The sequence below is a fragment of the Paraglaciecola sp. 20A4 genome (assembly GCF_011378905.1).
GTDB lineage: Bacteria > Pseudomonadota > Gammaproteobacteria > Enterobacterales > Alteromonadaceae > Paraglaciecola.
The window spans coordinates 1-57671 of sequence record NZ_WTPY01000005.1 but is presented as its reverse complement, the minus strand read 5'-3'; the positions used below and the strand labels follow the sequence as shown (position 1 = coordinate 57671).

The 57671-nt window shown below is 43.2% G+C and carries 57 protein-coding genes and 1 tRNA gene; 38 read left to right on the top strand and 20 right to left on the bottom strand.

Going from position 1 to position 57671, the window contains the following annotated elements; all coding sequences use genetic code 11:
* Positions 1–200 precede the first annotated feature (200 nt).
* The 3 genes from GQS54_RS07440 (at position 201) to GQS54_RS07430 (ending at position 3269) form a co-directional block, all read left to right on the top strand.
* A complete protein-coding gene (locus GQS54_RS07440; protein WP_166423384.1) occupies positions 201–641 on the top strand; it encodes a DUF1043 family protein in 441 nt (146 codons plus the stop codon).
* Positions 642–734: 93 nt separating this feature from the next.
* Positions 735–2105, top strand: a complete 1371-nt coding sequence (locus tag GQS54_RS07435) for a DegQ family serine endoprotease (protein WP_166423383.1) — start codon at positions 735–737, stop codon at positions 2103–2105.
* A 102-nt stretch (positions 2106–2207) separates the two neighbouring features.
* Positions 2208–3269 (top strand): trypsin-like peptidase domain-containing protein, encoded by a 1062-nt coding sequence (locus GQS54_RS07430; protein ID WP_166423382.1) that lies wholly within the window; start codon positions 2208–2210, stop codon positions 3267–3269.
* A 75-nt stretch (positions 3270–3344) separates the two neighbouring features.
* On the opposite strand, the gene murA is transcribed toward GQS54_RS07430, so the two are convergent.
* The 7 genes from murA to GQS54_RS07395 all read right to left on the bottom strand — a co-directional run bounded on the left by murA (position 3345) and on the right by GQS54_RS07395 (position 8023).
* A complete protein-coding gene (murA, locus tag GQS54_RS07425) occupies positions 3345–4604 on the bottom strand; it encodes a UDP-N-acetylglucosamine 1-carboxyvinyltransferase (protein WP_166423381.1) in 1260 nt (419 codons plus the stop codon).
* Positions 4605–4675: 71 nt separating this feature from the next.
* Positions 4676–4933: a BolA family protein gene (locus tag GQS54_RS07420; protein ID WP_166423380.1), complete on the bottom strand. Its 258-nt coding sequence runs from the start codon at positions 4931–4933 to the stop codon at positions 4676–4678.
* A gap of 28 nt (positions 4934–4961) precedes the next feature.
* A complete protein-coding gene (locus tag GQS54_RS07415) occupies positions 4962–5294 on the bottom strand; it encodes an STAS domain-containing protein (protein WP_166423379.1) in 333 nt (110 codons plus the stop codon).
* Positions 5287–5937, bottom strand: coding sequence for an ABC transporter substrate-binding protein (locus tag GQS54_RS07410; protein ID WP_166423378.1), 651 nt, complete (start codon positions 5935–5937; stop codon positions 5287–5289). The genes GQS54_RS07415 and GQS54_RS07410 overlap by 8 nt, the downstream gene beginning before the upstream one ends.
* A gap of 30 nt (positions 5938–5967) precedes the next feature.
* Complete coding sequence (gene mlaD, locus GQS54_RS07405; protein ID WP_166423377.1) at positions 5968–6432, bottom strand: outer membrane lipid asymmetry maintenance protein MlaD; 465 nt, start codon at positions 6430–6432, stop codon at positions 5968–5970.
* 13 nt (positions 6433–6445) lie between these two features.
* Positions 6446–7225 carry a lipid asymmetry maintenance ABC transporter permease subunit MlaE gene (gene mlaE / locus GQS54_RS07400; protein WP_166423376.1) on the bottom strand — a complete coding sequence of 260 codons (780 nt, stop codon included), beginning with the start codon at positions 7223–7225 and terminating at the stop codon, positions 6446–6448.
* On the bottom strand, positions 7226–8023 hold the full coding sequence (locus tag GQS54_RS07395; protein ID WP_166423375.1) for an ATP-binding cassette domain-containing protein: 798 nt from the start codon (positions 8021–8023) through the stop codon (positions 7226–7228).
* Positions 8024–8340: 317 nt separating this feature from the next.
* On the opposite strand from GQS54_RS07395, the gene GQS54_RS07390 reads away from it, so the two are divergent.
* From GQS54_RS07390 to GQS54_RS07340, 11 genes are all read left to right on the top strand, one after another.
* Positions 8341–9303 carry a calcium/sodium antiporter gene (locus GQS54_RS07390; protein ID WP_166423374.1) on the top strand — a complete coding sequence of 321 codons (963 nt, stop codon included), beginning with the start codon at positions 8341–8343 and terminating at the stop codon, positions 9301–9303.
* A gap of 6 nt (positions 9304–9309) precedes the next feature.
* Positions 9310–10281, top strand: coding sequence for a KpsF/GutQ family sugar-phosphate isomerase (locus tag GQS54_RS07385; RefSeq protein ID WP_166423373.1), 972 nt, complete (start codon positions 9310–9312; stop codon positions 10279–10281).
* Positions 10281–10835 (top strand): 3-deoxy-manno-octulosonate-8-phosphatase KdsC, encoded by a 555-nt coding sequence (gene kdsC, locus GQS54_RS07380; protein WP_166423372.1) that lies wholly within the window; start codon positions 10281–10283, stop codon positions 10833–10835. The genes GQS54_RS07385 and kdsC overlap by 1 nt, the downstream gene beginning before the upstream one ends.
* Positions 10832–11395: an LPS export ABC transporter periplasmic protein LptC gene (gene lptC / locus GQS54_RS07375; RefSeq protein WP_166423371.1), complete on the top strand. Its 564-nt coding sequence runs from the start codon at positions 10832–10834 to the stop codon at positions 11393–11395. Before kdsC ends, lptC begins: the two co-directional genes overlap by 4 nt.
* Positions 11364–11960, top strand: a complete 597-nt coding sequence (gene lptA / locus GQS54_RS07370) for a lipopolysaccharide transport periplasmic protein LptA (RefSeq protein WP_166423370.1) — start codon at positions 11364–11366, stop codon at positions 11958–11960. The genes lptC and lptA overlap by 32 nt, the downstream gene beginning before the upstream one ends.
* On the top strand, positions 11960–12685 hold the full coding sequence (lptB, locus tag GQS54_RS07365) for an LPS export ABC transporter ATP-binding protein (protein WP_166423369.1): 726 nt from the start codon (positions 11960–11962) through the stop codon (positions 12683–12685). Before lptA ends, lptB begins: the two co-directional genes overlap by 1 nt.
* A gap of 122 nt (positions 12686–12807) precedes the next feature.
* Complete coding sequence (locus tag GQS54_RS07360) at positions 12808–14301, top strand: RNA polymerase factor sigma-54 (protein ID WP_166423368.1); 1494 nt, start codon at positions 12808–12810, stop codon at positions 14299–14301.
* 25 nt (positions 14302–14326) lie between these two features.
* The gene (gene hpf / locus GQS54_RS07355; protein ID WP_166423367.1) at positions 14327–14614 is read left to right on the top strand and encodes a ribosome hibernation promoting factor; all 288 of its coding nucleotides are present in this window, start codon (positions 14327–14329) and stop codon (positions 14612–14614) included.
* A 15-nt stretch (positions 14615–14629) separates the two neighbouring features.
* Positions 14630–15073, top strand: a complete 444-nt coding sequence (gene ptsN / locus GQS54_RS07350) for a PTS IIA-like nitrogen regulatory protein PtsN (protein ID WP_166423366.1) — start codon at positions 14630–14632, stop codon at positions 15071–15073.
* Between the two features lies 1 nt (position 15074).
* Positions 15075–15920 (top strand): RNase adapter RapZ, encoded by an 846-nt coding sequence (gene rapZ, locus GQS54_RS07345; RefSeq protein ID WP_158771341.1) that lies wholly within the window; start codon positions 15075–15077, stop codon positions 15918–15920.
* Positions 15917–16195, top strand: coding sequence for an HPr family phosphocarrier protein (locus tag GQS54_RS07340; protein ID WP_166423365.1), 279 nt, complete (start codon positions 15917–15919; stop codon positions 16193–16195). The genes rapZ and GQS54_RS07340 overlap by 4 nt, the downstream gene beginning before the upstream one ends.
* A gap of 56 nt (positions 16196–16251) precedes the next feature.
* Here GQS54_RS07340 and GQS54_RS07335 read toward each other — a convergent pair whose 3' ends face one another.
* The 5 genes from GQS54_RS07335 to GQS54_RS07315 all read right to left on the bottom strand — a co-directional run bounded on the left by GQS54_RS07335 (position 16252) and on the right by GQS54_RS07315 (position 20297).
* Positions 16252–17022 carry a DNA/RNA non-specific endonuclease gene (locus GQS54_RS07335; RefSeq protein ID WP_166423364.1) on the bottom strand — a complete coding sequence of 257 codons (771 nt, stop codon included), beginning with the start codon at positions 17020–17022 and terminating at the stop codon, positions 16252–16254.
* Positions 17023–17189: 167 nt separating this feature from the next.
* Entirely contained in the window at positions 17190–18125 is a 936-nt protein-coding gene (locus GQS54_RS07330; protein WP_166423535.1) for an FAD:protein FMN transferase, read from the bottom strand.
* A gap of 158 nt (positions 18126–18283) precedes the next feature.
* Positions 18284–19579 carry a DUF3570 domain-containing protein gene (locus GQS54_RS07325; RefSeq protein WP_166423363.1) on the bottom strand — a complete coding sequence of 432 codons (1296 nt, stop codon included), beginning with the start codon at positions 19577–19579 and terminating at the stop codon, positions 18284–18286.
* Positions 19570–19809 carry a DUF4266 domain-containing protein gene (locus GQS54_RS07320; protein ID WP_166423362.1) on the bottom strand — a complete coding sequence of 80 codons (240 nt, stop codon included), beginning with the start codon at positions 19807–19809 and terminating at the stop codon, positions 19570–19572. The genes GQS54_RS07325 and GQS54_RS07320 overlap by 10 nt, the downstream gene beginning before the upstream one ends.
* A gap of 5 nt (positions 19810–19814) precedes the next feature.
* Positions 19815–20297 carry a TlpA disulfide reductase family protein gene (locus tag GQS54_RS07315; RefSeq protein ID WP_166423361.1) on the bottom strand — a complete coding sequence of 161 codons (483 nt, stop codon included), beginning with the start codon at positions 20295–20297 and terminating at the stop codon, positions 19815–19817.
* Between the two features lie 181 nt (positions 20298–20478).
* Here GQS54_RS07315 and GQS54_RS07310 point away from each other — a divergent pair, with 181 nt between their 5' ends.
* A complete protein-coding gene (locus GQS54_RS07310; protein WP_166423360.1) occupies positions 20479–21567 on the top strand; it encodes a M20/M25/M40 family metallo-hydrolase in 1089 nt (362 codons plus the stop codon).
* A 97-nt stretch (positions 21568–21664) separates the two neighbouring features.
* On the opposite strand, the gene GQS54_RS07305 is transcribed toward GQS54_RS07310, so the two are convergent.
* The 5 genes from GQS54_RS07305 to GQS54_RS07285 all read right to left on the bottom strand — a co-directional run bounded on the left by GQS54_RS07305 (position 21665) and on the right by GQS54_RS07285 (position 28437).
* Positions 21665–24778, bottom strand: coding sequence for a CusA/CzcA family heavy metal efflux RND transporter (locus tag GQS54_RS07305; protein ID WP_166423359.1), 3114 nt, complete (start codon positions 24776–24778; stop codon positions 21665–21667).
* A 78-nt stretch (positions 24779–24856) separates the two neighbouring features.
* A complete protein-coding gene (locus GQS54_RS07300; protein ID WP_166423358.1) occupies positions 24857–25852 on the bottom strand; it encodes an HlyD family efflux transporter periplasmic adaptor subunit in 996 nt (331 codons plus the stop codon).
* Between the two features lie 10 nt (positions 25853–25862).
* Entirely contained in the window at positions 25863–27239 is a 1377-nt protein-coding gene (locus GQS54_RS07295) for a TolC family protein (protein WP_166423357.1), read from the bottom strand.
* A 79-nt stretch (positions 27240–27318) separates the two neighbouring features.
* Positions 27319–27690 (bottom strand): hypothetical protein, encoded by a 372-nt coding sequence (locus GQS54_RS07290; protein ID WP_166423356.1) that lies wholly within the window; start codon positions 27688–27690, stop codon positions 27319–27321.
* 180 nt (positions 27691–27870) lie between these two features.
* A complete protein-coding gene (locus GQS54_RS07285; RefSeq protein ID WP_166423355.1) occupies positions 27871–28437 on the bottom strand; it encodes a MarR family transcriptional regulator in 567 nt (188 codons plus the stop codon).
* 260 nt (positions 28438–28697) lie between these two features.
* Here GQS54_RS07285 and GQS54_RS07280 point away from each other — a divergent pair, with 260 nt between their 5' ends.
* From GQS54_RS07280 to GQS54_RS07270, 3 genes are all read left to right on the top strand, one after another.
* Entirely contained in the window at positions 28698–29261 is a 564-nt protein-coding gene (locus GQS54_RS07280; RefSeq protein WP_166423354.1) for a lipocalin family protein, read from the top strand.
* A gap of 90 nt (positions 29262–29351) precedes the next feature.
* Positions 29352–29873 carry a hypothetical protein gene (locus tag GQS54_RS07275; RefSeq protein WP_166423353.1) on the top strand — a complete coding sequence of 174 codons (522 nt, stop codon included), beginning with the start codon at positions 29352–29354 and terminating at the stop codon, positions 29871–29873.
* Between the two features lie 126 nt (positions 29874–29999).
* Complete coding sequence (locus tag GQS54_RS07270) at positions 30000–30338, top strand: zinc ribbon domain-containing protein YjdM (RefSeq protein ID WP_166423352.1); 339 nt, start codon at positions 30000–30002, stop codon at positions 30336–30338.
* Between the two features lie 143 nt (positions 30339–30481).
* Here GQS54_RS07270 and GQS54_RS07265 read toward each other — a convergent pair whose 3' ends face one another.
* Positions 30482–32227, bottom strand: coding sequence for a lysophospholipid acyltransferase family protein (locus GQS54_RS07265; RefSeq protein ID WP_166423351.1), 1746 nt, complete (start codon positions 32225–32227; stop codon positions 30482–30484).
* Between the two features lie 188 nt (positions 32228–32415).
* Here GQS54_RS07265 and pyrC point away from each other — a divergent pair, with 188 nt between their 5' ends.
* From pyrC to dbpA, 5 genes are all read left to right on the top strand, one after another.
* On the top strand, positions 32416–33447 hold the full coding sequence (gene pyrC, locus GQS54_RS07260; RefSeq protein ID WP_166423350.1) for a dihydroorotase: 1032 nt from the start codon (positions 32416–32418) through the stop codon (positions 33445–33447).
* A gap of 34 nt (positions 33448–33481) precedes the next feature.
* Positions 33482–34273 carry an ABC transporter substrate-binding protein gene (locus GQS54_RS07255; RefSeq protein WP_240919857.1) on the top strand — a complete coding sequence of 264 codons (792 nt, stop codon included), beginning with the start codon at positions 33482–33484 and terminating at the stop codon, positions 34271–34273.
* Positions 34274–34418: 145 nt separating this feature from the next.
* Complete coding sequence (locus tag GQS54_RS07250) at positions 34419–35192, top strand: transporter substrate-binding domain-containing protein (RefSeq protein ID WP_240919856.1); 774 nt, start codon at positions 34419–34421, stop codon at positions 35190–35192.
* 107 nt (positions 35193–35299) lie between these two features.
* Entirely contained in the window at positions 35300–35989 is a 690-nt protein-coding gene (locus tag GQS54_RS07245; RefSeq protein WP_166423348.1) for a crotonase/enoyl-CoA hydratase family protein, read from the top strand.
* Positions 35990–36017: 28 nt separating this feature from the next.
* The gene (gene dbpA, locus GQS54_RS07240) at positions 36018–37397 is read left to right on the top strand and encodes an ATP-dependent RNA helicase DbpA (protein ID WP_166423347.1); all 1380 of its coding nucleotides are present in this window, start codon (positions 36018–36020) and stop codon (positions 37395–37397) included.
* A gap of 243 nt (positions 37398–37640) precedes the next feature.
* Here the strand turns inward: dbpA and GQS54_RS07235 are convergent, their stop codons facing one another.
* Both GQS54_RS07235 and GQS54_RS07230 read right to left on the bottom strand, forming a co-directional pair.
* Complete coding sequence (locus GQS54_RS07235) at positions 37641–37979, bottom strand: PilZ domain-containing protein (RefSeq protein ID WP_166423346.1); 339 nt, start codon at positions 37977–37979, stop codon at positions 37641–37643.
* Between the two features lie 291 nt (positions 37980–38270).
* The gene (locus GQS54_RS07230) at positions 38271–38828 is read right to left on the bottom strand and encodes a hypothetical protein (protein ID WP_240919855.1); all 558 of its coding nucleotides are present in this window, start codon (positions 38826–38828) and stop codon (positions 38271–38273) included.
* Positions 38829–39020: 192 nt separating this feature from the next.
* Here GQS54_RS07230 and GQS54_RS07225 point away from each other — a divergent pair, with 192 nt between their 5' ends.
* The 15 genes from GQS54_RS07225 to GQS54_RS07155 form a co-directional block, all read left to right on the top strand.
* Complete coding sequence (locus GQS54_RS07225; RefSeq protein WP_166423345.1) at positions 39021–39641, top strand: RraA family protein; 621 nt, start codon at positions 39021–39023, stop codon at positions 39639–39641.
* A 21-nt stretch (positions 39642–39662) separates the two neighbouring features.
* Positions 39663–41504, top strand: coding sequence for an ABC transporter ATP-binding protein (locus tag GQS54_RS07220; protein WP_166423344.1), 1842 nt, complete (start codon positions 39663–39665; stop codon positions 41502–41504).
* 190 nt (positions 41505–41694) lie between these two features.
* Positions 41695–41771, top strand: a tRNA-Trp gene (locus GQS54_RS07215).
* A 254-nt stretch (positions 41772–42025) separates the two neighbouring features.
* Complete coding sequence (gene secE, locus GQS54_RS07210) at positions 42026–42403, top strand: preprotein translocase subunit SecE (RefSeq protein WP_158771320.1); 378 nt, start codon at positions 42026–42028, stop codon at positions 42401–42403.
* A 3-nt stretch (positions 42404–42406) separates the two neighbouring features.
* Positions 42407–42979: a transcription termination/antitermination protein NusG gene (gene nusG, locus GQS54_RS07205; protein WP_158771319.1), complete on the top strand. Its 573-nt coding sequence runs from the start codon at positions 42407–42409 to the stop codon at positions 42977–42979.
* 194 nt (positions 42980–43173) lie between these two features.
* Positions 43174–43602, top strand: coding sequence for a 50S ribosomal protein L11 (gene rplK, locus GQS54_RS07200; RefSeq protein WP_007102741.1), 429 nt, complete (start codon positions 43174–43176; stop codon positions 43600–43602).
* A 3-nt stretch (positions 43603–43605) separates the two neighbouring features.
* Complete coding sequence (rplA, locus tag GQS54_RS07195) at positions 43606–44304, top strand: 50S ribosomal protein L1 (RefSeq protein ID WP_166423343.1); 699 nt, start codon at positions 43606–43608, stop codon at positions 44302–44304.
* Positions 44305–44670: 366 nt separating this feature from the next.
* The gene (gene rplJ, locus GQS54_RS07190; protein WP_158771317.1) at positions 44671–45189 is read left to right on the top strand and encodes a 50S ribosomal protein L10; all 519 of its coding nucleotides are present in this window, start codon (positions 44671–44673) and stop codon (positions 45187–45189) included.
* Between the two features lie 55 nt (positions 45190–45244).
* Complete coding sequence (gene rplL, locus GQS54_RS07185; protein WP_166423342.1) at positions 45245–45616, top strand: 50S ribosomal protein L7/L12; 372 nt, start codon at positions 45245–45247, stop codon at positions 45614–45616.
* 278 nt (positions 45617–45894) lie between these two features.
* Positions 45895–49923 carry a DNA-directed RNA polymerase subunit beta gene (rpoB, locus tag GQS54_RS07180; RefSeq protein ID WP_166423341.1) on the top strand — a complete coding sequence of 1343 codons (4029 nt, stop codon included), beginning with the start codon at positions 45895–45897 and terminating at the stop codon, positions 49921–49923.
* A gap of 89 nt (positions 49924–50012) precedes the next feature.
* The gene (gene rpoC, locus GQS54_RS07175; RefSeq protein ID WP_166423340.1) at positions 50013–54200 is read left to right on the top strand and encodes a DNA-directed RNA polymerase subunit beta'; all 4188 of its coding nucleotides are present in this window, start codon (positions 50013–50015) and stop codon (positions 54198–54200) included.
* Between the two features lie 209 nt (positions 54201–54409).
* Positions 54410–54784 carry a 30S ribosomal protein S12 gene (gene rpsL, locus GQS54_RS07170; protein WP_007102735.1) on the top strand — a complete coding sequence of 125 codons (375 nt, stop codon included), beginning with the start codon at positions 54410–54412 and terminating at the stop codon, positions 54782–54784.
* Positions 54785–54860: 76 nt separating this feature from the next.
* Complete coding sequence (rpsG, locus tag GQS54_RS07165; RefSeq protein ID WP_040513515.1) at positions 54861–55331, top strand: 30S ribosomal protein S7; 471 nt, start codon at positions 54861–54863, stop codon at positions 55329–55331.
* A 12-nt stretch (positions 55332–55343) separates the two neighbouring features.
* On the top strand, positions 55344–57449 hold the full coding sequence (gene fusA / locus GQS54_RS07160; RefSeq protein WP_166423339.1) for an elongation factor G: 2106 nt from the start codon (positions 55344–55346) through the stop codon (positions 57447–57449).
* Between the two features lie 63 nt (positions 57450–57512).
* A partial coding sequence (locus GQS54_RS07155; protein ID WP_240919865.1) for a GTP-binding protein occupies positions 57513–57671 on the top strand: 159 nt, incomplete at its 3' end.

Here is a 57671-nt window from a genome sequence, read left to right as displayed (position 1 = left end):
GATACTGACGACGTTGGGGTATTGAATACAAATTTAATGACCGCATAAATGCATGACAGGGTTATAATATCAAAACACGGCGTTTTTTGCGCTGTCAGCTTGTATAGTTTATAAATTATTGCCGTTAGTTATTGTAGCGTTGAGTAATTTTCCGCTTTTTAGGTGGGAGTTACTTTCACAACCTTATTATTGGAGTAGGTATGGATTGGTTAATTGGTGTGGTTTTAGTGCTGGTTGGCGCTGTGATTGGTTTCTTTGTTGCAAAATATGTCTACCTTGAAAGCACGAAATCGTCGAAAGACAACCAAAAAGAACAAACCTTAAAAGATGTTATGGTGCAACAGTCGTTGACTCATGTATCTCAAAGCAGAAAAGTGGCTGCGCAACTAGAGCAACAATGCCAAATTTTAAATCAAAATTTAGATGAGTACGAAAAGTCATTAGAGCTTCTAAATAGTGACGCTCAGAGCAGTAACGTCAGCTTTTTTGGAGAGCACGCATCACCTTTCTTACAACATAAAGAGCAGGAAGTGAAGCGCGATAAAGACAGTGCAGATGTGCAACCTTTAGATTTTTCAAATCAGAGCTCTGGTTTGTTTAGTGGTTCAGAAAAACCTGGCGCTGAAAAGCAGTCAAAGTAGCTAGGCAACATTCCTGTGGGAACTTTTTAAAGTAGCCCACAGTCTTTATTGTGTTTATTTTAGCTAATAAGTTATCAATGGAGTTATCGTTAAATGAGTAAAGTTATCAACCGCACTGCCATTACCAGTTGTGTTTTTGCGGCAAGCTTAATGATTGCCGGTTCTGCAAACGCCGCCTTGCCATTCTTTTCTAGTGACAATGAACCTGTTACTAGCCTTGCGCCAATGTTGGAAAAAACCACTCCAGGGATAGTGACTATTTCTGTTGAGGGCACACAGGTTTCGCGTCAACAAGTACCTGAAGTGTTTCGACGTTTCTTCGGTGGAAATGGGGAGCAAGTCCAAGAACGGCCATTTAAAGGGTTGGGATCGGGCGTGATAATTGACGCTAAAAAAGGTTATATCGTCACAAATAACCACGTGGTCGACAATGCTGATGAAATTACCGTTAAATTAAATGATGGGCGTGAAATAAAAGCCAAAAAACTTGGTGCCGATGAGCAAAGTGATATTGCACTGCTTAAAATTGATACCGATAATTTAAATTTAGTGGCTGTCCCATTAGCGGATTCAGATAAAGTCCGTGTGGGTGATTTCGTGGTCGCTATTGGTAATCCATTTGGGTTAAGCCAAACGGTCACCTCTGGCATTGTTAGTGCTTTGGGTCGTTCAGGTCTTAACATTGGTGGCTATGAGAACTTTATCCAAACTGATGCGGCAATTAACCGTGGTAATTCAGGTGGAGCATTGGTTAGCTTAAATGGTGAGTTAGTCGGTATTAACACTGCCATATTTGGTCCTAACGGCGGTAACGTAGGCATCGGTTTTGCGATCCCTGCTAATATGATGAAAAGCTTGGTTGACCAAATTATAGAATTTGGCGAAGTACGTCGTGGGTTACTCGGTATCTTGGGACAAGATGTGGATTCAGGTTTAGCAGAAGCAATGAATCTAGATGTCAGTCGAGGCGCTTTTGTTAGTGAAGTATCTGAAGGTTCAGCCGCTGACAAAGGTGGAATTCAAGCAGGCGATATTATTGTCGAAATTGAAGGACGACCCGTTACAAGTTTCTTGGAACTTCGCGCTAAAATAGGCAGTAAAGGCGCAGGATCAAAAGTTAACTTAACGTTGCTTCGTAAAAGTAAAGAAAAACAAGTACAGGTTGTATTAGGGGATGCAACTCAAAATACCGTTGCAGCAAAAGAGATTCACCCAGCGCTTGAAGGCGCTACGCTAACCAACGGTAAAACGAAGCAAGGCGTCGATGGCGTCGTTATTTCAGACCTAGTCGCACGCTCGCCTTCGGCTCTTATTGGCCTTCAAGACGGTGACGTTATCATCGGCGTTAACCGGCATAAAATCGACAATGTTGTTGATTTACGCAACGCACTTGATGAATCTAAAGGGGTTATTGCACTTAATGTGAAACGTGGTTTATCTACCCTTTATTTGGTAATCCGTTAGTAATATCAATTTAATAGCAGCCCCGGTACTGGGCTGCTATTAACTTTTTCCCTTCAGTGTTATTCTTAACCTCTGATAAGTAAGCTTTTATTAGCAGGTCCCTTGAAAGATTCATTAACATTTTTGATTAAATCCGCATTAGTCGGTGTCATCATCTCTGGAGTAGTACTCCTTTTGGTGCCTGATTTACGTCACGGCAGCGGACTAAACTTAGCTGTGTTCAGCCCTGTACGGCAAACATCTGACAAGCTTAGTTTCAATCATGCGGTCAATGTGTCTGGTCCTGCGGTGGTTAATATTTACAGTCAATCAATTGAAAGCGGTAGTATTTATAATCGCAGTCAGGCTGTTGAGCGCACTAGTTTAGGCTCGGGTGTGATTATGACTGAAGACGGCTTGATTCTTACCTGCCTGCATGTCATTGCTAATGCCAATAGTATCTTAGTTGGCCTACAGGATGGACGAAGGGCTGAAGCGCAAATTGTGGGTTATGATCCTTACACCGATTTAGCTGTTTTGAAAGTGGCTGAAGACAACCTACATGTCATCCCTCAATTAGATGACCCTGACACCCGTGTAGGGGATTTGGTCTTAGCCATTGGAAACCCATACAACTTAGGGCAAACAATCACTCAAGGTGTTGTTAGTCGCGTTGGACGTAACGGCTTGGCTGCTTATTTTGATTTTATTCAAATGGACGCCGTGCTTAACGAGGGTAATTCCGGTGGGGCGTTAGTCGACAGTAATGGTTATTTAATTGGCATCAATAACGCTAATTTTAAAACATTAGATAGCCAACGACGGGTGAAAGAAGTCGATGGGGTCTCTTTCGCTATCCCTTATGGTCTTGCTAAAAAAGTAATGGATGAGATTGTCGCTAATGGCCGTGTTACGCGCGGACAGTTAGGTGTTGGTGCGGCTGAAGTTTACGGTCGCACAGGTATCTTAATTACCAGTGTTACACCTGGCAGTTCTGCTGATAAAGGTGGCATTAAAACAGATGATGTTATGTTAACCATTAATGGTCAGCCAACCGATAGTGTTACTCAAACATTGGATTATATTGCAGAATCTAAGCCGGGTAGTGAACTTCAAGTAGAAGTGAGCCGAGGCGGGGAATTATTGACCTTAACGGTAGTGGTTGCCGAACTAGGTCGACCATAAATATCATTACCCGCTTGGCATTTTAGCTATTGAGTTGTGCTTCAATAACTAAAATGCCAGGCTTGTTTCAAGACGCTATTTAATGCGTCTAATATCTGCCCCTAAGCCGTTAAGCTTAGTTTCAATATGCTCGTATCCTCTGTCTAGATGATAGATACGGTCAACAATTGTTTCTCCTTCAGCGACTAAACCCGCAATCACCAAGCTTGCTGACGCGCGTAAATCTGTTGCCATCACTTGTGCCCCTTTTAAACTTGATACACCGTGGCACACTGCACTGTTGGTTTCTAAATCAATTTTGGCGCCCATACGCTGCAATTCAGGTACGTGCATAAAGCGATTTTCAAAGATATTTTCAGTCACAACACCGGTGCCTTCAGCCACACAGTTAAGTGCGACAAACTGTGCCTGCATATCAGTTGGAAAACCGGGATGCGGTGCGGTTTTAATATTCACGCTTTTTAGTGAATGCCCCTGCATATCAAGTTCAATCCAGTCTTCACCTGTGGTGATGACTGCGCCAGCCATCACGAGTTTGTCTAACACTGCATCTAAGGTGTCAGGAGCGGCATTTTCGCAACGAATTTTGCCGCCAGTTACTGCTGCAGCAATTAAAAATGTGCCTGTCTCAATACGATCGGGTAACACCGTGTAACGGCAACCTTGCAGACGCTCTACGCCTTCAATGCGTATCTTGTCGCTGCCAGCATCTTTTACTTTAGCGCCCATCGCATTTAGGCAATTGGCTAAATCAACAATCTCAGGCTCTCTGGCTGCGTTTTCTAACATGGTGACACCGTCGGCCAAACATGCAGCCATCATTAGGTTTTCTGTTGCACCTACGCTGACGACATCCATAAATATGTTCGCGCCTTTTAAGCGTCCATCTACTTTTGCTCGAATATAACCGGCTTCTACATCGATTTGCGCACCCATTTTCTCCAAACCTTGTAAATGAAGATTCACGGGACGTGCTCCAATAGCACAGCCACCAGGTAACGAAACGTTCGCTTCGCCATATTTTGCCAGAAGTGGGCCTAATACTAAGATTGAAGCGCGCATGGTTTTGACTAAATCATATGAGGCGTTGAAGTTGTTAATGGAACTTGGATCGATTTCCACTGAATGGCCAGAAACACGTTTAGCATCAGCGCCTAATTCAGCCAACAAGGCCAAGCTGGTATTGATATCTCTGAGTTCAGGAACATTATCAAAGTAGCAAGTGGAGTCGGCTAAGATACTTGACATTAAAATAGGTAATGCCGCGTTTTTAGCGCCGGAAATACGTACTGAGCCTTGTAATGGCTTCGACGCTTTTATGAGTAGTTTGTCCATGGAATTGCTCTTATGAATTGTACACAGTGATAGATTGTAAAACAGATGAAAGGCTGTGCTAAAAGGCCATTTTATTGAGGCATATTAAGAAGACGTTCACGCTTCCATTGTTTTTCAGAAAAGGTTTTAATTGATATGGCATGCATGGTTCCCTGCGCAATGATGTCACTCAAGGGTGCATATACAAATTGCTGTTTTTTTACCCGACTCATGTCTTCAAATTGATCGCTAACTGCAATAATCTGAAAATGTGACCCATCGCCGCTAACATGGGCTTCTGCTAAGCCAAGTTTTTCAATTAGTAACTGTTCGATTTCAGAATTCTGCATTGGTTTCCCCAAGATTAAAATAAAACAGTTATTGTAACGGTAAAAAGGCCTCTACGTCGCTTATTTTAGCTAAATTAAGTAGGGTTTCTGGGGGATTAACTAAATGAAATTTAATATCTTGGGCCTTAGTGTCACGTATAAGGTTGATTAACCATGCTAGGCCCGCGGTATCAATATGCTCAATATTTGTTAAATCTAATACAAGAGGTTGATTGCTCGACTTAGCACTGGCTAATTGTTGCACACTGTTAGGCCAAAAATTTGGGATGGTTTCACGGTTAAGCTTTCCCCTGAGTGCAAAGCACCCAGGAGTATCTTGGTGATTTTCAACAGTGATATGTGAAGCACTCGACTCACTCACTAATTTCTTCCTTTTTGGCTTGCTCTAAAGTAATGGGTTGAGCAATTTTTTCTTTCATAATATCGATGACTTTTTGAATGCCGTCTTGACGTAAAATTGATTCATATTCGCTCTGTTTACTAGACAGTAAGCTAATACCTTCAGCGACCATGTCGTATGCCTTCCATTCGTTGGTTTTGGTATTCTTACGTAATTTAAAGGAAATTTTGATATCAGGACGGCCTGGCTCTTTGACCACTGCGCGCACGGTTGCTGTTTTGTCTTCTGGCGTGTCTTGCATCGGCTGGAATATGACTTCCTGGCCATTGTAATACGTTAATGCTAACGCGTAGGTTGTGATTAAATACTGACGAAAAACTTGGATGAATTCAGGGATTTTGTCTTTAGGAACCGTTCTGAAATGTTTACCTAGTACCTTTAATGCGGCAAAGTTATAGTCGATGTAGGGCAGAAGATCTTGTTCGATGATAGTGCGTAGTATTTCAGGATCTTTCTGAATTTCAACATGTTCTGCTTTGATTCTAGCGAACGTTTTGGTGGCCACATCTTCCAGTAGTTTATAAGGGTTCACTTCTTCGGCCGAGACAACACTGCTGAAAATTAAAATGACTGCGACGCTAAATATTCGTGTTAATTGCTTCATGGGGTATTTTAAGTCCAAAGTTTATAAATTTTAATCGTTCTTACTGAATAGGAACTGACCAATTAGGTCTTCTAGAACCAATGCTGATTTGGTATCAGATATGTAATCGCCCTCAGCAAGATCGGCGATGCCGTCGATACTAAAACCGGGTTGAAAACCAACATACTGTTCACCGAGTAAGCCCGAGGTCAAAATTGACACTGAGCTAGTTTCTGGAAATTTAGTATATTTCTGAGAAATTTTTAGTGCGACAACGGGTGTATAACCATCGGGATCTAGGCTAATACTGTCGACACGTCCAACTGTCACGCCCCCCACTTTTACTGCCGAGCGAGCTTTAAGGCCGCCAATGTTGTCAAATTTTGCATACAAGGTATAAGAGTCCGTGTTACTGGACATGCCTTGGTTAACTACTTTGAGAGCTAATAGCAATCCGGCTGCTATGGTCAGTACCACAAACAAGCCAACCATAATTTCCACTTTCCGTGACGACATTACTTTTATACTCCTACTCTATACCAAACATTAATGCGGTTAGGATAAAGTCTAGTCCTAACACTGCTAAAGATGAAAATACCACGGTTTCAGTGGTGGCTTTGCTTATCCCTTCTGATGTAGGGATAGAATCATATCCTTTAAATATCGCGATCCAAGTGATAACAAATGCAAATACAAAGGTCTTGATAATGCCGTTAACTATATCTTTATCCCAGTCGACACTAGACTGCATAATTGACCAGTAGCTACCTGCATCTACGCCTAACCAATCTACCCCGACAATATGTCCACCCAATATGCCTACTGCGCTGAATATTAGCGCTAACATTGGCATCGATATAATACCGGCCCATAAGCGCGGGGCAACAACTCGACGAAGCGGATCGACCGCCATCATTTCTAAACTACTTAACTGTTCAGTGGCCTTCATTAAGCCTATTTCTGCTGTTAATGCAGAGCCTGCACGACCAGCAAACAATAAAGCGGTAACCACTGGGCCTAATTCGCGCAACAGTGAGAGTGCCACCATGGGTCCTAGGCTACCTTCTGCCCCGTAATCGACTAAAATCGTATAGCCTTGTAACGCCATAACCATACCGATGAACAATCCTGATACAATTATGATTAACAGTGACTGAACACCGACCACATATATCTGTTTTATGGTCAATGGCGTATTTTTTATCAGTTGTGGTTTCGCGATAATCGCACCTACCAACATTAAAAATGCACGCCCGAAGGAACGAACTGTATCGATTGTATTGTGCCCAATATCCGCCAACCACTGCATTTACTTCACTCCTAAAAAGGCGTTTTCAAGCTTGTCTGCCGGATAATGAAACGGCACTGGCCCATCGGCTTCACCGTTTAGAAATTGCTGCACAAGAGGGGAATCGCTTTGTTTAATTTGTTCAGGTGTACCACTGCCGATTACTTTCTTTTCAGCTAATATATAAATATAGTCAGCAATCGTGAGTACTTCAGTCACATCATGCGTTACCACGATACTGGTCAGTTGAAGCGCATCATTCAACGCTTTTATCAGCTTAACCAATACCCCCATGGAAATAGGATCTTGTCCGCCAAAAGGTTCATCGTACATGATGAGTTCAGGGTCAAGGGCAATAGCTCTTGCGAGCGCTGCACGTCTTGCCATACCTCCAGACAACTCAGCAGGCATCAAATGCGCTGCTCCGCGTAATCCAACGGCTTGTAATTTCAACAATACTATCGTTTTAATGACCGATTCGGACAGTTTAGTATGTTCTCGCAATGGAAACGCGATATTGTCGTATACCGTCATATCAGTAAACAATGCACCGCTTTGAAATAGCATGCTCATTTGACGTCTAACCGTAAAAAGTCGGTTGCGACTCATGTCCTGTATAGATTCACCCTTGAAGCGAATATCTCCGCTATCTGGTTTTAACTGACCACCAATTAATCGCAACATAGTCGTTTTGCCTATGCCACTGGGTCCCATGATCGCCGTGGTTTTGCCTTTCACTATGCGCAATGATATATCGTCATACAAAACACGGCCGCTGCGGGAGAACGTAAGGTTGTCTATTTCTAGCAAATTTTCCATTAAGACTGTTGTATTCCTGTTAGGTAAATCAAACACTTACTACTAAGGGCAGATTAATTGCGGGCATTATACGTGTTTTCAAGAGCAAACCTCAAAGCCAAAAAGTAACAAGTTATATTCGTATTTTTCGAACATAGAAAGCGGCAACGAATGCCAGTATAGGGAATCATTATACTCAACCGTTAAGTATAAGACCCGTATTGAATATTTATCGTTCAGTCTTATTTATAATTAGCGGGTTTATTTGTCATACATGAATATGCAAAGGCAGTGCTTTTTGCGACAATTGGGTATTAGTTTAAAAGAAGTGAGTTTTCGTGATAGTTGAAGCGTTATTATTTTTGTTGTGGTTAGTAGTATTGAGTTGGGGTGCAGATAGATTCGTATACGGTTCGTCAGCACTCGCTCGAAATATGGGAATTTCTCCCATGGTCATCGGTTTAACAATAGTTGCGATGGGCTCTTCCGCTCCTGAAATTATGGTTTCGGCGACAGCTTCATTAAACGGTAATACAGATACTGCCATCGGCAACGCTATCGGTTCAAACATCACTAATATTGCCTTAGTTCTCGGCTTAACTGCGTTACTTAAACCTTTAACGGTCGCATCAACTACTCTTAAACGTGAAATGCCTGTTTTATTGGCCGTATCGTTACTGGCTACCTATTTTCTTGCTGATTTATATTTGTCGCTCAGCGAAGGCGTTGTGTTGTTCGTTTTATTCTTTTTCACAATTGGTGGCCTCGCATGGATGTCTTTTAATATGGAGAAAGGCGACCCTCTGGAATCAGAAACAGATAATGAAGTGCCTTCTGACGTTCCCACTAAAAATGCGATTATTTGGCTGCTAGTTGGCTTGGTATTATTGCCATTAAGTGCCCACTTCATGGTTAATTCAGCCGTTGTGATTGCCCATCATTTTGGTTTAAGTGACTTGGTTATTGGTTTAACCATAATTGCAATTGGTACCAGTTTACCTGAACTTGCGGCGAGTATTGCCGGCGTATTGAAAAACGAAGATGATTTGGCATTGGGTAACATTATAGGTTCGAATATATTTAATATTTTGGCAGTAATGGCGATGCCAGGTTTGATATCGCCAGGTTCTGTTGATCCCGACGCTGCTAGCCGAGATATTTACACCATGCTGGGACTAACCTTTTTGTTAGTCATTTTTTGTTTTAATTTGCGCGGTGCAGGGCGTATCAATCGCTTTGAGGCAATGATCTTTTTAGGTTGCTTTGTTGCTTATCAATACTTCGTATTTAACCAAGGTTAATCCAGAATGAGTCAGGTAGATTACATTCAATCGGCCCTGCGAGTGCTTGAAATAGAAGGGCAAGCAATAGCACAACTTACGCAATACATAGATGAAAATTTTGTCGCTGCATGTGAATTACTGAAAAAGTGCAAAGGTAAGGTGGTAGTTTGTGGAATGGGGAAATCCGGTCATATCGGGCATAAGATTTCGGCAACACTGGCTAGTACAGGTACCCCTGCCTTCTTCATGCATCCAGCAGAAGCCAATCATGGTGATTTAGGGATGTTAACTGAACAAGATGTTTTGTTGGCTATTTCTAACTCAGGTGAAACATCTGAACTGTTGGCGTTGTTACCTGTTGTAAAACGTCGAGGTATTGCGATTATCGCTATGTCCAACAATCCGCTAAGCTCTTTAGGCAGATATGCGGACGTCAACTTGTGTATCAAAGTTGAAAAAGAAGCCTGTTCTTTGGGGCTAGCTCCTACGGCAAGTACTACAGCTACACTCGTGATGGGAGATGCGCTAGCGGTAGCACTTCTTGATGCGAGAGGTTTTACGCCAGATGATTTTGCCTTGTCACACCCAGGCGGGTCTCTAGGGCGCAAGCTTTTGCTCAAACTAGATGACATTATGTGCAAGGGCGAGTTTTTGCCCTTAGTCACAACCGAACAGACTATTAGTCAAGCACTGCTTGAGATCTCTCGCAAGGGACTCGGTATGGCGGGTATTGTCGCTGTAGATGGTCAACTGCTTGGTATTTTTACTGATGGTGATTTACGACGGGTGCTTGATGCAAGGGTCGATATTCATACTATTAGCATCGAAAGCGTTATGACAGCAAACTGCATAACCGCTTCACAAGACACGCTTGCTGCAGAAGTATTGAATGTTATGCAAAAGCGAAAAATTAGTTCGTTGTTTATTGTAGATGAACAAAATATGCCCGTTGGGGCGATAAATATGCAGACTTTACTCGCTGCAGGAGTGATTTAATGGGCGACATAAATACCCTATATGGAAACAAATCTTCATCATTGATGGACAAGTTCTCTCGGATCAAATTATTGGCCTGCGATGTGGATGGGGTTTTTTCTGATGGCCGGATCTACATGGGTAACCAAGGCGAAGAACTTAAAGCGTTTCACACTCGCGATGGCTTTGGTGTGAAAGCCCTACTGAAAATTGGGGTTCAAGTGGCTGTTATCACAGGGCGGGAATCCAAAATTGTTCATCAGCGAATGTCTGCACTAGGGATCGAGCATATTATTCAAGGTTGTGAACAAAAGTTTGATGCCTTAGACGCTCTGCAGAAACAGCTGAAAATCGGTAAAGAAGCAACCGTATCAATGGGTGATGATATGCCTGATGTCGGTATGTTCACTTTAAGTCATATAGCTGTTGCTACTGCTGATGCCCACCCCTTTGTGAAAAAAGAAGCCTTATATATTACCCAGATTAATGGTGGTTTTGGGGCGGTGCGTGAAGTATGTGATCTTATTTTACATGCCAAAGGTAAGCTACATAAAGTTACCGGAAGTAGCGTATGAATCGCCTCACACTCAGTATTGGCGGATTGTTCTTGTTAGTCATTGCGACCAACTTACCAGACTGGTTAGCTGAAGAAGATATTATCCCACAAACTGAAACTGAGACGGCTTGGCAACCCAATTATCAGGCTAGTGAGATGCTAAGTACATTATTCGATAAAGGAGGGCGTTTAAGCCATCAAGTGTTTGCGAGTAAGATGGAGCACTTTGAAATGCTCGGTTTCACCCTATTTAAACAGCCGCAATACACCATATTTGTAGAATCACAGGCATCGCCGTGGCAAGTGTCGGCTAAAGACGGTACCTTGTATGAAGATAACCGTATTCAATTAGAGAACAGTGTTGAGATACGTAATCAGGACGAACAAGGATTTGCCAGTACCATTCGTACTGATTTTATCGAAATAAATTTAATAGACAAAACCATGGAATCTGACCAACCCGTGCAAATATTCGGTCAGCACTATGTGATTAATAGCAACGGCCTTAAAGCCAATTTATCTACCCAACAATATGAGTTACTTGATCATGTGCAAACCATTTATCAACCTCGGCCTTAGCGTAGTTGCCATAGCAACATTGACATTTTCTCCATTGAGCTCGGCCGGCAAAGAGGATTTCACACAAGCCATAAAAGTGGACTCTAAGTTTCAGTTTGGTGACGGAAAAACCAAAAAGTCTATTTTTCGTGAAGATGTGCATATCAATCAAGGCAGCTTGAATGTTTACGCAGATGAAGTGGAAGTCGATGCTAGTAAAGGCGAAGGAAACGAAGTGTTTATCGCTACTGGTAGCCCCGCTAAATACTCTCAGCAGCAGGAACTCGGTGGCAGTATCGAAGCGTCGGCGAATAAAATAGAGTATCGCCGTGATTTACGCACCCTTACTTTGGAGGGCGATGCACAATTAAAGCAAAATAATAGTAGTGTTAAAGGTGAGTCTATTACGTTTAATATGGAACTTGAGCAAATCGTTGCTCAAGGAGAAGGCGAAAGTGATGGTAATGGTCGAGTCATCACCATTTTTCAGCCTTCGAAAAAAACGGCTTCTGATAACAAGAACATTTCTCAAAAAAATGAAGCAAGTGACCCTGCTGATCAATCTAAACAGGACGTAAATCCATAATGGCGACCTTAAGAGCCTCTCATTTAGCTAAATCCTACAAGTCTCGTCAGGTTGTACGGGATGTAAGCCTTGAAGTTTCTACGGGCCAAATTGTTGGCTTGCTCGGCCCGAATGGTGCTGGAAAAACAACCACCTTCTACATGATCGTGGGTCTTGTGCCGCTGGACAAAGGCGAAATATGTATAGATCAGCAAGATTTAACCTTGCAACCTATGCATATGCGGGCGCGTTTAGGGATTGGTTATTTGCCTCAAGAAGCTTCTATTTTCCGGAAGTTGACTGTGCATCAAAATCTAATGGCTATTTTGCAAACCCGCAAAGAGCTAACGACAGATCAAAGAGAGCAACAGGCAGATTCATTACTAGACGAATTCAATATTAATCATATTCGAAACAGTGCTGGCATGAGTTTGTCAGGCGGTGAGCGTAGACGCGTCGAAATAGCGCGTGCACTTGCCGCTGACCCGGAATTTATTTTACTTGATGAACCCTTTGCTGGGGTCGATCCTATTTCGGTTAATGACATTAAGAAAATTATTCAACATTTACGTGATCGAGGCATTGGTGTTTTGATAACAGACCACAATGTACGAGAGACACTGGATGTTTGTGAAAAGGCATATATTGTCAGCCAAGGTGAATTGATTGCTTCCGGTACAGCCGAAGAAGTATTAAGTGATCAACGTGTAAGAGATGTATACCTAGGTGAACAATTCAGGCTATAGTTACTATGAAACAGCCACTCTTTTTATCGAGATATTTATCAGGCGCTTGGTGAGACATATATAGTCAAATTGAATCAACCATAGCATATCGATAGTTTGCAACGGACATAATAAAGAAGTAAATGAAACCCTCTTTACAATTAAAATTTAGTCAATCACTCACTATGACTCCGCAGTTGCAGCAGGCTATACGCTTATTGCAACTTTCTACGCTGGACTTACAGCTAGAGATTCAAGAAGCGTTGGATTCAAATCCGCTTTTGGAGATAGAAGAGCCTACTGACCAAGAATCTGGCGACAGCGCACTTAACGATAATTCGTTAGACCCTGCGTCTAAAGATACCAATGAGATCGTCGAAACTAGCAGCGATAATATCGATGCAAGTGAAGCGTTAGAAAAAAACGATATACCTGAAGATTTGCCCATGGATACCACCTGGGACGAGTACATCAGTGCGTCATCCGCACCCGCGTCGAGTATTTCGAGTGGATCAGCAGGCGACGACGAACAAATTTTTCAAGGCGAAACCACTGACAATATCCAAGATCACTTGCTTTGGCAGATGCGCTTAACGCATTTTAGCGATACGGATGTGGCGATAGCGACGGCCATTATTGATTCTATTGATGAGTCTGGTTATTTGACCATGAGTGTCGAAGACGTACTGACGAGTATGGACGATGAAGAGATAGAACTTGATGAAGTTGAATGTGTACTGAAACGGATTCAGATGTTCGACCCTATCGGTTCTGGTTCTCGCACACCACAAGAGTGTTTATTGGTTCAGTTACGTCAATTTGCTCCAGATACACCGTGGTTAGAAGAAGCCAAAACACTGATAGGTGAGTATGCCGATTTACTGAGCAGTAAGGATTATCGGACGCTAATGCGTAAATCACGCTTAAAAGAAGATGATTTACGCGAAGTTATGCGCCTGCTCAAAACATTGAACCCACGCCCGGGCAGCGCTTTGATAAGAGGCGAACCAGAATATGTTATCCCTGATGTTTCTGTGAGCAAAAAGAACGGTCGCTGGACTGTCGAACTCAATCCTGACAGTTTGCCAAAGTTGAACGTAAACCAGCAATATGCGGCCATGAGTCGTAAAGCAAAAAATACTAGTGACAGTCAATTTATTCGCTCGCATATGCAAGAAGCCAAATGGTTTATTAAAAGCGTTGAGAGTCGCAACGATACGTTATTAAAAGTGTCAAATTGTATAGTGCAGCAGCAGATGGGCTTTTTTGAACATGGGCCTGAAATGATGAAGCCCATGGTATTAAATGACGTAGCCGAGATGGTTGAGATGCATGAGTCGACTATTTCTCGTGTTACCACGCAAAAGTATATGCATACCCCTAGAGGTATTTTTGAGTTGAAATATTTCTTCTCTAGCCATGTTGCTACCGAAACTGGCGGAGAATGTTCATCAACCGCGATACGTGCGTTGATAAAGAAGCTGGTCGCGGCTGAAAAACCCAGTAAGCCGTTAAGCGACAGTAAGATTGCTCAATTGTTGGCTGATCAAGGCATTATGGTTGCTAGGCGAACAATAGCAAAATACCGGGAATCTTTGATGATACCCCCGTCGAACCAACGAAAAAGCCTATTATAGGCTGATTAAAGAAGGAAGAGGCGTTATGCAAATTAATATTACTGGTCACCATGTGGATGTTACCGATTCACTTAAAGATTATGTTGATACTAAATTTAACAAGCTAGAGCGGCACTTCGATCAGATTAACAATGTTCACGTCATTCTCAATGTAGAAAAGTTGAACCAGAAAGCTGAAGCAACAATGCATTTGAATGGAGCAGATGTCTTTGCAACCATGGAACACAGCGATATGTACGCCGCGATAGATGGGCTTATTGATAAGCTCGATCGCCAAGTCATTAAGCATAAAGAGAAAGTTAAGCGCCATTAACCCATCAGGTAAATAATGGAAATTTCAAGTATTCTTCACCCTGACTGCGTTTTATGCGCAGTTCAGGGTTCTAGCAAAAAACGCATCTTAGAGCTCATAAGCCAAGTGGCCTCTGAGCATATTGTTGAGATCGACCAAGCCACTATTTTAGCCAGTTTAAGTGGTAGAGAAAAGATGGGTTGCACAGGAATTGGCGGCGGTATTGCGTTGCCTCACGGCCGTATAAAAGGTCTTGAGTCTACCCTAGCTGTACTAGTGACTTGCCAACCTCCGGTTCAATATGATGCCATCGATAATATGCCGGTGGATATATTTTTCGCTATATTGGTGCCTGAAGAAAAGGCCAACGAGCACTTACAAACCTTATCTGCGATTGCCAAAAAATTCAGTGACAAAGAAGTCTTGAAAGAATTGCGCAGCGCTACGACTGATCAAGCATTATTTCAGGTACTCAGTTGATATGAAACTTATTATCATAAGCGGACGTTCGGGTTCAGGGAAGTCCGTTGTATTAAGATCATTGGAAGATTTGGGTTACTATTGTGTCGATAATATCCCAGTCAACCTGTTGCCTACATTGACCCATACGGTCGTCGATGAGTATGATCAAGTGGCAGTCAGTATTGATGTGCGCAATCTGCCTAAAGATCCCAACGAATTGGTAGAGATACTTGATTATCTGCCTTCGACATGGGAAATGACCATTCTTTATTTAGATGCCAGCGATGATGTACTTATCAAACGTTTTAGCGAAACCCGTCGTTTACATCCGTTATCTAAACAGAACAAATCGTTAGCAGGTGCTATTCAAGCAGAAAGCCAATTACTTGCGCCTATTGCCGAGCGCGCTGACTTGTACATTGATACTGACCAACTATCGATTCATCAACTTGCTGAATTAGTCCGGGAACGTATTTTAGGCAAGAAGAGTTCACGGTTAGTATTGGTCTTTGAAAGCTTTGGTTTTAAGCATGGTATTCCCAAAGATGCTGATTACGTATTTGACGCTCGTTTTTTGCCGAATCCTCACTGGGAGCCTGATTTGAAACCATTGACGGGTCTTGACTCGCCAGTAGAGATATTTCTTGGCTCGCAACCCATAGTAACTAAGTTTATCTGGCAAATTCAAAATTTGATTTCTACTTGGTTGCCACATTTAGAGCGTAATAACCGCAGCTATGTCACCGTTGCGATAGGCTGTACTGGTGGTCAACATCGTTCGGTTTATGTGGTTGAAATGCTAGCTAAAACCTTTAGTGCTTCGCATCCTGATGTACAAATACGTCATCGAGAACTTAATCGATGAGTGAGCGATTAGAAAAGACCTTACTTATTGTGAATAAGCTCGGCTTACATGCAAGAGCGGCGACGGAGTTGGTTAAGCTAACCAATCAATTCGACGCTGAAGTCACCATAGTACAAGATGATAAAAGTGCCTCTGCTAGCAGTGTACTCGGCTTGATGATGCTTGAAAGTTGTCAAGGCAAAGAAGTACTGGTTATTTCCCAAGGAATAGATGCTCTGCAAGCCATGGAAGCAGTGGAAAAGCTGATTGTGGGTAAGTTTAACGAAAGTGAATAAACCACGTTGCCGTCATCTTACGGCAACTTAATGCGACTAGCGTAATAGCTACTATTTTAACAACCTAACATACCGCTCAATCCTCCTAGACGAGATTCCACTGCGTATTCCTTACTGCCGTTCATTGCAGGGAATATATTTAAACCGCTGCGACTCTCAACATTGTCTATCGTGACCTCTTTTACGCAATAGTTGTCGGCGCGAGCGCTGTTTTGTTCCATAACATAGGCCGACGCTCGCACGTATCCTGAGTGTGTAATCATAGCGACGACTTTAAAATAACCGGATGGAACAACATGGGATTCATCTGCACCCGGCAAGATGGCAAAAAATCCTTCATATAACGGGCCAGTTACAACATAAACCGTGTTGCCGCTTCGCGCTAAGTTTCGTACAGCTGATTCTAACCTCACCCAAGGACCTTGATTTAAATTCGAGCTTTGCGGGGTGATATTCGACAAATAGTTCGTCGTGCGCCAGTCACTGGTATTGCTTACACTCGCAAGGGGCACTTGATGTCCACGATCAGTGCGGATAACGGCATTGGCATCTTTATAGTCGGCGGTTTCTAATGTGAACTCGCTTAGTATTTCGGGGTCAGATCGCCAACTGCGCGAACGACTCGGCCCATCAATTGTTTCTGGTGTGACTTGATAAGCAGCCCAATCGGCAAATTTCGTATTGTGATTGTTACTTAATATATAAATTGGGCGTTCGATCACATCGTTGTCTATTGGTGCGCCAGTTGGGCAGTTAAATTGGCCGCACACATTGGCGTATAAGGTATTTGTTATAAACACCAAAAGTATTAATACGTAGGACTTCATTTACAGCGCTCTTAACGTTCTCTACACATACATCATTAGCAAAATGATACAGTAAAATACACATGGGACGGTGACATTAATATTAAATTATTTAGCTAATTGAAAGACTTATAAAAAGAGGGGCAGAGCTTTAAAGTACGAATCGCAGGTGGCTTCCTGATATATGTCTACCAGTAACACCAATGTTTTTGATGTTGAGCTTGTAGAAAGTGTTGCGCCTCGCTCCCTTGTAGTAGTGCCATGGTCGCTATCATGCCGGACTGAATGCAAAAGTCTGTTGCGACGGTAACTGAGCGTGGGGCACCAGTGACGGGATAACCTGTTTTGGGATTTAGAATATGGCTATAGCGTACGTTGTTATGCATAATAAAGCGCCGTGCGTCACCACTAGTGGCTAAGCCACCTGAGGCTATTTTTACCATCGCGTAGGTGTTTTTAGCAGCGTCTTCTGTTGGCTGGAAAGGTGCTACTTGTTGAGGGCTTTCATCCCGCTGAGGGCTCTCATTCCGCTGAGGGCTCTCATTCCGCTGAGGGCTCTTATCCGGCTGAGGGCTCTCAATACCGACTTGCCAATAAGCATGCTGGTGTCTAGGCCGAGTGACTTGAATATCACCGCCGAAATTAACCAGTACTGAAATAGTGGGTGCAAGTTTAGTACAAAGTTTGGCAGCAGCATCCACTGCGTATTCTTTACCTATGCCACCAAAATCTAATTCGAAACCAACGGGCAAACGAATATGTTGTTCGGTAAATTCTACATGTTGCCAACCAATGTGCTTCAATATATCAGCTACTTGCTCTGGCTGTGGAAACTGACCGTTACCGGTAAAATCCCAAATTTTTCGCAGCACACCCGATGTTAAATCGAACATGCCACCACTAAGCTCAAAGCAGGTTTGCCCGAATGCTAATAGCCTATGCGTTTCTTGGTCTATTTGTACCCAACTGTTATTGCTGTGGTTTATTCGATCAACAAGATTACCCGCAATGTAACGACTATATTTTTGTTCAATACGGCTAGTTTGAACGACGACTTGCTGAAGAATATGATTTGCGAGTAGCGTGTCCTGGGTTTCGATTAACACCTCACACGGACTAGCCATGCAAAAAAAGTGACCATGAAAGTAGTCACCTTTTGAGATTAATAATGGGACTTGGCTCAAGACTGACTCACCTTAGTTGGCAGTTCTAATGTTGCTAAAGTAAGCCAACAGATAGCAGACAGTATACCCTGAGCCAAATTCATTATGAAATACTAACGCTAAAAGCTATAGCTTACCTGAGCGATGACAGCATCAATACTCGGGTATAAATCTAAGCCTTGCAGTGCGCCTGGCTCGTCGAAACCAGCGTTTTTAGGACTCTGTTGGTAGTATTCTAACCTCACTGCCCATTCTTTACCGTTATCCAACATTTGTCCGTATTTAAGGCCTATCGTGTAAGCTGTCATCTCACCTAAACGATAATCCGCGCTAGCCACTGATGGTAGTAACGTCCCTTCAACTAAGAACGGTTGATAGAAATCTGCGGCACTTTGTTGGTAATAACGAAAGTGCGGTTGCAAGTAACTATTGTCAGTTAGTTGTACTCTGAATCTCGAATCAAACGTGTGAGAATCAATATCCCAATCATCTGTAGCATAGCGATAAGATACATCGGCAATACCGTAATCAGAGGCATATTTGGTCTGCCAATAGAAACTTTGCTTGGTGCGCTTATCGGGACGATTTTCGTGCAGAATATCTTGGGTGATCCCTTCACTGTTGACCACACTTAGCAACTTATAAGGGTCTGTTAAATAACCGTCTGCAACTGAATAGCTGTAGTTAAACTGCATTAGCATGCGTCGGTTTATTACCTGGGTGACACCTAACAGTAAATCGACCGTATTTTTGTCTTTGCTATCAGTAGTACGGGTCGCATCGAAAGCGGCATCAAATAATGTTTCATCAGCAAACTGACCTGTATCAACCACCATGCTGGTTAGGCCAACAGGTGCTTCTCCAACCGGATCAATACTGTCGTACTGGTAAGAGACGCCAGCGGATACCGTGGTATTTTTCTGATTAAAGTCACGCGCTAGTGAACCGTTCACACCTAACGACAAGTAGTCGTACTCTTTTGATAAATGTACCCCTGTACTGCCGGTCATATTCTCCCATAGGGGCTGAGTCCACTGGGCACTGAGTTGCACTCGGGTATCTTGGAATGTGTCATCAAGGGGTGTTTCTTCTGGATTCACCACATATTGGCCATTTCCGGAAGGACGCGTGAATGTTTGGGCTTCTTGCTGGGCAACCGCGCCTGATGCTGATGCGCCAGTAAGGGTATCAATGGCAATTTTGCCATTAAATATGCGCTGATCGCCAAAGTCTTTATTGGCGTTGAATACGCCTTCAGCAAGCTGTACTCGGTCTGTTTCACCGTAATATAATATTGCTGTATCGAACTTCCATTCGTCCGCTGGGGCTTCTTCTGCTTGTGCGCCAACATTTAAAAGTGCGCAGGCTGCTGCCGCCAGTGAAACGCTTAGATTTTTACTTTTTATTAGTTGCATCCGCAGCCTCCGCCAGCAAATGAACGACCACCGCTAGTGGCCTCCTTGCTGAAATAAATATGATCATCTAATCCTAAATCGATACCTTCGGCATCAAGCGCCATTTCGTCCTTGGCAAGTAGGTCGCGCTGCCACGGCTTAACGCCTAAGTTGGCACAGCCATTTAAAGCCAAAGTAGCAACTAGCACTGAGGCGACAAGCAAGCGATTAATGGTAGGTTTACTAAACATAATGATTACTCCAATTCTTGTAATAAGCTGACAAGTTGTTGTTCATAGGCCGATTGTTTGGCACTGAAAAACCCTTTGTGACTAAAGCGGACACTGCCGTCTCTAGCGATTAAATAGCTACTGGGCATACCTATAAGCTCGTAGCGCTGCGCGATTTCCCCATCAGGGTCGAGAACAATAGGAAAGTTAGCTGGAATTTTTTCTAGAAATGCGTTGACTAATGCAGCTTCTGTGTCGAGATTGACAGCGACCACAACGAAGCCTTGTTTGGCATATTTTTGCTGCATATCGTTCAACCAAGGAAAAGACTGTCGACAGGGCTTACACCAAGAAGCCCAAAAGTCTATATAAACAACTTTACCTTTTAATTCACTGAGCTGGACCGGCACAGAATTTACCGTAAGGGAGAAATTTGGCGCAACGGACGCGTATCCGTTGTTGGCATAGCTCGCCAAATACAATACAAAACAGGCTATAAAAAAGCGCATTATCAAACTCAAAGATATAAATGATTTGCACACACATTAATAAGTGAAACTTAAGGCATACTTAATTTAACGAAATAATATGCGATTAAAATACCTCGCGAGATAAGGCCAGAATGTACTGACTAGTAAAATATTATGTGGATGGCTATCATGCGCGTTTTGCACTTGAGATAACCCCCACATGAAGTCGTATTACTTATTAGCCATAGGTGGATGGTTACTCACCGTTGCGGCGTTTGATACCCGAGCAGAGAAAGAATCGCTTGGCACACTTACGCATTTAATCGCGCTTGCGGGTGAAAAAAACGGTATTGGCGCGAGGCCGGCCGGTTCAGTTGAAGAGCAACAAGCTGCTGACTATATTAGTCAGCAGCTGCGGGACTTAAATTTAATACCTGAACGACAAAATTTTTTCATTGAGCTAGATGATTTTTCAGGTCAGTCGGCAAATGTCAGTACATTGATCCCCGGACGTAGCGAAAAGCAAATAGTTATCGGTGCCCATTTTGATTCTACCGGTGTAAAGCAAGGCAGTTTGGGGGCGACTGATAATGCTAGTGGTGTTGCTGTTTTACTTAGTGTTGCCGAGCATTTAAGTCAACTAAAAAACCTTCCATTTAGTATAAAACTAGTCTTTTTTGGCAGTGAAGAGATCGGCAAGCTTGGGTCTAAATATTACGTAGAACAACTCGCTTCTGGCCAACGCGAAAATGTGGTCGCAATGCTTAATTTAGATACAGTTATAGGGGGTGACACGCTCTATATACACAGCGCATCAAGTACTGACTTTAGCTGCAAGAACGTTGCTCAGCCGAATTTGAATACCAGTGTAAAATTCCGCGACGCCCTACTTACCTATGCACAGACGCGGGTCAATCCTAAGGTCGCTTTCACACTGCATGACGAATCAGATGCGTTTGCTCAGGGCGAAACGGGCGATTGGTCAGATCATCAAGCGTTTGCTTGTAGCGGTATTCCTATCGCTTACATTGAGGCTACGAATATGGATATTGAAGGCAAAGGCGGAAAAGATGGATATTCTCAAACCACCAACAGTGCATTCTGGAGTTGTTTTTCAAAACCAACGTTGGGCAGCTGTGAACCAGATAGCGAAACAAAGTGGGGAGAAATTTGGCACACAGAATTCGACCGATTAGAACGTCTTAATCCTATTTTTGCCGGTAGGTTAAATAGTCAACTTCAAGCCAACGTAGCACTGATCGTCGGTGCGTTGCGCGATCAAGAAACAATGGATAAGTTGATGAAGTGAGTTTGATATGGCAATACATCAAGAAGAGCCAGCTAATCGTGCTTAGCTAGGCCTCTTCTTTATTTGTTAGTTAAGCGTTAAGCATCAAACTTCAATGCTATGTTACCTCATTAGGGTTGTTATCGTTTTTGTGCACCAAGCGATACAAAATGGGTAATACCAATAATGTGAGTATGGTGGATGAAATTATTCCACCGATAACCACTGTAGCAAGTGGCCGCTGGACTTCAGCCCCGGTACCTACATTTAATGCCATGGGTACAAAACCTAAGCTGGCAACCAATGCGGTCATCAACACTGGGCGCAACCGCGTCATTGCTCCATCAATAATGGCCGCCATAAGGTCATGATTTTCCTGCCAGCGCTGGCGAATAAATGACAACATTACCAGGCCATTAAGTACGGCAACACCTGACAGTGCAATAAAGCCCACACCAGCTGAGATTGATAGAGGCATATCGCGCATCCAAAGTGCAATTACGCCACCCGTTAACGCGAGTGGCACGCCGCTAAAAATGATTAGCGCGTCTTTTACGGAACTAAATGCCATGATCAGCAGCCCTAAAATAACCGCTAAGGTAATCGGAACGACAATAGACAAGCGCTGGCTAGCAGACTCTAATTGCTCAAATGTACCGCCATAATCTAACCAATAACCTGGGGGTATTGTGACCTGGTCAGCGATACGCTGCTGGGCTAACTTTACAAAACTACCTAAATCAACATCTCGCACATTAGCGCTTACCACAACACGGCGTTTACCATTTTCACGGCTTATTTGATTGGGCGTTTCCGTTTGCTTTAACGTAGCGACTTCTGACAATGGGATATAGTTTCCATCTCGTAAAGCGATAGGTAAGTTCATCAGACTTTCTAAGTCATTACGCAGTATCTCTGGAAGCCTCACAACCAACGAAAAGCGTCTATCACCCTGATAAATGACTCCGCTATCGGCACCACCAATAGCAGTAGCGACTATGTCTTGTAGTTCGTCCAAGCTCAACCCGAAACGAGATAGCGCTACGCGTTTAGGCTCGATGGAAAAAACCGGTAAGCCTGTTACTTGCTCTACCCGAGCATCAGCGACACCGTCTAAAGCTGAAATGCTCGCCAATACATCGTTTGCTACCCGTAATAACTCATCTAGATCGTCGCCGAATACCTTAATGCCTAAATCCGCTCGAACACCTGAGATCAGCTCATTGAAGCGCATCTGAATCGGTTGGGTAAACTCGTAATTGTTGCCCGGTAGCTGTTTTACAGCTGTTTCTATTTGCGTCACCAGCTCACTTTGCGATAAATTTGGGTTAGGCCACTCGCTACGCGTTTTTAACATTACAAAGTTGTCTGCTACGTTAGGTGGCATAGGATCTGTTGCCACTTCAGCCGTACCGATTTTGGCAAACACTTTGTCTACTTGAGGGAATTGCTTAATGCGGGCTTCAAGTTGGCGTTGCATGATTACCGCTTGTTCAATTCCTGTTCCGGGAATACGCATGGCGTGCAAGGCGATATCCCCTTCATTCAACTGTGGCACAAATTCAGAACCCAGCGTGGTTGCCAGCCAAGCACTGCCAGCAAGTAGCACTAGGCATAAGCTTAAGACCAACCAGCGAAGCTTCAACACCATTAATAGTAACGGTTGGTAAACCCGTTTGGCTGCTAAGATTAAAATGCTCTCTTTTTCACTGACTTTACCACTCATAAATATGGCAATGGCAGCAGGGACCACAGTTACCGACAGAAACAATGCGCTGAGCAATGCCATGACCACCGTCGCAGCCATCGGGTGGAACATTTTACCTTCAACCCCCGTTAAGGTGAAAAGGGGAATATACACAGCGGTGATGATAATCACGCCAAATAGACTAGGGCGTATAACCTCATTCGTTGCTTCATATACTAACGTTAGGCGTTCTTTTAATGGAAGTTCGTGCTGCACTTGAGATAAACGGCGGATTACGTTTTCCACTATGATCACCGCGCCATCGACAATTAAGCCAAAATCTAGCGCGCCTAAACTCATTAAGTTGGCTGATACGCCCATACGCTGCATGCCTGTTATGGTCATTAGCATAGCTAAGGGAATGACCGCCGCGGTTATAAGCGCGGCGCGAATATTACCAAGCAGTAAAAAAAGTATCACTATGACTAGCAATGCGCCTTCTAGTAGGTTTTTTTGCACCGTGTTGATGGCTTTATCCACTAGTGTCGTACGATCATAAACTGCCTCTACGTTTACGCCCTCGGGTAAGGTTTGTTGAATAGATTGCAATTTTGCAGCCAAACCTTGTGCTACGTCGCGGGAGTTTTCCCCTACTAACATCATGGCAGTGCCGATTACGGTTTCTGCCCCGTCCCGGGTGGCAGCACCTGTGCGTAGCTCTTTACCGATAGCCACATCGGCCACATCGCTTACCCTTACCGGGGTGCTTGCTACATGCTTGATAACCAGCTGATATATTTCATCAATTGTGGCCAATTGACCTTCGCTGCGCACGAGTAATTGCTGGCCGTTACGTTCGACGTATCCCGCACCTCGATTACTATTGTTGCGTTGCAAAGCTTGTTGTAAATCGTCAAACGAGATACCAAAAGTGAGCATTTTTTGCGGATCGGGCAGCACGTGATATTGCTTTACAAAACCGCCAATAGCATTAATTTCGGTCACACCTTTGACTAGCGCTAACTGAGGTTTGATGATCCAGTCTTGTACTTCTCGCAATGCCATGGCATCAAATGGACTTCCATCTACTCGACGGGCATCATCCTCAGCGGTCACCGTGTACATAAATATTTCACCAAGACCAGTGGCAATAGGACCCAATTCAGGTTCTAGGCCTTGAGGTAAGTTACTTTTAATACTGCTCAAGCGGTTACTTATCACATTGCGTGCAAAGTACAAATCGGTACCTTCTTCGAACACCACCGTAACTTGCGATAAACCGTAGCGTGATAACGAACGGGTATAGGATAAATTTGGCAAACCTGATAAGGCGGTTTCCACTGGATAGGTAATACGCTGCTCAGTTTCCAAAGGTGAATAGCCAGGGGCGACGGTGTTGATTTGTACCTGTACATTAGTGATATCTGGAACCGCGTCAATTGGCAGGAGTTGATAACGCCATATACCAGTGCCAATAATGAGCATGGCCAGGCCCATCATTAAGCCTCGTCTTTCTATTGAGATACGTAAAATAGCACTCATCATTAGCAATTCTCCTTAGGTACCAATAGGAAAGCTGAGGCAAATATACTTTGGCAGTGTTTACCACGTTGAAATAAGAAACTAATGGCCATGAGAAGCACCAGATTTTTCTATATCAGCTTTGATGACATAGCTATTCTCTACCACGTATTGCTCATCGCGATGCAGGCCAGATTTGATCTCGCTGTAGTGTGCATTTTTACTGCCGACTTCGATTATTCTAGGGAAGTAACTTTCACCTTGATTAACGAAAACGACAGCATTGCCATCTAGATCCTGAATCGCATTATTAGCGACCCGCAAAGCAACCTGTTTACTTGAGATGATAATATTAGCTTTGACTACTAGGCCTGGAGCCCAGTGACCAGAGCTATTATCCACACGCACTCTAGCGATAAGGTAAGGGCTGTTATCAGGAGAGGGCATAATATGCTCGATCGTTGAAGTGGTGCTATTGCCGTTTAGCTTTAGCTCAACACTTTGACCTACCTTGACTTGATTAATTTGTTCTGAAAATAGGCGTAGTTCTGCCCAAACTTGCGTGTAGTTTGCGACGGAGTAAAGAATTTGACCATTTGATAGCTCTCCAACGTTGGCATGACGAGCGATAACTACCCCAGAGAAGGGGGCGTTAATTGCGTAACGTTTTAAGCTCTCATTAGACTCGACTTCTGCCAGTATTTGTCCCGCTTTAATTGACTGGCCAATAACTGCATCCGCTTTGGTTATGACGCCTGAAAACCGCGCGCGAACGTGGCTCAAACCACTTGGCGAGAGCGCGAGTTTGCCGTAGACCGTCATACTTTCAACTATTGAGCCACCACTAACATGTGCCACCTTAATCCCGGCCTGTTTAGCTATGTTGCCCGCTATCTGGCTTATTTCTTGATGCTCGTCGTCGTGTTCATTGTTACGTTGGTCACTAACAGCGTCTTGCATCGTGGCGCTACTATCGTGTTCTGGTAAATCAACCGCAAACGTTGTTCTAGCAAATAGTGTTAGAAAAACGATTAATATTTGGCTTAACCGTCGGCTTATACACTGGCTGGTAAAGGGAATAATAGATAATAATGTCATAGGAAACTCCTTAGAGAGCCGCAGAAGAATGTGTGGGTGAAATCAATGGGGTGCCTGTTAGTTGTTCTATATCAGCAGCTAAGGTGAGGGCGTCTCGTGCCGCCGATATTAAGGCTGATTCGGCATCTATAAGCTCTTGACGGGTGGTTACCCATTCGAGGTAGCTATATCGTCCTTGCTCGTAGGCTTGGCCAACTTGCTGCAGCGCTTCTTGTAGCGGTGGAATGATGCTTTTTTGCAGAGTAATTACCCGCAGAACTGCACTTTCTCTGGCTTGAACCAGTTGGTAGAGTTGATTGGAAAGCGTTAGCAAAGCTGCCTTTTTTTCTACATTAACTTGCGCTTGTTGAGCCTGTAATGATTGATATTCACCTAGGCTACGTGCCGCGCCAAACAGCGGCATACTAATGCCCGCCATCAGGGCACTGTCGTCACTAGCATTGTCGTAACGAACGCCGACTGACCACGTTAGATCAGGCTGAGCTTGGGTTTTAGTCAAACGCAACTGAGCTTGTTTTAGTCTTTCTTGTGCTGAAAATACTGCGATGGCAGGGTTATTCACCGCCTGTTGATAGAGGTTGTCAAAATTTTCGCTGTTCCCTAGCGTAAAGATATTCCCAGCTAATTCAGAGAAGCTAGGCGTCGTTTCTCCCCATAAGATACTCAGAGCGTAATAACGAGTGTGGCGCTCACGCTGGGCGTTAAGAAGCTGCATGCGGGCCTTCGCCAGGGCTGATTGCGCCCTGAGTTGTTCTACTTCTGGCGTGGCTCCCGCCGTGACTCGCTTTGCTGCGGCTTGCAGGGTATAGCGCGCAAGCTCTTCCGCTTCCTTTAGTACGTTAATACGCTGTTCACTGCTTAATGCATCGATATAGCGACGAGTGACCTCGGCTAACAAATCAAGGGATTGAGTTTGTTTTTGTGCCGTTAGCAATAAGCGCTTCTGGGAAACGAGCGCGCTACGTGCTGCTTTTTTACCGCCCAATTCGAGTACTGACGAAAGCGCCAACGTCAGTTCAGCGCCTTTTATTCCGGTGCGCTCGCCCGTGCCTAGTACGTTTTCTAATTCTATCGAAACGCTACGCTGTGGGTCTAACTGAGCACTTTTGAGGTCACCGTCTAATGCTTGTTGACGAAACGTATAGCTTGCTAGCTGTGGATTGCTTGTAAGCGTGCGTTTTATCGCACCTGAAAGTGTGAGTATGCCCAAAGGCACAGTCGTCTGATAAGTCACAGAAGGCGTTTTTAGATTTACACCGGGATTAATTACTAGATTTGGGGGTTGAGCCCACGCGTTAATCGTTACGAAAAATAGTACCCACGTATTTTTGATAAAAACCACAAGTGAGGTGGGCTTGAGTAACCGTTTAGGGATCGCCAAAGTCATAATAGTGTCCTAAAAAAATGTACAAAAAAATATCAGCCATAGGTGTAAACCTCGGCTGGTTAACGATATTTAAATGAGACTAAGCTTTAGGGGGGCGTATCAGTCGATTGACTGTGCCGTCAGCAAGATTATGCTGATAGGCGTATTGGTTGATGGCAATATAGTGATTGTTAAATCGTGTGCAACTGATGCTAACCCAGTGAGCGTGTGAACCGTTGCAATGACCGCAGTGATGGCAATCTGCAGGATTATGAGAATCTGCTTGGGTGTTAATTTGTTCATCATTATTGACGTTTATTAACGATGTGCTTTGATGATCAGGCGCGAGTTGATGAATAAGTGCCAGATGCTCGGGCTCAACTTGATGAAATTCTTGCGTTTTTGCCACAGTCGCTAATGACTGCAGGGCAATCAAAATTAGCATAGTGTAAGCAATCACATTGAATTTCACTCTTTACCTTAACAATATTTACTGTTTATTCGTGTCGATTCAGGCTATTAAAGCCCTAACCACAAAACGCAGGCGGACTGTAACAAACTTCATGTGGCAGTGAAACGCCTTTAGCCATTTTGAACGGGGCAAAGTGTTACCAATATTTTCTCTGGTCGCAATATGACCCGCTCGTGCTTGTTATGGTTTTTTTTCAAGTTTTTTCGATGGTTTAATCAATTTGTTTTTCATATCAATGACTTTACCCACGCCTGACCCTAACTTCATTAATGTGCCCAGAGTGTCAGGATTCATTTGCTGCAATTCACTTGTCCATTTACTGATAGTTTCTAATAAATCATGAATTTCCTGCAGACGCTGCTGGGCAAAGACTTCCTCTTGATTTTCTGGACTCTCAAGTATAATCCCTCGCAGTAACGTCAGGGTTGGATCCATTTCACGTTTGCGCCGTTCTTCGAATACTTTATTCGCCATTTCCCATATGGTACCCGCACTTTGGTAATATTCTTTACGATCACCCGGTACGTGATGTTGTTTAATCAATTGCCAAGATTGTAACTCTTTTAAACCCATACTGACATTGCCCCGGGAAACGCTCAAAGCCTCAGCAATTTGGTTAGCGCTTAGAGGATTTTCACTGATAACTAACAAAGCAAACATTTGCCCGACGGTGCGATTAAAGCCCCAACGGCTGCCCATCTCACCAAAGTGCATCACAAATGATTCGATCATTGGGGTCATTTGCATAGGATATTTTTCTTATAGAAGTTTCAGTAACTATTGAAATTAAACCTGTGATCAATATTTGTCAACTTTGTATATGCGCTAAATGATGACCAGTAGACAACATTCATACTCCTACCATTTTGCTATATTGTGCGCTGACTCGTTTTAGCATGCTGCTATGAGGTAACGTTTTTTCCGAAAATAAAACCAAAATGATGATTTAATTCGTACTAAAGAAAATTTTTTACACAATGATTATTTTACTGGAAAGGAGTGATGACATGAAGTTTCAACCACCACTATCAATTGGCGCTAATTTGCTAACAAAGTCTATTTTTCGTTCGGGTCTACTGCTCGCTATTTTTACCATTAGTGCTTGTACGTCAATACCAGAGGGAATTAAACCTGTATCCGGCTTTGAATTAAATCGTTATCTAGGTACATGGTACGAAATTGCGCGACTGGACCATTCATTCGAGGAAGGCTTAGAACAAGTAACCGCTGAATATAGTATGCGGCCAGACGGTGGTGTTAACGTTATTAACCGAGGATTCAATCAACAAAAACAAGTGTGGGATGACGCTGAAGGGAAAGCTTATTTCGTTGGCAATGAACACGTAGGGCATTTAAAGGTATCTTTTTTTGGACCCTTTTATGCTAGTTATGTGATCTTTTCGTTAGACACTGAAGGCTATGAGTATGCGATGATCACTGGACCGAATAGAGATTACTTTTGGATCCTGTCTCGCCAACCGCAACTTTCACCAGACGTCCTGCAGACTTTGTTAGGCAAGGCGCGCGGAGCAGGGTTCGATACCGAAAAGTTAATATTCGTTAATCAATGAAGACGGTAATAAGGACATGATATTTTATGAAATATTCCCTCCTTAGTATGGGTCTTTTAAATATAGATTATTTGAAGTAACAGGAAACCTATGCTCTGTGATAGCCAGGCATTAAGAAGCCATTTAGAAACCGTTGCGCAAGCCAAGACATTTTTAAATCATATATCCCATCATGCGTATCAACAAGAGATGACTCCCTATGTTGCCAGCAGTGCAGGTTCGCATATGCGCCATGTTATTGATCATTACTTAGCGCTTAAAGAAGGAATAGACGGTGGAGTAGTCGACTATAATTTACGCCATCGTCAGTCAGATGTGGCGAAATCAACGACTTTTGCGTTACAGGCGTGGAATGATATTGAAGTATGGCTGGTGGATGTGTACCAAAATGATATGCAAGCAGCGCTAAGCGTACTAGCCGAAACGTCAGTTGAAGCTTCCTATATTAATCAGGTTAGCTCTACGTTGGGCCGTGAATTACTATTTGTGTCGAGTCATGCAATCCATCATTTTTCTCTATTAGCGATCATTGTTTCCTTACAGGGCCAAAAAACCCATGCGTTATTTGGTGTCGCCCCCTCTACTGCAACTTATCAACGCGCCCAAGCATAACGTTACATGGATTTGGTATTTCTATTGTTTATGTGGATAATAACGCCTACATCTGCTTGGCTATGAGCAAAATACCTCTCTAGTCTCGGGATGCTGACATCGTTTAAGCTAATATAGGGACACACCATGAGTGGTTTACCAAATTGTGTAGAGTGTAATTCTGAATACACCTATGAAGATCGTAATATGTATATCTGTCCTGAATGTGGGCATGAGTGGGCGCAAGGTCAAGAAGCGGCTGACGATGATACGCCAGTTATTCGCGATTCAAATGGTAATACCTTGACAGATGGCGATACGGTTACCGTTATCAAAGATCTAAAAGTGAAAGGTTCTTCTTTGGTCGTTAAAGTCGGTACCAAGGTTAAGAACATTCGGCTAGTCGACGGTGATCACGACATTGATTGTAAAATCGATGGCGTAGGCGCGATGAAGCTTAAGTCTGAGTTCGTTAAAAAGGTTTAATGGCCTTTGCTTAAAAAAGGCGTTTATCATTTATTTTGTTAAGATAAACGTTCTGATAATGCCGTCCTACATGATTATGTGGGGCGGCAATCCGCGTTAATTGCCCTTGTCTTTACTTCGCACATGGTCCTCTCTTTATTACCTCATGACTGTGAATATTCTTTGTAACCTTGCCAACCCTCACCCAAGTATAATTTCCCTAGTTTTTCCGGGGTGTTAGCTAGTCTCACGCTGAGTAATAAACCAGGCGTATGGTTAAAGTTACTGTCTATACCTAAACAATGAAACTTCGCACCCAATTTTTGGTAATGCCTAAGTAATATAGGCGTGTCTTTACCGTCATGTTCTATTCCTGCTAATAAGCTTGAGAGATGATTTTTTAATGGATAATGCCTTGCAAAATCAGCCACCTCTGGTGATACAGGGAAGTTAAATGGCATATTCGCGGTAGCATCAACAGTCGGAGTAACTAAGGCGTGTTGTATCAAACTGACACTGCGGGGATCATAAAGTTTACTCAAAGATACCGTGCCATAAAGAGTCCGATATTGCGGGAATTGACATACAAATCGACCGATGCCTCGCCACAAAAGAAGCAAACCATGAAAACTGCTTTGATATTCAGGAATTAAGAATGAACGCCCCATTTCTAAGCAAGGTTCGTGGCGATTGATAAATTGCTTTGAAAAGGTAAACATTGCACTGAGGTAAAAAGGATTTGAGTCGTCCATCGCCAGCAAGCGGTCTGACTGTCCCATACGGTAAGCACCAATAATACGTCCTTCATCACGTTCTACTACAAACAGATGGGTATAGGTTTTATCGAAATCGTCGGTATCTAATGGATACCCGCTGCCCTCGTCGTGTTCGCGAAATACTAGCTCGCGCAATCGTGCAATTTCTTGGACGGTTTGTGGAAGCTGCTCATAATATCCGTAGTACACATCTAAATTTCGATAACTAAGTAGTTTCTGATTAGCCTCTAAGTTTGCCAATTCTGCTTTGATAAGCTTACCAGGGACTTGCGCAATCAATGGCTGTAAATCGATAGTACTTGATACTGGCCAATGATAACGCCAAAGAGGATCTTGAACGTAGCTTTGTATCCGTTGCAGCGCGGTTTGCTCTACGTCATCGATAGTATTTGGAAATACATTTGATGGAACACACGTTCCTGCCGAAATTCTGATTTTCGAGTCGCGTTTATTAAGTAACTCTCTGGGTAGCATTAACATGCGTAACCTGTAGTAGATACGACCCAAGCGATAGAATATACGACTATTTTGACCACTGACAAAAACTGCTAAATATTGTGCTTGGGTGCGGGCAACTAGGATAGCCACAATGCGATTCCACTGGTGTTCGCTTATACGCTTTTTATCCTTTTGGTAATATGACACGCGTCCGGCTGGGAATATTAGCAAGGCACCACCTTGCTTAACGTGGCGCAAGGACCTGCGCAATGAAGGTCCATTTCTTGGGTCACGTTCAGATAACGGATTAGTAAAAATAAAGTAGTCTTTGAGCTCACTAAAAAGCTGCAAGCCTTGATTCGCTAGTACTTTTAAATCCGGTCTTATTTGACCAATCACATATGCCAGTATAACGCCTTCAATGCCGCCAAAGGGATGGTTACTGGCAATGACCAAAGGTCCGCTGGTTGGAATTTTTTGCTGCAGCTCGTGCGTGCCTTCAATCGTTACATTTAACGCGCTGAGTAATTTTATAGCGAATTTTTCTTTGCTTAACCCCGCCAGTTGATGATCAACATACAGCTGATCTAAGCGGTGAATTGCGAGGATTTTATCCAGTAACCCTATCAAACCAGTGAATATAGCGCTTTTTTTATCTTGTGGCACAAGGTTAAGTAAAGATATTGCAGCCGTCATAAAGCAGATCCTGAATAAGTTTGAATGTGTGACTGCGAATAGTTTCTACAGCGAGTAAAATACAAGACCGAGAAAATTAGATTTTTAATTCATCCCATCAGCACAATATCTTGACTATTATATCTACACGTAATTTACGGCATAATGTGCTAACTCAGATATTAAACAACACGACTTAAGGCTAAAAAATGCAGCAAATTACCTTGACCCAACCAGACGATTGGCATTTACATTTTCGCGATAATGACATGTTACCTGAGACTGTGCCTGCTACGGCAAGGTCATTTCGACGGGGCATCGCCATGCCAAACTTGGTGCCGCCTGTGGTAAATGCTGAAATGGCAAACGCTTATCGTCAGCGGATTTTAGCCGCGCGACCTCAGGGCAGTGATTTTGAACCGCTGATGACGATTTATTTGACTAACAATACGTCAGTCGAAGACATTCGCGTAGCAAAAGAAGTGGGTGTTGTAGCAGCTAAGCTATATCCGGCAGGGGCGACCACCAATTCAGATGCCGCGGTAAAGGCAATTGAAAGTTTATTTCCAATATTTGCTGAAATGGCGGAACAAGGCATGTTGTTGCTGATCCACGGTGAGGTGACGGAAAGTCATGTGGATATATTCGATCGTGAAAAGCTTTTTATTGAGCAGTACTTAATAAAAATAGTCAGCCAATTTCCACAGCTTAAAGTGGTGCTAGAGCATATCACGACCAGTGATGCCGTTGATTTTGTCATGGCCAGCTCTGCAAATGTAGCAGCGACAATTACGCCCCAGCACTTATTATTAAACCGCAACGATTTGTTGGTCGGTGGCGTTAAACCTCATAACTTTTGTTTGCCCGTTTTAAAGCGCAGTACTCATCAACAAGCGCTGCGAAAAGCTGTTAGTACAGGCTCGAATAAGTTTTTTTTAGGAACAGACTCGGCTCCTCATGAGCAGCGAGCGAAAGAGTCAGCATGTGGTTGTGCTGGATGCTACAGCGCGTGGAGTGCCTTAGAATTATATGCTCAAGTATTTGAAGATTTAAACGCGCTGGATAAGCTAGAGGGATTCGCTAGTCATTATGGTGCGGATTTTTACGGCTTGCCTCGAAATACTAAGCAGGTGACGTTAATTAAAAAGTCTTGGCAGGTACCTGAGTCTATCGTGTTACCCAATGGTCAACCCATAGTGCCATTTTTTGCCGGTCAGACTATTAACTGGGCTTTGAAATAATATGAATAGACGGCGGCCGCTTCGCGTTCTTTGGATGAGTGCTATCTTAAGCTTATTCTCGACGCAATTTGTGTCCGCTGCTGAGCATAGTGATACAGCTGATTTTTGGGTGTTGACCGCTCTTGAGCCCCCATTTTCTCAGCGCAATGAGCGGGGACAGTTAGAAGGCTATTTAATCGAATTGGTAAGCGGTATTTTAGCTGAAGCTAATATTGACCAGCCGATACTAGCTGCGCCTTGGGAAAGAGTCATTAGCGAAGCTCAACAGAAAGCGAATGTGGTGATTTTCCCTCTTGCTCGGAAACCTGAGCGCGAAGACCAATTCCATTGGGTATTGCCACTAACGGCAAATGTTTATGGCGTGTTAGGTAAAACATCTCCTTCTCACCCCATTAGTAATATTGCAGATTTAATCACTGTTTCGCCTATAGGTGTATTTGAAAATGATTTTCGGCATAAATTATTATTAGCGGAAAATGTGCAGAACGTTGCCTCTTATAAGGATTATGACTCGGCGGTTTCAGATTTAGTGTCGGGGCAGCTTAGTTCATTATTTTTCTCAGATGCAGGGCTACGCTATTTCTGTTTTAAACAACAGGCAGACTGCTCAGACATGAAAATACTCTATCAATATGATACGTTGACTAGCTATATCGCCTTGTCTAAAAGTACCGATATTGGGCATATTAAGATTATGAATGACGCTGCCGAACGATTTTTTAAAAGTCAGAACTTTATGCAAATTCAACAAAGCTGGTTGGAGAAATTGAGCGCCCAAGGACCCCTCAAGTTACACATTAAAAATGGTGTTTTAAATCTGTGGTAGCGATCGGATAACTCACCGCTATTTTCCCCGATGATTAAGGGCAATTGATTAAAATGATAGCCTTAATTAACACATCTAATTACACTGTTTGCCTAAGAATTTATAAGCGTTAAATCGGGGTTGTTGATTATGCACGAGAAAAAATTTGCTGTTTCGTAACCTAATCTTTAGTTTACTTCTCAGCGGCTTAGTTCATCAGCAAGCGATGGCTGCCTCAGAGCATAAAGCGCTAGTGGTAGCTGTGATCTTCGCTGAAGGACTGCCATTTTATGAGGTTGATAATAAAACCCAGCAGACTAGCGGTTTGTTTAACGATATTTTGTTAAAACTTGCACAAACACTGCAAGTAGATCTGCAATTTTCACCCACGGCGCGCAATAAAATAGAACAAGATATTATTTCCGCTAAAGCCGACGTGGGTTTCCTTGCTCCTAAATGGTTAAACGCGCCAGAATCTATGCTGTTTAGTGATCCGGTACTGACTTACCAACATGCGTTTTACGGACTTGTTGCCCCGCAAAAAAAAGAATCACTTAGCGCTCAAGTCAAAGGCAAAACCGTTTGCTTACGGGAAAACTATAGCTACCCAGAATTAGATGCTTGGCTGGAAAAGGGCGAGTTGACCCCCGTGAGAGTGTCCAGAGAGACTCGTCTATTTGATATGCTGCAACTTTCGCGTTGTGATTTAGTGTATACCAATACTCTGCGGGCGCAGTGGACTATAAGTAGCCATGACTTCGATAAGTCCATATACCAATTAGGTACGCTTGGCGGCGTTGACCAAATACCTTTGGCTTTTTCTCTATCTTGGTTGTCTAGGATGCCGGAAATAAATGCGGCGATTGCCGATATGCGTCATTCTGGGGAATTAAAACGGATTGTCGACAAAAATCTGGCTGTAAAGTATGCGAAACGTTAAAGCACTTCTGCGTCTGAAAGTTGCAATATGCCGTTAGGACAGGTTGCCTATAATACGAAACGAGATAATTTCCCAATACAAAAAATAATAATGCGTAAGGATCAAATATGACTGAATTAGTTCAATACCACTGTACAGATAATGTTGCCACTATTACCCTTAACAATGGCAAGGTAAATGCATTTTCTCACGATATGATCGATGGAATAAACGCTGCCCTTGATAAAGCTATAGCCGATGAAGCCGTGGTAGTCATCAAAGGACAACCGGGCATGTTCTCTGCAGGCTATGATTTAAAGGTGATGCAGCAGAGCATGGAATCTGCCATGAAATTAGTTGAGAAAGGTTCGACATTGACGCGTAGAATGCTCGCCTTTGAGTTTCCTATCATTGCCGCTTGTACTGGGCATGCTATCGCTAAAGGTGCGTTGTTCCTGCTAGCGTCGGATTATCGTATTGGTATTCAAGGTAAATTTAAAATTGGTTTAAACGAAGTGGCTATCGGTATGACGATGCACCAAGCTGGTTTAGAGCTAGCAAGGGGGCGTTTGGCTCCTGTGTTTTTTAATCGTTCAGTTATTTTGGCTGAAATGGTTTCAGTTGATGATGCTGTTACCGCTGGATTCTTAGATGTGGCGGTTGCGCCTGAAGCATTTGAGCAAACCGTTGCCGGTACGGCACAAGCGATGACCAAATTAAATATGAAAGCCCATAGACAAACAAAGTTAAAAGCCCGAGCCGGACTATTAGACGCTTTAGATAAAGCCATCGATGTTGACCGTGGTTCGAGTCTTTAACGACTATTGATATAAATGAGAGAGTGTTGTGAGTAAGGAATTTTCCTCCCTAGGGCTAGAGCCAGCCTTGTTAGACAATTTGCAGAGCATGGGTTTTAGTCAAATGACTGAAATTCAAGCTGGTACGTTACCCGCTATTTTAGCTGGGCGTGACGTCGTCGCAAAAGCTAAAACCGGCAGTGGCAAAACCGCCGCATTTGGTTTGGCTTTATTGCATAATTTAGATGTAAAACGATTTCGTGTTCAGGCATTAGTAATGTGTCCCACACGAGAACTGGCTGAACAAGTTGCCTTAGAGATCCGTCGTTTGGGGCGGGGTATCCATAATATTAAAGTGTTGACGCTTTGTGGCGGCACGCCTATGGGACCCCAGATTGGCTCATTAGAGCACGGAGCGCACATTATAGTGGGTACGCCTGGACGGATTATGGATCATCTATACAAGCGTCGCTTAGACTTATCAGAAGTAAACACCTTGGTGCTTGATGAAGCCGATCGAATGTTAGATATGGGTTTCGAGGATGAAATGGACGCTGTTATCAAAAGCGTACCTCAACATCGTCAGACCTTATTATTTTCTGCTACCTATCCAGAGTCTATTGCTAAAATTAGTGGTCAAGTACAGAAAAATCCATTAGAAGTGACTGTTGAATCGACGCACGACACGGAAACGATAGAACAATTGTTTTTTGAAGTTGAAGACGATCATCGCACTAAGGCTGTTGCTGCTTTATTAAGTCACTATCAACCTGAGTCGGCTATTGTATTTTGTAATACCAAGATTGCCTGCCAGGAAGTCGCGGATGAATTGCGATCGCTAGGCGTTTCCGTATTGGCCTTGCATGGTGATCTTGAGCAGCGTGAACGTAATCAAGTATTGGTACGCTTCTCAAACAAGAGTGTGTCTGTGTTGGTGGCAACAGATGTTGCCTCTAGAGGCTTAGATATTAAAGAAGTCAATGCGGTTATTAGCTATCACATTACGCCGGACCCAGAGGTGCATATTCACCGTATTGGCCGCACAGGGCGAGCAGATTCAAAAGGGATTGCACTAACATTAGTGGCGCCTGATGAAATCGCTAGAGCCAATGCTATTGAAGATTATCAGAACGCCAAGCTTAAATGGACCGGCATTCAAGCTATTCGTTTTCATGCTAACCGACTGATTCAGCCCGTTTACAGCACACTGTGCGTTGACGGTGGTAAAAAAAGTAAGCTCAGACCTGGTGATATATTAGGTGCCTTAACAAAAGAGGCGGAAATTCCAGGTGAAGATATAGGCAAAATTCATATCACTGAGTTTCATGCTTATGTGGCAGTGAAACTTCGCAGTGTGAAGCGCGCCATGCGTCAGTTAGGTGAAGGGAAAATCAAAGGTAAGAAATTCAAAGTTCGTAAGTTTAATTAAGCGTACTGCTGATTTTAATGATAAACGAAGGCGCTGAGTAATAATGCTTAGCGCCTTTTTTATTTTCCAGCTTAGAAATCTCTATGCTGGGCAAACGATTATGCTTGCCAAAATATGCCCTGCCTAACTGTTAATGTGTATGTAGTCGTTTTCTATTTGTAGCGAGATAAATAGACATGTGTAAACTTTCAGTCGTTAGCAGCTTTTTTGAGAAGTGGACAAACAATCTATCAACTTTTTTTGTTAACTCAAAAGTATTTTGTTCTGATGTCTTTTCATCATCTTTTCGTGCAACATTTCCCTAAATTCAGCTGAGTCATAGGCAAATAAAACACCGATTCCTTCATGACTACTGTGGGTAATTAACCCTTTTTGCAATAAATAAGCATCTTTTTTTTCGTCGTCCATAAAATACATTTCGACAAAATCGTCGGTACTTAGTTCTGATTCAGGCATTTCAATAAAAGCACCAAAAGGGCTAATATTGCGAGTACAAGTTTCCCCGATCTCTTTGCCCATATGACGAACTTTTACATCAAGTGTTAAAGGTGTCCGGTTACTCGTGCGATGATATAGAGCCATAGGTTCCTCACTTTTAGACGTTTACTATTAGTCGTTCGCTAATAGACAATAGTAGTATACAAAAGCCAGATGATTTGTGTTAGTTATTTGGGTTTAAAATTGACCTTAAACAATATGCATCTCGATTTTGACTGTTTATCGGTGCCATAAAAGATGCAGAGCAAATAAAGGTAAAAATAATTGGCGGTAAAATATGCGATATGTGCTGCTTTTCTAGCAACAAGGCTGAAACATCATTAGAAGAGGACATAGAGAAATACAGTGGAATGCGTAAGGTCTAATTTGAGCGCTTTAGAATAACGTGCTTAACGCCGCTCTGTAATCCACTATATCGTCGCGCAGCACCACTTTTTTGCCTTCTTGCATGTTATAAGTAAAAAACAAGTCATGATAATTTAAGGCGGTAAAGACAATGTCTAAGCTATTGTCTGGGATCGTCATATCCACCAATGGCATATTGTCAAAACGCACCAAGTTGTTCAGCCTATTGCCTTTAGTGCGTTCATTTAAGCCTTTTTCAGCGAAACGCCAAATCACTTTATCGTTTTGTACATACACTTTTCCCTGTGGACCCACTGCTTTAGAACACAGTTTACTATGCCAACCACCGCCAGCGAAAAAATCTAAAACGTGTTGCCCTTCACCTACTCCAGTAAACGCTAGAATTTTTTGCGGCTGACGCGATTTATCGCGCTGTGTATCTTCTGAGGGGCGCTTTAGTGAGTTGAGTCGTTTAGAAATTTTCGTTAAGTTAAGCGCAGACTTAGGATCATCCGCAGCATGGGCAGGCGATGTCAAATTAATGATTATGCTAACCGCTAACGCGGTAAGTTTGATAAGGGGTTGCATTAAATTTCATTGATATAAAGTAGTTGAGTGCACAGTACTGTGTTTTGCCTCTAATTAGCGAGTGCCAGTATTGGGTAAACACGATACTATTTAAAATGGAGAAAAATTAGGTTTATTTACGTTTAAAAAATGTAATAAAAGTGCCAATTTTTAATTTAGATTATTTGTATACACAAATTTATGGGGTGGCGTATGTTAACAATGGCGGATTTTGTAAAAGTATCTCCCTGTGAATATTCAGAAGGGTTAGGACGAGAACAATTTGTAGACAGTGCGATTGGTGAATTATGGCCACAGATGCCGCGTATTGCGGGACCTGCATTTACCGTAAAATGTGCCAAAGGCGATCATTTAAGCTTGCATGCTGCAATATACCGCGCTTCGCCAGGCGATATTATAGTTGTCGAAGCTGATTCAGATTTTGCCAGCGCAGGCGGTAACGTTTGTGCGATTGCACAGCAACGAGGCATAGTGGGATTCGTGATCGATGGCCTTATACGGGATCTAGGCGAAGTGCGGGATTTGCAATTTCCTGTATATGCCAAGGGTGTTATACCCAAACCAGCAAAAAAAGAGCAGATTTTACCTTTTAACCAACCAATAATGTGCGGTGGAGTGCGTGTTTGTGCTGGCGATATCGTAGTGGCAGACGAAGACGGTATCGCGGTGATACCGAAAGACCAAGCCGAAGAGGTTTATCGCTTGGGCAAAGCCCGAACTGATAAAGATGCTGCTATGACCTTAGGGGAATGGCAACAAGCGCATCAGGCCAAAATTGAGTCGACGCTCAAAGCGTTGGGCTTCGAAGGTTAATTTTCCTAATAAGTTGTTTGTATGTTTTCATTTTTTGAGAAGTTAGTAGAACCGTTTCCCCAAGACTTACCCGAGCAGCCGCCTAAAGGGCTGATAGCGTTTTGCCGTTATTATTCGAAAGGCATGTGGCCTGCAATCTTTGCGGTATCTATATTGGCAGCTATCATCGCCATGTTAGAAGTTTCTTTGTTTGGATTTGTTGGGCAATTAGTGGACTGGTTAGCAGAACAAGATCCAGAGACATTCTTAACACAGGAGCGTTCGCACCTAATTTGGATGTCGGCGGTAATACTCGTTATTCTGCCCAGTTGTGTAGCCCTTCAGTCATTGATTAACCATCAAACGCTTATGGGTAATTATCCCATGCGTATTCGTTGGCAGGCCCATCGTTATCTTATTGGCCAGAGCGTAAGCTTTTTCCAAAACGAATTTGCCGGGCGTATTGCCACTAAAGTCATGCAAACAGCTTTATCTGTCCGTCAGTCAGTGATGCAATTATTAAACTTATTGGTCTATATCAGCGTTTATTTCCTCAGTATTTTGGTGATGGTGTTCACTATTGATTGGAGATTGAGCTTACCATTGGTGATTTGGTTAGGGATTTATATCACTGTCTTACGTTTCTTCGTGCCTCGTCTAAAGCAGGTTGCTCAGCGTCAGGCTGATGCGCGAAGTGTCATGACAGGCAGAATAGTCGACAGCTACAGCAATATTGCTACCGTTAAGCTTTTTTCTCACACCAGCCGGGAAGCAGATTATGCCTATGAAGGGATGAACGGCTTCTTGCAAACGGTTTATCCGCAAATGCGTTTGGTAACACTGCTTAATACGTGTGTTTGGTTTAGTAATGCATTATTGGTGTTCTCGATAAGCGCACTGTCAATCATGCTTTGGCTAGAGAAAGTCGTTACCCCCGGGGATATCGCGATAGCTATTACCTTATGCTTACGTTTAAACGGTATGTCTCAGTGGATTATGTGGGAGGTTTCATCGCTTTTCGAAAATATCGGTACGGTACAAGACGGTATTAATACATTGTCTAAACCTACCTCGGTTAAAGATAAAGAGAATGCGCAGCCATTAAAAGTGCAGGGCGGGGCAATTACATTTGCTGATGTAACATTTAATTATCCTGGTCCTGAGAATAAACAAATCGAAGTGTTCAAAAACTTAAATATCAACATAAAACCCGGAGAAAAAGTCGGTTTAGTTGGACGTTCTGGAGCGGGGAAATCGACCTTGGTTAATCTTTTATTGCGCTTTTTTGATATTCAAAGCGGCAAAATATTAATTGACGGACAAGACGTTAGTGAGATAACTCAGGAAAGCCTGCGCTCACATATTAGTATGGTGACACAAGATACATCGTTATTGCACCGCTCAGTTCGCGACAATATTCTGTACGGTCGTTTAGGGGCTAGTGAAGAAGAAATGTTAGCTGCAGCTAAGCAAGCAGAATCACACGAATTCATTCAGCACTTGTCCGATTTGCATGGCGCAACCGGATATGACGCTCAAGTGGGTGAACGTGGGGTGAAATTATCCGGAGGTCAACGGCAACGTATCGCAATTGCTCGAGTCATGCTCAAAGACGCACCTATTCTTATTTTAGATGAGGCCACATCGGCGCTAGATTCCGAAGTCGAAGCGGCGATACAAGAGTGTTTGAACAAGGTAATGGAAGATAAAACGGTATTAGCTATTGCCCATCGACTATCTACAATCGCCCAAATGGACAGGTTATTGATATTAGACGAGGGACGTATTGTGGAATCGGGAACCCATACAGAACTGCTTGCGCAGCAAGGAATATATGCCAAATTGTGGGCCCATCAAACAGGCGGTTTTATTGGTGTTGAGTAAGCGAAGCGATAAAGCATGAGTATGCAGTATGCTTTATCGTGGTTTGCGTCTTGTATAACACGGACTAATAAGTATAATACGCCTCCCTCCTTATTAGTGATTCTAAATTTTTCCATAAAAATATAAGACGTCATAAGGTTGGTGTAAGCAAAATTAGTCTCGCTTGCGGGATTATTAAAAGCAGTATTTTAGGGGTGTAGTTCCAATTGGTAGAACAGCGGTCTCCAAAACCGATGGCTGGGGGTTCGAATCCCTCCACCCCTGCCAAATTAGGTAAAAGTACAGGCGCGTATTACTGCGTCTGCATAGCACAAATGTAGAAGGTTGGGGGATGAGAACGCCCACGGGTTCGACAAATCGTCTGGAACGATTTGAACCGCGTCAGCGCCGCTTGCGGTCAGTTACAAGGATGTAACTGAGATCATCCCTCCACCCCTGCCACTTTGGCATTAAAACTAAGTGTATAGGAAGGCGCTCGCGCCACTTATAGCGTCGCGATTAAGTTAGTATTAGGTAATAGCATGAGCGAAAAAGCGGAAAATAGTTCGAACCCACTAGACTTAGTTAAATGGCTAGTTGTAGTGGTTTTATTAGGTGGTGCAGTTGCAGCAAATTCCATCTATGGAGATATATCAGTACTTTATCGCGCACTTGGTGTTGTCGCAGCTGTGGTTGTAGCCGGTTTTATGGCCGCTTCAACTGAAAAAGGAAGCAGCTTTTTGACGTTCGCGAAAGACGCCCGCACTGAAGTGCGTAAAGTGGTTTGGCCGACGCGCCAAGAAGCAACCCAAACAACTATTATCGTTTTAGTTGCTACAGCCTTCATGTCATTACTACTGTGGGGACTTGATCTCATTATCGTACAGTTAGTTTCTTTCATCACCGGCTTAGGAATTTAGAGCATGTCAGAAAATTCAGAAAATGTAGAAGTTTCAGAAAAATCGGACAAAAAGTGGTACGTAGTTCAAGCGTTCTCCCAATATGAAGGGCGCGTAAAAAAAACACTTCTTGAATACATTAAAATGCATGAAATGGAAGATTCATTTGGCGAGATTTTAGTGCCGACTGAAGAAGTAATTGAAATGCGTTCAGGCCAACAACGTAGAAGTGAACGTAAGTTCTTTCCTGGTTACGTGTTGGTGCAAATGGACATGAATGAAGATTCATGGCATTTAGTCAAAAGTGTTCCTCGGGTCTTAGGCTTCATCGGTGGCACATCTGACCGCCCAGCACCTATTACCGAGAAAGAAGCGAACGCTATCTTGAATCGTCTTGAAGAAGGCGTTGATAAACCGAAACCTAAGACCTTGTTTGAACCAGGTGAAGTGGTACGTGTTACTGATGGTCCATTTGCTGACTTTAATGGTTCAGTTGAAGAAGTTGACTACGAGAAAAGCCGTTTAAAAGTGTCGGTTCTTATCTTTGGTCGTTCAACACCTGTAGAGTTAGAATTCGGACAAGTAGAGAAAGGTTAATTCAGATTTTTTAGGTGCGCTGCACCGTCTGGATTAATACTATCAACACTAATTGCATAAAGTTCGTACATAATAGTTGCTAAGGGTCGTGAGTTAATCTATAATTCGCGACCCTTTTTGTTGAACGGGAAGCCAATTACGCAAACATACTCAGTGTTCGCGAGGCGTTTGACCCATAAATTGAGAGTATTATCATGGCTAAAAAAGTCACAGGCATTATCAAGTTACAGGTTGCAGCTGGTGCTGCTAACCCAAGTCCGCCAGTTGGTCCAGCATTGGGTCAAAAAGGCGTAAATATCATGGAATTCTGTAAGGCATTCAATGCTAAAACAGGCGATATGGAAAAAGGTTCTCCGGTTCCAGTAGAAATTACTGTATACGAAGACCGTTCTTTTACCTTCGTTACCAAGACATCACCTGCTTCTTATATGCTTAAGAAAGCCGCTGGTATCAAAAGTGGTTCTGGTCGTCCTAACACTGAAAAAGTGGGTAAAGTGACACTTGCGCAATTAGAAGAAATTGCTAAAGCGAAAGAACCAGACTTAACCGCAGCTGATCTTGATGCAGCTGTCCGTACCATCGCTGGCTCTGCACGCAGCATGGGCTTGGTAGTAGAGGGATAAGAAATGGCTAAATTAACGAAACGCGCTCGCCTTGTACGTGAAAAAGTTGTAGCGACGAAAGAATACGAATTCAATGAAGCAGTAAGCTTGTTGAAAGAACTTGCTTCTGCAAAGTTCGCTGAAAGTGTTGATGTTGCGGTAAACCTTGGCATCGATGCACGTAAATCTGACCAAAACGTTCGTGGTGCAACTGTACTACCTAACGGAACAGGTAAAGAAGTACGTGTTGCAGTATTCACTCAAGGTGCAAACGTCGAAGCCGCTAAAGCAGCAGGTGCTGACATTGTTGGTATGGAAGACTTAGCTGAACTAGTTAAGAAAGGCGAGATGAACTTCGACGTTGTTGTTGCTTCTCCTGATGCAATGCGTGTTGTAGGCATGTTAGGCCAAATCTTAGGCCCACGTGGTCTTATGCCTAACCCTAAAACAGGTACAGTAACGCCAGACGTAGCAACAGCAGTTAAAAATGCTAAAGCTGGTCAGGTTCGTTACCGTAATGACAAGAATGGTATTATTCATGCCAGCATCGGTAAGATTGCGTTTGAAGCGAATCAAATCGAAGAAAACTTGTCAGCTTTGATTGAAGCGGTTAAGAAAGCTAAGCCTTCATCGGCTAAAGGCATATACATTAAGAAAATAAGCTTGAGCACAACTATGGGCGCTGGTATTACCATCGACCAAGCTAGTTTAGCAACAGCTTAATTTTTGCCTTAGTTTTACTAAGGGACTTGTAAGTAGCTGAATATTAGGCTAGTTATTCTCTCTAGAAAGGTATGGGTTGGAGTCATTGTTTTTACTAACACATGACTCCCGTCCAAGACCGCAGGCGTAAAACAGTAACTGAAGTAAGAGAGCAGTTACATATAGATTGAAAAATCTTAAATGTTTTACTTAAAACAAAAGCCTGCGCAGACGGTGATTTCGACTCAGACTCTCTGGGATTAACGAACACCGTAGAGCGGTAAAATATTCATTTTGGATTAACCAATAATGGGCGTTTTATCAATCTGTGAATCCTGAACGGCATTATAAGTAATATGTCTTTCAGACTTTAAGAAGGTGAACACAGTGGCACTAGGCTTAGCAGCAAAGAAAGAGATCGTCGCGGAAGTTAGCGATATTGCATCTCAAGCTCTATCCGTTGCCGTTGCTGAATACCGTGGTATGGAAGTATCAGAACTAACTGAACTTCGTGTTAAAGCTCGTGAGCAAGGCGTATATCTAAAAGTTGTTAGAAATACCTTAGCTAAACGTGCATTAGCCGACACTAAGTTTTCTGATTTGGAAAGTGCCTTAACTGGTCCGTTAATTTACGGATTTTCGATTGAAGCACCTGGTGGTGCAGCGCGTCTTTTTAAAGACTTCGCTAAAACGAATGCCAAGTTAAACGTTACTGCCCTTTCTATTGGTAGTGGTCTATTGGGTCCTGATAAATTGGACGCAGTGGCATCCTTGCCGACCCGCGACGAAGCGCTTGCAAGATTGCTTGCAACCTTTAAAGCACCTGTTGGGAAATTTGTTCAAACTATTAACGAAATTCCAAGCAAGTTTGTGCGTGTATTGGCAGCGATCAAAGAAACCAAATAATTTGGTTCTTTGTACATTTTAAATTTTTAATCATTAAACCCAGGAGTTTAGAGAAATGGCTCTAACCAAAGAAGATATTTTAAACGCGATTGCTGAAATGCCAGTAATGGACCTTGTTGAGCTTATCGAAGCTGCAGAAGAGAAATTCGGTGTAACAGCTACTGCTGCTGTTGCTGCTGCTGCTCCTGCTGCTGCTGGCGAAGCTGCTGCTGAACAAACTGAATTCGATGTTGTTTTAACATCTTTCGGTGGTAACAAAGTTGCAGTAATTAAAGCTGTTCGTAGCGCAACTGGTCTTGGCTTGAAAGAAGCTAAAGAAGTAGTTGAGTCTGCACCTAAAGCTATTAAAGAAGGTGTTGCGAAAGCAGAAGCTGAAGAACTTAAGAAGACGCTTGAAGAAGCTGGCGCTGAAGTTGAGCTTAAGTAATCTGTCTAACGACAGGTTATTAGCCTGAAAATGGCTTAGGCTGGTGATTTTTTAATCACCAGCCTTTTTGCGCTGTAGAATAAAGTATTTTCATCCTTTAAAATTTATTCTATCTGTTAGCGCAAATTGCATTTAAACCTAAATAAAACCAATAAGTTAAGTAAGCCTCTTAATGACTTTGGTAAACGGTTAAAGTGTAAAATAAAGGGTGCTGGAAGTTTGCTTCATAGAAAATCTATTTAGCAAGTTGGGTCAAAAATCGGCAGGCTGAGGAACCCATGGTTTACTCTTATAGCGAAAAGAAACGTATCCGTAAGGATTTTGGCAAACGCCCACAGGTATTGGAAATACCGTATCTACTTTCAATCCAGCTTGATTCTTTTAAAAAGTTTATTGACCTTGACGTCGATGGTCAGCATGGACTGGAAGCAGCATTTAGATCAGTTTTCCCAATAAAAAGTTACTCTGGTAACGCAGAATTACAGTACGTAAGTTACCGTTTAGGTGAACCCGTATTTGATGTGAAAGAATGTCAAATTCGTGGTGTAACCTTTTCAGCACCTTTGCGTGTTAAATTGCGTTTAGTGTTGTTCGATCGTGAAGCAGCACCAGGCACAGTTAAAGACATCAAAGAGCAAGAAGTTTATATGGGCGAAATTCCGCTCATGACTGATAATGGAACTTTCGTCATCAACGGTACTGAGCGAGTTATCGTATCTCAGTTACACCGTTCGCCAGGCGTATTCTTTGATCACGATAAAGGTAAAACTCACTCATCAGGTAAAGTGTTATATAACGCGCGCGTTATTCCTTACCGTGGTTCGTGGTTAGACTTTGAATTTGACCCTAAAGATAACCTTTATGTTCGTATCGATAGACGTCGTAAATTACCCGCGACTATCATGCTACGTGCATTAGAAATACCTACCGAAGAGATTCTTGGTTTGTTCTTTGAGAAGAACCAAGTCCGTGTCGATGGTAATCGTTTCATGTCTGATATCGTGCCTGATCGCCTACGTGGTGAAACAGCACAATTTGATATCTTAGACTTGGAAGGAAACGTGCTTGTAGAATCAGGCCGTCGTATTTCAGCTCGTCATACTCGAGCACTTGAAAAAGCTAATATCGTTGAGCTAGAAGTTCCTGCAGAGTATTTAGTTGGCCGTGTATTCGCGTGTGATTATGTGGATAAAGAAACTGGTGAGCTAGTTGTTGCTGCGAACGACCTGTTGACTCTTGAAAATATTTTAGCGCTTACAGAAGCCGGATATAAGAGTTTTGAAACTTTATATATTAACGAACTTGATCACGGTGCTTATATTTCTGACACCTTGCGTATTGATAGCTCAACAAACCGCTTAGAAGCGTTAGTTGAAATCTATCGTATGATGCGTCCTGGTGAGCCACCGACTAAAGACGCCGCAGAAACACTGTTCAATAACTTGTTCTTCTCTGAAGACCGTTATGACCTTTCCTCTGTTGGTCGTATGAAGTTCAACCGTCGTTTAGGTCGTGAGTCTTCAATTGGTTCAGGTACGTTAGATAAAGACGATATAGTCGATGTAATGAAGCAACTGATCACGATTCGTGACGGTAAAGACGACGTTGATGATATCGATCACTTGGGTAACAGACGTATTCGTTCTGTTGGCGAGATGGCTGAAAACCAATTCCGTGTTGGTCTAGTTCGCGTTGAACGTGCCGTTAAGGAACGTTTGAGCCTAGGCGATTTAGATGCGGTTATGCCACAAGATCTTATTAACGCTAAGCCTATTTCGGCAGCGGTAAAAGAGTTCTTCGGCTCAAGCCAGTTATCGCAGTTTATGGATCAGAACAACCCGTTGTCTGAAGTAACCCATAAACGTCGTATTTCAGCCTTAGGCCCGGGTGGTCTAACACGTGAACGTGCAGGCTTTGAAGTACGAGATGTACACCCGACTCACTACGGTCGAGTATGTCCAATTGAAACACCTGAGGGACCGAACATCGGTTTGATCAATTCATTGGCGAGCTATGCCCGTACCAATGATTTTGGTTTCCTTGAAACACCGTATCGTAAGATAGTAGATGGTGTTGTGACTGACGAAATCGATTACTTATCAGCAATCGAAGAAGGTCAATTCTCAATCGCACAGGCTAACGTCGTGTTGGATGAGAATGGTCGTCTTGCGGATGACTTGATCCCTTGTCGTCACCGCGGTGAAACAACATTAAAAGAAAGCTCAGAGATCACCTACATGGATGTATCTCCTCAGCAAATCGTTTCTGTTGCTGCCAGTATCATCCCGTTCTTAGAACACGATGATGCTAACCGAGCCTTAATGGGTGCGAACATGCAACGTCAAGCTGTTCCTACTTTACGCGCTGAGAAGCCGTTGGTAGGTACTGGTATGGAAAAAATCGTAGCAGTAGATTCGGGTGTTACAGTTGTTGCTAAACGTGGTGGTAATGTTGACTACGTAGATGCCAGCCGTATCGTTATAAAAGTTAATGAAGAAGAAACCGTTGCCGGCGAAGCAGGCATCGATATCTACAACTTAACAAAATATACCCGTTCTAACCAAAACACCTGTATCAACCAGCGTCCTACTTGTAATGTTGGTGAGCCAATTGTTGCGGGTGATGTGCTAGCTGATGGTCCGTCTACGGATTTAGGTGAATTAGCATTAGGGCAAAATATGCGTATCGCATTTATGCCTTGGAATGGTTACAACTTCGAAGATTCTATCTTGATTTCAGAGCGTGTAGCTATGGAAGACCGCTTCACTACAATTCATATTCAAGAATTGAGTTGTGTTGCGCGTGACACCAAGCTTGGGCCAGAAGAAATCAGTTCTGATATTCCAAATGTAGGTGAATCTGCGTTAGGTAAATTAGATGAATCAGGCGTAGTTTACATCGGTGCTGAAGTTAAAGGCGGCGATATCTTAGTGGGTAAAGTGACACCAAAAGGTGAAACGCAACTCACGCCAGAAGAGAAACTTTTACGCGCTATTTTCGGTGAGAAAGCTTCTGACGTTAAAGATACTTCATTGCGTGTGCCTAACAGCGTTCGCGGTACCGTTATTGACGTACAAGTATTCACTCGTGACGGCGTAGAAAAAGATAAGCGTGCACTTGAAATTGAAGGCATGCAACTACGTCAAGTGAAGAAAGATTTGTCAGATGAATTCAATATTCTTGCTGACGGCATATTTGCTCGTGCGAAAAACTTGTTGCTTAAAGATGGTATTGAAGAGTCTCGTTTAGAGTCTGCTCAACGTGAAAAATGGTTCGACCTAACCTTGTCTAACGACGATTCTCAAGGAGAGCTTGAGCAGATTGCGGATCAATTTATTGAAATCAAAGCTGATTTCGATAAGAAATTTGAAATCAAACGTCGCAAGATTACCCAAGGTGATGATCTTCAACCAGGCGTTCTTAAGATTGTTAAGGTTTATTTGGCTGTTAAACGTCAGATTCAACCTGGTGATAAGATGGCTGGTCGTCACGGAAACAAAGGTGTTATTTCAACTATTAAACCAGTTGAAGACATGCCTTACGATTCTGACGGTACGCCGGTCGATATCGTATTGAACCCGTTAGGTGTTCCGTCACGTATGAACATCGGTCAAATCTTAGAAACTCACTTAGGTATGGCAGCTCACGGAATCGGTGTGAAAATCGATCGCATGCTCAAAGAGCATGAAGAGATGACTAAGTTACGTGGCTTCCTTAAAGAAGTGTACGGTGCTGGTAAGTCTCGCCAAGTCGTGGATCTTGATAACTTTACTGATGATGAAATCAACCGTTTAGCAGACAACTTACGCAAAGGTGTGCCTATGGCAACACCGGTATTTGATGGTGCTACTGAAGCAGAAATCAAACACATGCTTACGCTTGCTGATATTCCGGAAAGCGGACAAATCACCTTGTTTGACGGTCGTACTGGTCGCGCATTTGAACGCCCAGTAACAGTTGGCTACATGTATATGTTGAAACTTAACCACTTGGTTGATGACAAAATGCATGCTCGCTCAACTGGCTCGTACAGCTTGGTTACACAGCAACCGTTGGGTGGTAAAGCTCAATTCGGTGGTCAACGCTTCGGAGAGATGGAAGTGTGGGCACTTGAAGCTTACGGTGCTGCTTATACCTTGCAAGAGATGCTGACAGTTAAATCTGATGATGTGAATGGTCGTACTAAGATGTATAAAAACATCGTAGACGGTGATCACCGCATGGATCCTGGTATGCCTGAATCTTTCAACGTATTGTTGAAAGAAATTCGCTCACTGGGTATCAACATCGAGCTGGAAGAGCAATAAGCCGCGTCTGCAGAGCTTAACGACAGGATAGTCCGGGGGATGCACTGCATTCACCGGGCTTTTTCAACTGACTCCGCTGGGAGAGTAATGTGAAAGACTTATTAAAGTTTCTTAAGCAACAACACAAGACCGAAGAATTCGATAACATTCGAATCGGACTTGCGTCACCTGACATGATCCGTTCATGGTCTTTTGGTGAGGTTAAGAAGCCAGAAACCATTAACTACCGTACTTTCAAGCCTGAGCGTGATGGCTTGTTTTGTGCGCGTATTTTTGGACCGGTTAAAGACTACGAGTGTTTATGTGGCAAATATAAACGCCTTAAGCACCGTGGCGTTATATGTGAAAAATGTGGCGTTGAAGTAACCTTAACCAAAGTACGCCGTGAGCGTATGGGCCACATTGAATTGGCAAGTCCAGTTGCACATATTTGGTTCCTTAAATCATTACCATCACGTATCGGTTTGATGCTTGATATGACACTTCGTGATATTGAACGTGTGCTTTACTTTGAATCGTACGTTGTTGCTGAGCCTGGCATGACAACACTCGAGCGTAGCCAACTTCTTTCAGAAGAAGAATATTTGGATGCACTTGAAGAACATGGTGATGAGTTTGAAGCTAAGATGGGCGCAGAAGCAGTTTACGAATTGCTCAAAGCGTTAGACGTTGATGCTGATGTTGTTGCGATGCGCGAAGAATTGCCAAGTATTAATTCTGAAACTCGTCGTAAGAAAATCACTAAGCGCTTGAAGTTACTCGAGTCTTTCCAACTGTCTGGCAACAAGCCAGAATGGATGATTTTGACTGTACTTCCAGTGTTACCACCAGACTTGCGTCCATTGGTACCGCTTGATGGTGGCCGTTTTGCTACCTCAGATCTAAACGATTTATATCGTCGTGTTATTAACCGTAACAACCGTTTGAAGCGTCTACTAGACCTTGCTGCGCCCGATATTATCGTGCGTAACGAAAAACGTATGTTACAAGAAGCGGTAGATGCGCTTTTAGATAACGGTCGTCGTGGTCGCGCTATTACGGGTTCCAATAAACGTCCTCTTAAATCTTTGGCTGATATGATCAAAGGTAAGCAAGGTCGTTTCCGTCAAAACTTATTGGGTAAACGTGTAGATTACTCTGGTCGTTCGGTTATCACCGTTGGTCCTACCTTACGTTTACATCAGTGTGGTCTTCCTAAGAAGATGGCACTTGAGTTATTTAAACCGTTCATCTATGGAAAATTAGAAGGACGTGGTTTAGCTACTACGATTAAAGCAGCTAAAAAATTAGTTGAACGTGAAGATCCGGAAGTATGGGATGTGCTTGACGAAGTTATTCGTGAACACCCTGTATTACTTAACCGTGCGCCTACACTTCACCGTTTGGGGATTCAAGCATTTGAACCCACCCTAATCGAAGGTAAGGCAATCCAATTGCACCCATTAGTATGTGCGGCTTACAACGCCGACTTCGATGGTGACCAAATGGCTGTTCACATTCCGTTGACGATAGAAGCACAGCTAGAATCTCGTGCGCTAATGATGTCAACGAACAACATTTTATCACCCGCCAATGGTGAGCCAATTATCGTTCCTTCACAGGATGTTGTAATGGGCTTGTACTATATGACACGTGACCGTGTTAATGGTTTAGGTGAAGGTATGATGTTCATGAACCCTGACGAAGCTGAAAAAGCTTACCGTACGGGTCATGCAGAGTTACATGCGCGCGTTAAAGTACGTATGACTGAATACGAAGTTGCCGAAGATGGTACTAAGACAGAGAAAACAACCCTGACAGATACCACTGTCGGTCGTGCTCTTCTGTACTTGGCATTACCAAAAGGTTTACCTTTTGAGTTAATTAACCAAGCTATGGGCAAGAAAATGATTTCTCGCTTATTGAACGCTTGTTACCGTACATTAGGTCTGAAAGATACAGTAATCGCAGCTGACCAAATCATGTATACCGGTTTCCACTACGCGATGATCGCTGGTGCGTCTGTTGGTATTGATGACATGGTTATACCTGATGCGAAGAAAGACATTATTGAAGGTGCTGAAGCTGAAGTACGTGAAATCCAGGAACAATTCCAGTCTGGTCTTGTTACTGCTGGTGAGCGTTACAACAAAGTTATCGATATCTGGTCAAACGCTAACGAAAAAGTAGCTAAAGCCATGATGGAGAATCTTTCAACTGAAACGGTTAAAAATCGTGACGGCGAAATGGAAGAACAAGCATCATTTAACTCAGTATTTATGATGGCCGATTCTGGTGCTCGTGGTAGTGCCGCACAGATACGTCAGTTGGCAGGTATGCGTGGTTTGATGGCTAAACCAGATGGTTCAATCATTGAAACACCTATCACTGCTAACTTCCGTGAAGGACTAAACGTACTTCAGTACTTTATCTCTACTCACGGTGCGCGTAAAGGTTTGGCCGATACGGCATTGAAAACAGCAAACTCGGGTTACTTAACACGTCGTTTGGTTGATGTTGCACAAGATTTGGTTATTAACAACGAAGATTGTGGCACCGTCGAAGGTGTTAAAATGACACCATTAATCGAAGGTGGTGATGTTGTTGAGCCGCTTCGTGAGCGAGTACTAGGTCGTACAGTTGCCGAAGACGTTATGAAACCTGGTTCTAATGAAATTCTAGTAGAGCGTAATGTGCTGCTAGATGAAGCCTTGGTTGACTTGCTTGAGATTAACTCAGTAGACCAAATCATGGTTCGCTCGGTTATTACCTGTGAAAACGACTTTGGTGTATGTGCTAGATGTTACGGTCGTGATCTTGCACGTGGACACATGGTTGGACACGGTGAAGCGGTAGGTGTTATTGCAGCACAATCTATCGGTGAACCAGGTACACAGCTTACCATGCGTACGTTCCACATCGGTGGTGCGGCATCTAGAGCATCTGCAGAAAATAATGTACAAGTGAAAACCACCGGTACGTTGAAACTGCAAAACGCCAAGTTTGTCCGTAACACAGATGACAAAGTTGTTATCGTTTCTCGTTCAACTGAAATCACTATTATTGATGATCAAGGTCGTGAGAAAGAGCGTTATAAAGTGCCTTACGGTGCCATTTTAACCACTGATGATAACTGTACCGTTACAAGCGGTGAAGTCGTCGCAAACTGGGACCCGCATTCGCATCCAATCGTTACTGAGCGTCAAGCTAAGATTAGTTATGCTGACATCGATGACAGTAACACTGAGATGCAGCAGGATGAGTTGACAGGTCTTACACGTATCGTTGTTAATGACTTATCTAAAGCAAATGCTAAAGAGCCTAAGTTAATCCTTGAAAGTGAAGAACACGGTTTACAAGAAATTCGTTTACCTAGTTTTACCACAATCGAAGCAACCGACGGTATGCAGGCTAAGCCGGGTGACGTGTTAGCACGTATTCCTCAGGAAAGCTCGAAGACACGTGATATTACCGGTGGTTTACCACGTGTTGCTGATTTGTTTGAAGCACGTAAACCTAAAGAGCCGGCTATTCTTGCGGAAATCTCAGGTACCATTGGTTGGGGTAAAGAAACCAAAGGTAAGAAACGCCTAGTTATCACGCCGAAGGACGCTGATGCATACGAAGAGATGATCCCTAAATGGCGTCAACTTAACGTATTTGAAGGTGAAAACGTTGAGAAAGGCGAAGTTATTGCGGATGGCGCTGAGTCACCACATGACATATTACGCTTACGTGGTATCAGTGCTGTATCTAACTACATCGTTAATGAAGTTCAAGAAGTTTACCGCCTACAAGGGGTTAAAATTAACGATAAGCACATCGAAGTAGTTATTCGTCAAATGCTTCGTAAGTGTATGATCACTTACGCAGGTGACAGTAACTTCCTAGAAGGTGAGCAAGTTGAAGTGTCTAACGTGAAAATCGCTAACCGTGAATTGGAAAAGCAAGGAAAAATCCCTGCTCAGTACGAAACACAGTTATTGGGTATCACGAAAGCATCGTTGTCTACTGAGTCATTTATCTCAGCGGCATCTTTCCAAGAAACGACTCGAGTACTTACTGAAGCCGCTGTGCAAGGTAAAGAAGATGAGTTACGTGGCTTGAAAGAGAACGTTATTGTAGGTCGTTTGATACCCGCCGGTACCGGTTTCTCGTATCACCAAAAACGTACTGCAAGAAAATTAGCAGAACGTCAGGCAGTTGAAGCATTATCTGTCTCTGCTGAAGATGCTGAGCAAGCCCTAACCGAAGCACTAAATGCCGAAGTTATGGATACGCCATCATCTGACGAGTAAGAAATAGGATCATTTGTTAATTTGACGAGTGAGGACGCCAATATCGGCATTAATATGCCTTTATTGGTGTTCATACTTGACAGGTCAAACTTTGGTCATTAGACTTCCGCGACCCGAAATTTGGTAACAAATATTGGGTCGCGGATTTTTCGCGTTTTATATCCTATATAAAGGGTATTCCAGTCGTAATTTTAACCAGGAGCTAGTTAATGGCAACAGTTAACCAGTTAGTGCGCAAGCCACGCCAAAAGCCCGATGCGAAGAGCAACGTAGCGGCATTGCAGGCCTGTCCACAACGCCGTGGTGTATGTACTCGTGTATATACCACCACTCCAAAGAAGCCAAACTCTGCATTGCGTAAAGTTTGTCGTGTTCGTTTGACCAACGGTTTTGAAGTTTCTTCATACATCGGTGGTGAAGGCCATAACCTACAAGAACACAGTGTTGTTCTTATTCGTGGTGGTCGTGTTAAAGATTTACCAGGTGTTCGTTACCACACTGTTCGCGGTACATTAGATTGCGCAGGCGTAAGTTCACGTAAAAAGGCCCGTTCTAAGTACGGCGCTAAAAGGCCTAAGTCTTAACGGTTCTCCGTTAGTAAGGCCAAACTAAAGTATTAATTGAGTTTTGGGATATTCCTGAATTCTACGGAGAATTAAGATGCCAAGAAGAAGAGTTGTAGGTCAACGCAAAATCCTACCAGATCCTAAGTTCGGATCACAGTTACTTGCGAAATTTATGAATGTCGTAATGTTAGACGGCAAAAAATCGACTGCTGAAAAGATCGTTTACGGTGCACTCGACATTGTTGCGGAAAAAGCTGGCAAAGCACAACTAGAAATTTTCGAAGATGCATTGGACAACATTCGTCCTACGGTAGAAGTTAAATCTCGCCGTGTGGGTGGTTCTACGTACCAAGTACCAGTAGAAGTTCGTCCTGTTCGTCGTAATGCCCTAGGTATGCGCTGGTTAGTTGACGCTGCTCGTAAACGTGGTGAAAAATCAATGGCTCAACGCCTTGCAGCTGAAATGCTCGACGCTGCTGAAAACAAAGGTTCTGCGGTTAAGAAACGTGAAGACGTTCACCGTATGGCTGAAGCCAACAAAGCTTTCGCTCACTACCGCTGGTAATAAGAGAAAGCTATGGCTCGTATAACGCCTATCAATCGCTACCGTAATATTGGTATCGTCGCTCACGTTGACGCGGGTAAGACCACGACGACGGAACGTGTTTTATTCTATACTGGTTTGTCTCATAAAATCGGTGAAGTCCATGATGGCGCTGCCACCATGGATTGGATGGAACAGGAACAAGAGCGCGGTATTACCATTACCTCGGCAGCAACGACCTGCTTTTGGGCAGGTATGGATAAGCAATACGATCTACACCGCATAAACATCATTGACACGCCGGGACACGTTGACTTCACAATTGAAGTTGAGCGGTCTTTGCGAGTCCTTGATGGTGCTGTTGTCGTATTTTGTGGTTCTTCTGGTGTTGAACCTCAATCAGAAACCGTCTGGCGTCAAGCTGATAAATACCATGTCCCTCGGGTTGTATTTGTCAATAAGATGGACAGAACCGGTGCAGATTTTGAACGAGTGGTTGCGCAAATTCGCAAACGACTCGGTGCTACATGTATTCCTATTCACCTCAATATTGGTTCAGAAGAGAACTTTAAAGGTGTTGTTGATCTGATCAAGATGAAAGCCATTAATTGGAACGAAGCTGATCAGGGAATGACATTCACCTATGAAGAGATCCCTGCTGATTTGCAAGACAGAGCCGAAGAGTTACGTACCGAACTTGTTGAAGCAGCTGCAGAAGCGAACGACGAATTGATGAACAAGTATTTAGAAGGCGAAGAGCTAACTGAAGAAGAGATCAAATCGGCACTCCGCCAGCGCACAATTAATAATGAAATTGTGTTAGCGACCTGTGGTTCAGCTTTCAAGAATAAGGGAGTGCAAGCGGTTTTAGATGCAGTTGTAGAATTCTTACCTGCACCTATCGATGTTCCTGCAATCACCGGCATTTTAGATGACAAAGATGAAACCGAAGGGACACGTCCTGCGGACGATGATGCACCTTTCGCTGCTTTAGCATTTAAAATTGCAACTGACCCTTTCGTGGGTACTTTAACATTTTTCCGTTGTTACTCGGGTGTGGTAAACACTGGTGATAGCGTTTATAACCCTGTTAAAGCGAAACGTGAACGTTTTGGTCGTATCGTGCAAATGCACGCTAAGGACCGTGAGGAACTCAAACAAGTTCGAGCAGGGGATATCGCCGCGGCGATAGGCCTGAAAGATGTGACTACCGGTGATACTTTGTGTGATCCGAATCATATTATTACCCTCGAACGGATGGATTTTCCTGAACCCGTAATTTCTATTGCTGTTGAGCCTCGCTCACAAGCTGATCAAGAAAAAATGGGATTAGCGCTAGGTAAACTAGCTGCTGAAGATCCGTCTTTTAAAGTCAATACTGACGAAGAGTCAGGACAAACAATTATATCTGGGATGGGTGAACTTCATCTAGATATCATTGTAGATCGCATGAGACGTGAATTCAGCGTTGAATGCAATGTAGGTAAACCTCAAGTTGCTTATCGCGAAACCATTCGTGGCAAAGTCGACGTTGAAGGTAAGTTTGTTCGTCAATCAGGTGGCCGCGGTCAGTTTGGTCATGTTTGGCTTACAGTCGAGCCTAATGAAGAAGGGGCTGGATACGAGTTCGTTAACAACATAGTCGGTGGTGCGGTTCCAAAAGAATTCATTCCGTCAGTTGATAAAGGTATCCACGAACAGATGCAAAATGGTGTGCTCGCGGGTTATCCGGTGCTTGATGTAAAAGTTACCTTATTCGATGGTTCATATCATGATGTTGACTCTTCTGAAATGGCGTTTAAAATCGCTGGGTCAATGGGTTTTAGAAAGGGCGCTGCTGAGGCAAAACCTGTATTGCTTGAACCCACAATGAAAGTTGAAGTTACCACCCCAGAAGACTGGATGGGTGATGTTGTTGGTGATTTAAATCGCCGACGTGGTGTAATCGAAGGTATGGAAGATGGTGTCGCTGGTATCAAGATTGTTCTTGCTAAAGTACCGCTATCTGAAATGTTTGGATACGCTACTGACTTGCGTTCAGCTACGCAAGGAAGAGCATCATATTCAATGGAATTTTTTAATTATTCAGAAGCGCCTAATAATGTTGCGAAAGCCATTATTGACGCTCGTCAATCTTAATAAAGGTCTGGTCCGGTTTTCTACATTAGTAGGGCCGGGTTTTTAACTTAGGAAATTTGTAAAATGGCAAAAGCAAAGTTTGAACGTACTAAACCCCATGTAAACGTCGGTACTATCGGCCACGTTGACCACGGTAAAACTACCCTAACAGCTGCAATCACTACTGTACTCGCTAAAACGTACGGCGGTAACGCATCTGCTTTCGATCAAATCGATAACGCT

Excerpts from the sequence above, each read along its gene's own strand:
- lptB (WP_166423369.1), top strand. The coding sequence starts at position 11,960 with ATGGCGACCTTAAGAGCCTCTCATTTAGCTAAATCCTACAAGTCTCGT.
- GQS54_RS07275 (WP_166423353.1), top strand. The coding sequence starts at position 29,352 with ATGCTCTGTGATAGCCAGGCATTAAGAAGCCATTTAGAAACCGTTGCG.
- GQS54_RS07385 (WP_166423373.1), top strand. The coding sequence starts at position 9,310 with ATGAGTCAGGTAGATTACATTCAATCGGCCCTGCGAGTGCTTGAAATA.
- rplL (WP_166423342.1), top strand. The coding sequence starts at position 45,245 with ATGGCTCTAACCAAAGAAGATATTTTAAACGCGATTGCTGAAATGCCA.
- GQS54_RS07330 (WP_166423535.1), bottom strand. The coding sequence starts at position 18,125 with ATGGCTAGTCCGTGTGAGGTGTTAATCGAAACCCAGGACACGCTACTC.
- rapZ (WP_158771341.1), top strand. The coding sequence starts at position 15,075 with ATGAAACTTATTATCATAAGCGGACGTTCGGGTTCAGGGAAGTCCGTT.
- GQS54_RS07320 (WP_166423362.1), bottom strand. The coding sequence starts at position 19,809 with ATGTTTAGTAAACCTACCATTAATCGCTTGCTTGTCGCCTCAGTGCTA.
- rpsG (WP_040513515.1), top strand. The coding sequence starts at position 54,861 with ATGCCAAGAAGAAGAGTTGTAGGTCAACGCAAAATCCTACCAGATCCT.
- GQS54_RS07285 (WP_166423355.1), bottom strand. The coding sequence starts at position 28,437 with ATGCAAATGACCCCAATGATCGAATCATTTGTGATGCACTTTGGTGAG.
- GQS54_RS07340 (WP_166423365.1), top strand. The coding sequence starts at position 15,917 with ATGAGTGAGCGATTAGAAAAGACCTTACTTATTGTGAATAAGCTCGGC.
- lptC (WP_166423371.1), top strand. The coding sequence starts at position 10,832 with ATGAATCGCCTCACACTCAGTATTGGCGGATTGTTCTTGTTAGTCATT.
- GQS54_RS07235 (WP_166423346.1), bottom strand. The coding sequence starts at position 37,979 with ATGGCTCTATATCATCGCACGAGTAACCGGACACCTTTAACACTTGAT.
- GQS54_RS07315 (WP_166423361.1), bottom strand. The coding sequence starts at position 20,297 with ATGCGCTTTTTTATAGCCTGTTTTGTATTGTATTTGGCGAGCTATGCC.
- GQS54_RS07440 (WP_166423384.1), top strand. The coding sequence starts at position 201 with ATGGATTGGTTAATTGGTGTGGTTTTAGTGCTGGTTGGCGCTGTGATT.
- secE (WP_158771320.1), top strand. The coding sequence starts at position 42,026 with ATGAGCGAAAAAGCGGAAAATAGTTCGAACCCACTAGACTTAGTTAAA.
- GQS54_RS07295 (WP_166423357.1), bottom strand. The coding sequence starts at position 27,239 with ATGACTTTGGCGATCCCTAAACGGTTACTCAAGCCCACCTCACTTGTG.
- GQS54_RS07395 (WP_166423375.1), bottom strand. The coding sequence starts at position 8,023 with ATGGAAAATTTGCTAGAAATAGACAACCTTACGTTCTCCCGCAGCGGC.
- lptA (WP_166423370.1), top strand. The coding sequence starts at position 11,364 with ATGTGCAAACCATTTATCAACCTCGGCCTTAGCGTAGTTGCCATAGCA.
- mlaE (WP_166423376.1), bottom strand. The coding sequence starts at position 7,225 with ATGCAGTGGTTGGCGGATATTGGGCACAATACAATCGATACAGTTCGT.
- fusA (WP_166423339.1), top strand. The coding sequence starts at position 55,344 with ATGGCTCGTATAACGCCTATCAATCGCTACCGTAATATTGGTATCGTC.
- mlaD (WP_166423377.1), bottom strand. The coding sequence starts at position 6,432 with ATGTCGTCACGGAAAGTGGAAATTATGGTTGGCTTGTTTGTGGTACTG.
- GQS54_RS07360 (WP_166423368.1), top strand. The coding sequence starts at position 12,808 with ATGAAACCCTCTTTACAATTAAAATTTAGTCAATCACTCACTATGACT.
- GQS54_RS07265 (WP_166423351.1), bottom strand. The coding sequence starts at position 32,227 with ATGACGGCTGCAATATCTTTACTTAACCTTGTGCCACAAGATAAAAAA.
- ptsN (WP_166423366.1), top strand. The coding sequence starts at position 14,630 with ATGGAAATTTCAAGTATTCTTCACCCTGACTGCGTTTTATGCGCAGTT.
- GQS54_RS07245 (WP_166423348.1), top strand. The coding sequence starts at position 35,300 with ATGACTGAATTAGTTCAATACCACTGTACAGATAATGTTGCCACTATT.
- GQS54_RS07335 (WP_166423364.1), bottom strand. The coding sequence starts at position 17,022 with ATGAAGTCCTACGTATTAATACTTTTGGTGTTTATAACAAATACCTTA.
- GQS54_RS07255 (WP_240919857.1), top strand. The coding sequence starts at position 33,482 with ATGAGTGCTATCTTAAGCTTATTCTCGACGCAATTTGTGTCCGCTGCT.
- murA (WP_166423381.1), bottom strand. The coding sequence starts at position 4,604 with ATGGACAAACTACTCATAAAAGCGTCGAAGCCATTACAAGGCTCAGTA.
- GQS54_RS07270 (WP_166423352.1), top strand. The coding sequence starts at position 30,000 with ATGAGTGGTTTACCAAATTGTGTAGAGTGTAATTCTGAATACACCTAT.
- GQS54_RS07220 (WP_166423344.1), top strand. The coding sequence starts at position 39,663 with ATGTTTTCATTTTTTGAGAAGTTAGTAGAACCGTTTCCCCAAGACTTA.
- GQS54_RS07435 (WP_166423383.1), top strand. The coding sequence starts at position 735 with ATGAGTAAAGTTATCAACCGCACTGCCATTACCAGTTGTGTTTTTGCG.
- rpoB (WP_166423341.1), top strand. The coding sequence starts at position 45,895 with ATGGTTTACTCTTATAGCGAAAAGAAACGTATCCGTAAGGATTTTGGC.
- GQS54_RS07225 (WP_166423345.1), top strand. The coding sequence starts at position 39,021 with ATGTTAACAATGGCGGATTTTGTAAAAGTATCTCCCTGTGAATATTCA.
- rplA (WP_166423343.1), top strand. The coding sequence starts at position 43,606 with ATGGCTAAATTAACGAAACGCGCTCGCCTTGTACGTGAAAAAGTTGTA.
- GQS54_RS07305 (WP_166423359.1), bottom strand. The coding sequence starts at position 24,778 with ATGATGAGTGCTATTTTACGTATCTCAATAGAAAGACGAGGCTTAATG.
- rpsL (WP_007102735.1), top strand. The coding sequence starts at position 54,410 with ATGGCAACAGTTAACCAGTTAGTGCGCAAGCCACGCCAAAAGCCCGAT.
- nusG (WP_158771319.1), top strand. The coding sequence starts at position 42,407 with ATGTCAGAAAATTCAGAAAATGTAGAAGTTTCAGAAAAATCGGACAAA.
- GQS54_RS07310 (WP_166423360.1), top strand. The coding sequence starts at position 20,479 with ATGAAGTCGTATTACTTATTAGCCATAGGTGGATGGTTACTCACCGTT.
- GQS54_RS07420 (WP_166423380.1), bottom strand. The coding sequence starts at position 4,933 with ATGCAGAATTCTGAAATCGAACAGTTACTAATTGAAAAACTTGGCTTA.
- GQS54_RS07300 (WP_166423358.1), bottom strand. The coding sequence starts at position 25,852 with ATGACATTATTATCTATTATTCCCTTTACCAGCCAGTGTATAAGCCGA.
- GQS54_RS07230 (WP_240919855.1), bottom strand. The coding sequence starts at position 38,828 with ATGCAACCCCTTATCAAACTTACCGCGTTAGCGGTTAGCATAATCATT.
- rplK (WP_007102741.1), top strand. The coding sequence starts at position 43,174 with ATGGCTAAAAAAGTCACAGGCATTATCAAGTTACAGGTTGCAGCTGGT.
- kdsC (WP_166423372.1), top strand. The coding sequence starts at position 10,281 with ATGGGCGACATAAATACCCTATATGGAAACAAATCTTCATCATTGATG.
- GQS54_RS07280 (WP_166423354.1), top strand. The coding sequence starts at position 28,698 with ATGAAGTTTCAACCACCACTATCAATTGGCGCTAATTTGCTAACAAAG.
- hpf (WP_166423367.1), top strand. The coding sequence starts at position 14,327 with ATGCAAATTAATATTACTGGTCACCATGTGGATGTTACCGATTCACTT.
- pyrC (WP_166423350.1), top strand. The coding sequence starts at position 32,416 with ATGCAGCAAATTACCTTGACCCAACCAGACGATTGGCATTTACATTTT.
- GQS54_RS07325 (WP_166423363.1), bottom strand. The coding sequence starts at position 19,579 with ATGCAACTAATAAAAAGTAAAAATCTAAGCGTTTCACTGGCGGCAGCA.
- GQS54_RS07410 (WP_166423378.1), bottom strand. The coding sequence starts at position 5,937 with ATGAAGCAATTAACACGAATATTTAGCGTCGCAGTCATTTTAATTTTC.